The following is a 57,671-nucleotide window of genomic DNA, read 5'->3' as shown; positions in this document are numbered from 1 at the left end:
TATAAATCTCTATCATCCTCAGTCCGTCTGCATAAAACTCATTGACTATAGCCTTAATACTGGTAGACTTGCCGGTTCCGCTATCACCAAACAAAAGGACATTATTGGCCTTTTTACCATCAACAAAAGCCTTTGTATTGGCAATAAGCTTCTCTTTCTGAATCTCGTACCCGACAAGATCGTCCAAAACAACGCTATCCATGTTGTTAATAGGGTTAAATTCCACTTTCCCGTTAGGAAGTTCTCTGAGCCTGAATGCCTTATTAAGACCAAATTCTCCGACACCTATTTTCTTGTAAAATGATGTTACGAGAACAAAGAATTCGTCGTCAGACTGAGCGTTTTCAAGGCTTTCACTTAAGGTTCTTACCTTCTCACTGACATTTTGATTATACATAAGCTCCGGCTTATCAATTGCCTTATAGTTGGTTATGCAACTAAAGCAGTCAATACCCAGAACCTCTTCAAGTTCTGTAAAATCGAAGTCAAAAAGCTCTTTAAACGCATGGAAATCATTTATTGCAAAGTGATTGACACTGCCATCTTTACTACCTACCTTCTCACAGGTAAGACTGAAAGGGTTCTCATCCATGATCAAGAGATAAGTCAGGTAATTGTGCCAAAGATTCTTGTCAAATGCACAAGACGTTCCAAGGACTAAAAGACGTTTAACCTGTTTGTAGCATCTTGTAATAAGATCAGCATTAGAATAGCTTCCTCTGTGATAGTCTTTATAGACCTCAGAAAGCTGAATGAGGATTGAATCCTCCGGTAAATCCCCGTAAATAAGCAGTTTTGCGACAATTTGTTCCATCTGCTCCTCCGTCAAAAGCAGTTATCTATGTTATATAACACAAATAACATATATGTTGATTTAGTTCTCTAAAAGCTTCCTCTCAAGCTCTTCAAAATCATAGTCTGTGCGCTGTGAAAAGTTATTGAAAGAGTTGTTCTTAGCAGCTTTTGACTTAGATTCTGTATTATAGTAACCCTTCTTAATGCAGTCCTTGATAAAAGCAATGGGAACATCAATATCTGTTCCGTAATTCTGCATATATTCGTAAGCCTTTTTTATCTTGGATATATCATAATCAGCCGCCTCAGCGATCTCTCTAATCTCTCTGAGCTTAAAGTCATCATGCATAAGATCGATAAGCTCATCTAATATCTCATCTCTGTTAGCCTGCACGATCTGTACAGTCTTAGGCGCCTCAAGATCCTTCTTAGTTACAAAAAACCTGATCCCGACTGCCTTACGTCCACTCTTAATGGGCTCATAATCAACAACCAGACTTGTCTTGTTATTGAGCTCTTCCTTCGCCTTAAGCAGGACGTTTCTGTTAAATATCTTAAATTCCTTGTATTTATTCTGGCCTGTCTTCTCTGCAAGTTCATCAATTCTGTCATAATCCGGAGATTCCTTCTCAAGTTCGGCCTTGATTTCCTTACTTCCGCCGGAATTGATGATACCAAGCTCTAATTTGAGCTCAGGAAGCAGATATTCAAACACCATATCTCCCTGTTTCTTGGTAACTGCAGACTGGTAGTCGTACGCAGACTTTAGCATCTCATAAAGCCTTAATGAGTATACACTCTTAAGGCTAAGAGTTTCTGCCAGACTGAGGACTGTATAGTCCTTTTGCAGATTGACTATTTTATCTGTGAGTGAGTTATTATATCTAAGGGTTAGTGTTCCATTCTTAAAAGATGCATCGGTTACCACCTGATGGGCCTCAATTTTACCGTTTTCCTTGTCCTTCATGAGAAGATTCCAGTCAAAGATAGTTGCTCCCTTGATCTGTCTGTCACAGAGAGCCTCTATATGCTCATATAAAGAACCTGAGCTGGACTTAAACATCTTCCTGAGGTCCGTACCATAAATAGTTGCAACAACATTATTGGTCTCATCAACATGAATGTGCTGCATTCCTATGGCAAAAAGCTTCTGGCTAAGAGCTGTACCCTTACCCATGGCATTAATAAGTTCATTGGATTTCTTATAGCTCTTATTTACAATGAGCTGATCTCTCTTCTCTTTCTGCATCTTAAAACCGATTCCTTTTTTGTTCACCTATTGGTATAATAAGTTATTCCTTTTTCTTTAACCTTTAGGTTATCAGTGTTTAAATAACATTCCCTTTTTATAAACCTTATCTATATTATATTCCCTTTCTTGTCACTTACAAGCATTTTCTTACAATATTTTGTAGGTAGTTATCGGTTTTACCACTAAAAATAATTGCCTATTCCAGTCAACGTCTACCATTCCCTATTTGTACACCTTTCAGAACAGGTCATTCCCTTTTTGGTACCTTTAACCGTTTCGGATAAACTAATACGGTCAATATTATGCCCTTTTTAATCACCTTTTACGCCCTTTTGCATACCCTATTTCGTCCTGATTCCTGTAAAGCCCATCAAGACTGCCTTTTTGGCTACTATATCTATATTTTACGTTCCCTTTTTAGTCACCTTATATTCCCTTGTCGTGCACCTATATAAAAAAGCAGGGTAAAAATGCCTGCTTTTACTACTTTAATAATCGAATTTTCATTCTAAAATGTTCCCGGCAGCATACTCCTAAGATCAGGAATACATATTTTTCCCGATAATGGGCCTTATAAATACATTCCCTTTTTAGTCACCTAATCATTCCCTTTTAGGTCACCTATCATTACTTAACATGTCTGAAACGCCCTATTTATCTCATTTCTTTGGCATAATAATTTGTTCTATGGTTATTCCCTTTTTGGTCACCTTTATTCCCTTTTATATACCTTTATATACCCCAAACCGTCACCTGAAAGGTATCATTTCCATCCCAAATAAAGTCACTAATCATGCCCTATTAGTACACCATCCATACCCTTTTACCCTACTTTTCATCCCCTTTTTACTCACCTAAAAACGTCCCATCCCTCATGTTTACTGGACTTTTGAGGGATGCTAATTAATAACAAGTGTAAGTATTAATAAATACTAATAAACAACACCGTTTGTGTAAGTAAAGATTATTACACTTTCCGGAAGACAAAAAAATGAAATATAGAAAGAAATAATGAAGATTGAAATATATAAGTCAGGAGAATTGATAAAAGAATTAAGAATAGCATAGAAAATGCATAAGGTTTTTGTATAAGGAAATGGACTGAATTAAGGGATTTCAGACAAAGTATCCAGGATCCAGAACTATAAGGAATACTTTACTAGAGAATGCAGGACAAAATGAATGAAAATTATATATCAAAAGAAATATATAAAAAATATTGAATAAATAACAAATTGACATAAAATTACAAATTTAAATTTATATTTAATAACAGATGCAACCAAAAATTTATAAAAAAATAAATAAAAAATTAATTAAAGGAATTACATCAGAGAAATGCAGAATAAAAAAACAGATGATATAGAATGGAATCATGTGAAAATACGCTTGTTAGATTTAATTATAAATGATAATCAAGATTTATATTTTGTAAACATTATAACATATTTGCAAAATCATCAAAAATGAATAATGACTGATTGGGTCAATATTCTATATTGATATTTCGTTTACTGAACTTATTATGATAAAATATTAATTCCAATTATAATTATATACTGTATACCTCATATATTCTAATTAAATAACAAGCGATATATAATAAATCAAACTCATCTTCTATTCACTATAATGCAACAGAACTTGCAACTTGATGAATTTAACTTCCAGATCAATTTTCACAGCCCCGGAAAGGCCTTAAAATGCGCATCTTAAACGATATCTAATGTTTCAATACAAAATTGCATCTTCTCGATTGCAAGTTTATAAAATCTTTATAATTAATTAATCGATTTTTCAAACACCCTCTACGTAAATTATTACGCCTACAAGCCCTTAAAATCCAAAATAGACCGCAATGGTTAAAAACGCTCTAAATATTGATTAAAATTAATATTTTTGCTTATTTTATGTGTTCTGGCAAAGATCTTTGAATTACCTACGGGGGAATCAAATAAAAGCTTTAATTCTTATGTTTAATATGACAAAAAACTGATCAAATCATCAGGCCCAGGAAACATAAAAGTACAACAGGTAAATATATATTAAATAAATGATATAAAATATATACAATAAAGAACACATATTACAAATATATAATATCATAAATATTTAAAACATTCAAGCAATATAAAATAAATGAAACATATAAAATATTAAAAATATTTAATATAGAGTAAACATATAAAATATATTAAATATAAAAATAAAATATATAATATTAAATATTTAAAACATATAGCATATAAAACATATATAATTGTATAAAGTAAATAATATATATAACAATATATGATATATAATATGTATAATAAATATATGCGATATAATACATAGAATATATTAAATAAATAAAACGAATATATAATATAAAAGATATATGAAATATAATATAAATATGTTATATAATATTTTGATATAGGATGAATATTCGATATAAGTTATATAACATATGTGGGATTAATAAAAATCTTAGAGGATGATAAATATAAGATATAAGATATATAACATTTGATTTAAATAATATTGAGTCTGAGTTAATGAAAATAGGATCTGCATATGCTAGAGCTTAAAACCATAAAATGCAGGCCAGGGATGTTGTAAATAACACGATGAATTATATAACATATATATAAATTTAATGAAGCTGTTTCTTCTGCAAAGTCAGTAAATAAGCGCGTTTCCAAGGAATTGAAGAGAAATATAGAATCAGCACCTGAGATAGTGTGAAAAGTAGAAGGATAAACTTAATATTATAAGTAATTGATCAAAAAGGAAAAAGTAGCATATATATGTTATATAATGTTAAAAATTGTTTCTCGATTACCGGGATTAAAAATCAAATTTATAAATCAATAAAAAAGATTGTTTTGAAATATAAATGATATATGTTATATAACATTATGCAAAAATAAAAAACTACATTTTGCGCTCTATAAAATATATCGCACATATATGATATATAACATTATATTGTTTGATGATCCGAATTGTTATATAACAAATATAATAAAAATAATCTAAACAAATGATCACTAAATATGTATAAACATATAAGTTATATAACATATAGATGTGAAATATAATATATTTATCATATTACTTATTGAATTTAAATGTCCTACGTTATATAATAAGAAAGGATTGAATGTATAAAATTTATAACAGATATATGTTATATAAGTTTGGGAGGAGCCATGCGAATAGTAGCATTTAGTAATCAGAAGGGCGGAGTTGCCAAGACAACATCCAGCTACGCTCTTGCGGTAGGATTGGCTAACAGGGGATACAAGGTTCTTGTAATAGATGCCGATCCTCAGGAAAACCTGTCTATGACCGCAGGAATCAATTTAAATGAGATTGATCCGGATCCAGAGGATATTGAAGCACTTACACCGGAACAACAGGAATATTTCTTCAAAAACGTCCCTGCTAAATTATTTGAGGTCATGAAGGGGGAAAAGGACATTAATCGCGCCATTATTCCAATAGGGGACAATTTGGACCTTATAGTAGGCGGAATCGACCTTGCATCCGCAGATATGACCTTTGGAGACCTGGGACGAGAGAGACTGATCAAGAATGCAATCGGCAAGCTCAAGAAAGACTATGATTTCTGCATATTTGACTGTAGTCCGGCTCTTGGCGTTGTTCTTATGAACATACTGACCGTGGCAGATGAGGTAATAATACCGTTGGAGCCAGGCGCATACTCACTTCAGGGATTATCAAGACTGTATAAATTTATAGATCAGATTCATGATTATACTAATGATAAGCTGGTAGTTGACGGTATTCTCGTTACTAAGGTAAGAAATACAGCCAATTCAAAGATCTGGATCAATGATATTGAAGAGAAGGCGGAATTACTTGGTACGAAGGTGTTTAAGTCTAAGATAAGACTGAATGTATCCGTAGAAGAGGCACAAACCATGAAAATGGATATATTCGAATATTCCGGTGGTTCAGCAGCAGCTAGAGACTATGATGATTTCATTGATGAATTCTTGGGGGAGGATGAGTAATGGCAAGTAAAGCGAACATGTTAAAACAGGGCGCCAATAAAACTGGTATGGGTTTATTTGCAGGAATGTCAAGGCTGGATGCCAAAGAAGAAGCGCCTTCCAAGGCTGTTGAGATAACAGAAGATATTGTAAAAGAAGAAAAACCGACCAAAGTAGTCAATGAAACAAAGAAAGAATCTGTTCAGGTAAAGGTAGCGGAAGTACCTGTTGAGGAGCCGGTAGTAGAAGCCCCTGTAATGCCGCACCCACAGGTTCAAACACCTGTTATTGAAGAAATTCAAGAACAACCCGAAGTTATTAATGAAAGAATTAATAAAGCGGAAAAAGTTGATAAAACTGAGACTTCTGCCAAGAGCAACAGCAGATACGAGAAAGAGAAGTTCCTCCTTCTGGATATCAGAGGATACAGAGACTATGTTGAACATATGGCTAAGGCTGCCAATATGTCAGCAACAAAATATATCAGAAACCTTATCCAGCAGGATATGGACAAAAATAACGATATTTACCTCGCTCACAAGGAATTAGAGGAAAAGCTCAGAGGAAGATCAGGAAACTAAGAAAAACGTCTAAAATCGCCTTTAAATGCATTTTAAAAGCCCCCGGACATAAGTCCGAGGGCTTAAATAATGTCTATTAAATTATTTCTTCTTTCCGTTTACAGCATCCTTGAGTGCCTTACCAGCTTTGAATTTAGGAACTGTAGCTGCAGGAATCTTGATAGCTGCGCCAGTCTGAGGATTCTTACCTGTTCTAGCTGCTCTCTTAGCTGTCTCGAATGTTCCGAATCCAACGAGCTGAACTTTGCCTTTCTTCTTAAGCTCTTTTGATACAGCATCTGTGAAAGCCTTAACAGCCTTCTCTGAATCCTTCTTTGAAAGACCAGTCTCTTTTGCGATAGCATCAACAAGTTCTGTCTTATTCATGGTATAATACCTCCCTCAAAATGAGTAATTTTTACTACAATGAAAATTTTACACCTAGTTTTGGGCATTCTCAAGAGATTAAACACGAAAAAATGCCAAATTTCATTGTGTTTTTTAGTGCAGAATTCTGAAAAAGCGCTAAAGTATTGACTTTTTACAAAAAGAGTATTACAAATTCACAGTTTTGCTACTGTTTGGCGGTATACTTTGAGGAAATAGTAGGCAGATAGGGCAAGTGAAGCTACCTCTGCGATAGGAAATGCGAGCCAAACAAGGTTTATATTGCCGGTCTTAGATAAGAGCCATGCAGCCGGGATTAGCACAACAAGCTGTCTTCCTACAGATATGATCAGAGAGTAGATACTCTTTGAAAAGGCCTGGAATATGGATCCCATGGTTATGCACAGGCCTGCTACAGGGAATGAGAGGCATATTGTGCGAAGCGCCGGAATACCTATACTAAGCATATTTTCGTCTGCATTAAATATTCCCAGGAGCTTATCAGGCATGGTGAAGAATACAATTGCTCCTATAAACATTATGGAAAGGGCAAGTGCAAGTGAAAACCTGAGAGCCTCATTGATACGTGATTTCTTTCTGGCACCGTAGTTGTAGGCGAGTACAGGTATAAGTCCGTTGTTTAAGCCAAATACAGGCATAAAGATAAAGCTCTGCAGTTTGAAATAGATTCCGAATACCGCTGTTGCAATAGGTGATAGCATGATCAGTATCTTATTCAGCAGATAAGTCATAATTGAGCCGATGGACATCATAAGTATCGAAGGGACACCAACGTAGTATATTTCTCTGATGGTCTCAAGCTCAGGGTGAAGTATCTTTTCCCAGGAAAAGACAATTTCCTTATTGAACTTCAGATTACAGGTGAGGCCTATAGCAGCTCCGATAAACTGGCCCAAAACTGTGGCATAGGCAGCTCCTGCAACGCCAAGTTCGGGGAAAGGTCCGATTCCGAAGATAAGAAGCGGATCAAAGATAATATTGATAATTGCACCTGTTGCCTGAGAAACCATGCTGAATATAGTCTTTCCTGTGGACTGAAGAAGCCTTTCGAAGGTCATCTGGAAGAATATTCCGGCAGAAAACAGGCAGATAATTCTGAGGTATTTTGTGCCGAATTCCATGATTATTCCGCTGCTGTACTGGGATGCAATAAATGGACGGGCAAAGAAAATACCTATGATAAAAAAGAGTACGAAATTGAGGAATGTCAGGAACAGACCATTATTGGCTGCTGCATCGGATTTATCAAATCTCTTTTCGCCGAGTGAGCGCGATAGAAGGGCATTAATACCGACACCGGTTCCGGAGCCCATGGCGATCATCAGGTTTTGCATGGGAAAAGCTAAAGTAACTGCGGTGATGGCTTCGGTTGCGTGATTGGGAATACGGGCTACGAAGGCACTGTCTACTACGTTATAAAGAGCCTGCACCAGCATGGAGATCATCATAGGCAGGGACATGGAAATGATTAGTTCTTTTATGGGCATTACGCCCATTTTGTTTTCTTGATTCATGGATTTTCCTTTGGATTTTTCTTTTTTTCATTTATTATACATGATAATATAATAAAAAGACCTTTTTAGTGATATGTATTGATGTGAAGGAGACTATATGCGTAAAAGAGTACTTATTGCTGATGATACTACACTGATGAGAGAGATGATTAGAGGAGCGCTTCCGGCTGAGGATTATCAGATAGTCGGAGAGGCAACTTCCGGTGATAAGGCAATTGAACTTTATCAGGAGACTAAGCCGGATGTGATGATCCTTGATATAAATATGCCTAAAATGAACGGTATTGACGCACTTACAGAGATAATGAAGATTGATCCCAATGCCAAAGTTATCATGTGTTCAGATCAGAAGTATGAGTCTATGATAATGATGGCCCTCAAAAAGGGAGCAAAGGACTTCGTAATAAAGCCTTTTACATCGTATGATGTGCTTCTTGCGGTCAAGAAGCTCTTCGATGGGGAATAAATACAGAAAGAGAGACAGTTATGTTAGACCAGGTTTCAATTTACGCAGAGAACAAGAAAGGATGTTTTCAGAACATCACAGGACTTCTTAATTCAAATGGAATCAACATTTTAGGTTCTGTAACCAATGATTCGGCAGAATACGGAATTATCAGGATGGTGGTTTCGGATCCGGCAAAGTGCCTTGAGGTCCTTAGAGGAGACGGCTATATTTGCAAAACTACGCCGGTTTTAGCCGTTGAATGCCCGGATGAGGTCGGAGCCCTCGACAAGATATTAAAAACGCTGTATTCCAGCAATATTAACGTTAATTACATATATCTTTCATTCAACAGAGAATCGGGACTTCCAATCATGGTGATGCATACTGATGACATATATCAGGTGGAGAACATCCTTACAAACAAAGGATATAACTGCATTTGATCCTGATAATATAAGAATATAGATATAATAAATAAGTCATAGATGTTATATAACATCTATGACTTTTCTTTTAATTATTCAGTGTCCAGCCATCAACCTTGGCAGTGTGAATAACCAGTCTTTTTCCGCTTCCGGATCTACCGCTACAGGTGGAGAGAGTGAGGATAGAAGGGAACTCGTCAAGGTTTAGATCTGATGGCTTTTCGTACAGATTGTTGCTTGCAATATATTTAATGAAATCGTTGTACTCCTGTTCGGAGGTTACAACCGAATATGAGTCACTTCCGACGGTTGTTACGTAATAGGCGAAAACACGGTACTTATAGACGGCATTCTCTGTGTAGATATAGACATAAGGATTTGAATCGATAATATCGCGGCCGCCTTCCTGGATGAGCTGTTTGAACTTGCCGAACATTGCACCGTTTCTCATGTTGTGACCGAAAATGATATCGTGCATTCCGGTAAAATCCGTTGTGCTGAGAACATCGGTGAAAAGACATCCTGAGCTGTTGTACTTGCCTTCAAAGGTCTTTTTGATGTACTCATCAATCTCTTTTTCGTGAACAACAGGATAACTTAAGTCAAAACATGGCATATAAATCCATGCAACAAAGTCACTGTTTATGCTCTTTAACTGGGCATAATCAATCTGAAGAGGCGGATATGTAGCGCCATCAGGCATTTCGGTCTTATCTGCCACGGATACGGAATCCTCAACCAGCTCTTCATACTCGGTGCCTGCTATGTTATATTCCTGCTTTTCTCTGTAAATAGCTATGGACTCATATATTATTATCGCAATACAGATTAGGATTACTATGAGTCTGAAGGCTTTACTGCGAATAATCTTCATCAAAATCCCTCTCAAAAAATAATAGTTTTCTATTTCATTCTATTACCCGAATATCGCTAAATCAAGAAAAATGCACTATAATTGATATTGTTATGCCGGTTCATTTTACAGGGAGGATGAAGCATGCCAAGAAGCGCTAATCAGAAATTAAAGCTATATTATCTCTACCGTATTTTGCTGGAAAAAACCGATGACAATCACACTATAACCATGCCCGAGATACAGCAGCAGCTTGAAAGTCGCGGCATTGCAGCTGACAGAAAGAGCCTTTATGACGATATGGATGCTCTAAGGATGCTGGGATTTGATGTTATCGGTGAAAAAGACGGAAGAAACTTCTGCTATCACCTTGGCAGCAAGGAGTTTGAGATAGCAGAGCTTAAGCTCCTGGTGGATGCTATACAGTCTTCCAAGTTTATTACAGAGAAGAAGTCCAGCGAACTGATCAAGAAGCTCACCGGGCTTGTAAGTGATTACGAGGCGTTGCAGCTTAAGCGCCAGGTGGTGGTTCAGGGCCGTATTAAGACCATGAACGAGAGCATTTATTACGTAGTCGATGAAATTCATAGTGCAATCAGTAACAACAATAAGATTCGTTTCAATTATTATAAATGGAATATCAATAAAGAGATGGTTCCGAGAAAAGAGGGAAAATATGAGGTAAGTCCCTGGGCACTGACCTGGGATGACGAGAATTATTACCTTATAGCATTTGACTCAGAAGCAGGAATCATCAAGCATTACAGAGTTGATAAGATGCGCGATATCGATATTATCGAGGAGAAGAGAGAGGGAAGAAGGCACTTCGAGGAAGTTGATATGGCAACCTACGCCAGGATGAATTTTGGAATGTTTGGCGGAAAAGAGGTCAAGGTTAAGCTTAAGTTCAAGAAGGATCTGGTGGGAGTTTTGCTGGACAGATTCGGAAAAGATATTGCTATTCGTTCTACGGACGATGAAGAATGGGCGGAGGCAAATGTCGATGTGGCCCTCAGCGAACAGTTTTTGGGATGGATATTTTCCCTTGGCTCAAGTATAAAGATTGTGGGCCCGGATGAGGTTGTAAAGCGTTTTACAGAGGATCTTGGCGCAATTGAAAAGCTATACAAATAACAAATGTTATCTAAGGAGGATAAGGTTTTGAACAGGGAAAGCGGAGTGCTGATGCCTATTTTTTCACTGGCATCAAGATTTGGGATTGGATGTTTTTCAAAAGAGGCATTCGAATTTGTGGACTTTTTGGAGAAGTCCGGACAGGGATACTGGCAGGTTTTGCCACTTGGCCCTACGGGCTATGGTAATTCTCCGTATCAGCCACTTTCGGCTTTTGCAGGCAATCCTTATTTTATTTCGCCTGAAAAGCTTATAGAAGAGGGACTTTTGTCCTGGGATGATGTAAACTGCATGGATTTTGGCGGTAATCAGGAGTGCGTGGATTACGGAAAACTCTACGAAAACAGGTATAAGGTGCTTGAGAAGGCCTACGACAATTTCCTCGAGAAGGGCGATAAGAAAGAGCTTGAGAAGTATTTTAAGGAAAATGCATACTGGCTTGAGGATTACGCATTATACCTTGTAATCAAGGAGCTTCAGGGCGGAAAATCCTGGACAGACTGGGATAAAGAGCTAAGAAGCCGCGATAAAAAGGTTATCGATGAGATAAAAAAGACCAACAAAAAGGAGATTGAGTTCATCTATTTCCAGCAATTTAAGTTTGATGAGCAATGGAAGGCACTTCTTGATTATGCGCACAAGCATAATGTGAAGATCATCGGAGATCTTCCCTTTTATGTTGCCATGGACAGCGCAGACAGCTGGTCACATCCGGAAGTTTTTGAGATGGACAAAGACTTTGAGCCCAAATCAGTGGCAGGATGTCCTCCGGATGCTTTTTCGCCTACAGGCCAGCTCTGGGGAAATCCAATATATGACTGGGATGCTCTCAAAAAAGACGGTTATTTGTGGTGGATAAAGAGAATTGAGCGCAATTATCAGTGGTTCGACGTGATCCGTATCGATCATTTCCATGGATTTTCCGAGTACTACGAGATTCCTTTCGGAGATGAGACTGCAAAGAACGGAAAAATGAAGAAAGGTCCTGGAATGGATCTTTTCAATGCGCTTAAAAAGAGCCTCGGAGAGCTTGATATGATCGCCGAGGATCTGGGTAATACCACAGAGGAGAATGTTAAACTCCTTAAGGATTCAGGCTTCCCCGGAATGAAGGTGCTTCAATACGGCTTCACAAGCTGGGACAGCTGCTATGTAAATCACAGACACGAGAAAAACTGTGTTGTTTATACCGGTACCCATGATAACACACCGACTTTTGCCTGGGTTCAGGAAATTAACGAGGGCGAAAGGTCTTTTACAAGAAGATACATAAACTCCATGAATACGGACTATGGCGCCTTTGTGTGGGATATTATCAGGGAAGCATATCGCTCCGTGGCAGATTTGTGTATAATTCCTTTACAGGATTATCTGTGTAAGGGAAAGGAAGCCAGGATCAACACCCCCGGAACAGCAGAGGGGAACTGGCAGTGGCGCCTTACACCGAACTATCTCTCGGAGGATCTGGCAAGAAGCATCAGGCTTTTGAGTGAGACCTATAGCCGTCTGCCCAAGGCTTCCGAGGAATAAATTATATTTGGGAGAGAGAAAGATATGAGAAAAATACTTATTGTCATCGACATGCAAAAGGACTTTGTTGATGGGGCACTTGGAACAAAAGAGGCTGTAGCCATCGTGCCAAACGTGGTAGAAAAAATCAAGTGTTATGATATAAAGGACGTATTTGCCACAAGAGACACACATCAGCCAAACTATATGGAGACTCAGGAGGGAAAGAATCTTCCGGTTGTTCACTGCGTAGAGGGAACAGAAGGATGGGAAATAAATAAAGCCGTTGCAGCCGTACTTGATGGGGCAACTATCTTTGATAAGCCCACCTTCGGCTCAACAGCTCTCTGTGATGCAATATTAAAGCTCTCCAAGGAAGAAGAGCTGGAAATTGAGATGGTCGGACTTTGCACCGACATCTGCGTTGTATCAAATGCGCTCATGCTCAAGGCCTTCATGCCTGAAGTAAAGATCAGCGTTGATTCCTCATGCTGCGCGGGCGTTACCGTAGAAAAGCACGAAGCAGCGCTTGAAACCATGAGATCATGTCAGATTAATGTCATCTGATCAGCCAAGAAGCAGGATGATAAATGTAATAAATGAAACGGCAAATACGGAGGTTGTGGTGGCTGTAATGACTTTCTGAGTGAGAACTTCCTTATCCACGTATTTTCCGCCGATGTTTATTGCATCCACTACTTTTGCGCAATGTGATTTTGAATAAAAATTTGAATTGCCCATTGATATAGTCTCCGTGTGATATAACAACAACCGATATAGCTATAATACCCTATAATTCTGTATTTCCCGTAATCAGTCGCTAAAGAAAGTATAAAAAGAGTCTGTATTTTTTGTGGATTATTACTGCAGGACATGCATAAGGAGAAAATTAGGCGGTTATAATTCACGGAATGTAATATTTTTGTGGATAGTATCTCCGGATATAATCATATCATCAGCAAAACACATAGCTGATTTCGAGATAGATCACAAAGATTAGAGGAGGGACTTAAAATGGAAATCACATTAGAAGCTATCGAGAAAGTAATGGAGGCAACAGGAGTTGAATACAAGACTGCTAAAGAAGCCCTTACAAAGACAAACGGAAATGCTGATGAGGCTATCAAACTGATCCGTCCCGATACAATAGACATCGGAGAAGAGGCTAAGGCAGCTGTAGAAAAGCTCAAAAAGAAAGTGGAAGAGGGCAATGTAGACAGGATCCAGATTCGCAAGGATGACGAGATTGTACTCAGTGTTCCTGTAAATGTAGGAATCATCGGAGGATTTCTTGGACTTGCTGCAGCACCCTGGGCAATGATCGCCGGTTCCGTAGCAGCATTCGGACTTGGATGCAAGCTTGAAGTAGTAAAAAAAGACGGAACTACCGATGAAGTAAAGTAATAAAAAACTGAATACTAAATATGACAGGGCCACTATTCATCGCTGATGGATAGTGGCCTTTTCTGTTGCGCTTTTTATCTGCTGCGCGGGGGAATGAGTCCAATAAAGCTCCCACCACAACATCTAGCGGTTGATTTTTCGAACAAACATTCGTACAATAAAAGCACAAACAAGAACAGATGTTCGCAACATATGTTTGCGAGTGCTAAGGAGTGGTTATGGATGATGACAGGATCATACTTCATTCAGACTGCAATTGTTTCTACGCATCGGTAGAGATGTTGCACAATCCAAGTCTCAGGGATATACCCATGGCAGTGGGAGGAGATCCGGAGGCCAGGCACGGGATCATACTTACTGCCAATTATATAGCCAAGAGACGCGGTGTTAAGGTTGGAATGGCCCTTTGGGAGGCCAGGAAGGTCTGCGGAGATCTGACTATTGTTTCACCGAATTACGACGAATACATAAGATTTTCACGCAAGGCAAGGAAGATTTACTCGGATTATACAGATCTTGTCGAGCCCTATGGGCTTGATGAGTCCTGGATCGACATAACGCACTCAAAGAATATGCTTGGAACTGATACGGGTATGTCCATTGCAAAAGAGATATCAAACCGGGTCAAAAGAGAACTGGGAATTACCGTTTCCATAGGTGTTTCGTGGAACAAGGTCTATGCTAAATTCGGCTCTGATTATAAGAAGCCGGATGCGATAACACAGATTTCCAGGGAGAATTACAGAGATATTCTGTGGAGTGCACCGGCATCGGACCTTTTGTATGTGGGCAGACACACCAATGAGAAGCTCAGGAAATACGGGATAATAACTATAGGAGATCTGGCTAAGGCAGATCCTGAGAGCCTTCACAATATATTTGGCAAGATAGGTTACGTTCTGTCGGCCTTTGCAAGGGGAGAGGATCAGACTCCGGTGGCAGCTGTGGGCGAGTCATCGCCCATAAAGAGCGTTGGTAACAGCACTACGACGCCAAGAGATCTGGTTAATGACGAGGATGTCCGTATGGTCATATACCTGCTCTCAGAGAGCGTGGCAGCAAGGCTCAGGGAGAATCACTTTATCGGAGATGTGATAGGCATCAGCGTAAGAGATAATGGCCTGTTTAGCTTCACAAGACAGCACAGAGTGAAGATTCCAACCAACATTTCGGAGGAGATCGCAGGCTACGCCTGGCAGCTTTTTAAGGAGAATTACGATTGGGCTCATCCGATCAGAAGTGTGGGGGTGAGGGTGGCCGGCCTTGTACCCGATACGATGCCCTATCAGACGGATCTTTTCAGGAGTGAGGCACTCAGGGAGAAGTATTTAAGAGCTGATCTTGCAGTCACTGATATACGAAGGAGATTTGGCTATAGCGCTGTGCTTCGGGGCCTTATGTATTATGACAGGGAATTGTCCGGACTTGATGCAAAGGCTGATGATCATATGATCCATCCGGTGGCATATTTCCAGAATGGGAACAAGGTTCTTGGGGAGAATGAATGATAGGAGGCCGGATATGGCGATTCGGATAGGACATAAGGTTTATGTGGATACGGTGGTTGAGTTTTCGGATGAAGGAGAGATACGTCCTTTGTCCATAGAGTGGGAAGACGGCAGGAAATATCAGATAACAAGGGTTAAGGATTGTGTTCCCGGAGCCAGCAGAAGGGCCGGCGGAGCGGGACTTGTATATACCTGTATTGTAGATGGAAAAGAGATTCATTTGTATTTTGAGGACTCACCCTCCGGAGCCAAGTGGTTTCTGGAGTCCAAGGCCTGATAGAGAAAGGAAGGTTTGACTATGATTTATGCGGTGGATTTTGACGGAACATTAAGCATGGGCGAGTGGCCTGAAGTGGGACCTGCCAACAGTGGGCTTATAGATTATCTTATAGACAGGCAAAGGGGCGGTGATAAGCTTATACTCTGGACCTGCAGGGCAGGAGAGCCTTTGGAGAGAGCGGTGAAGTTTTGCAAGGAACATGGGCTGAATTTTGATGCAGTCAATGATAATCTCCCGGAGACAATAGAGAAGTACGGCTCCAACTCCCGCAAGATCACCTGTGATGTGTATCTGGACGACAGAGCATGCCGTGTCGATGGTGCAGCGACAGATATTTTAGGATATACTTTATAACATGGAAAAACAGTACATAGCAATAGATCTGAAGTCGTTTTATGCCTCTGTTGAGGCAGTGGACAGAGAGTGCGATCCTCTTGTGACGAATCTGGTGGTGGCAGACCCTTCCAGAACGTCTAAGACCATCTGTCTGGCGGTTTCACCATCTTTAAAAGCATATGGAATATCCGGCAGAGCCAGATTGTTTGAAGTGGTGCAAAGGGTCAAAGAGATCAACATTGAGCGCCTGAATAAAGCAATAAAGCTCGGGGTAGCAGCCAAGGATGATTCGGGAAATTACCACTTTTCCGGATCTTCTTGTGATGTTAGAGACCTTGATAAGGATCCGTCCCTGGAACTCTCATATATTACAGCGCCTCCGCGCATGGCTAAGTACGAAGAAGTCAGTACCAGGGTATATTCAACATACTTGAACTACGTAAGTCCGGATGACATACATGTTTATTCCATAGATGAGTGCTTTATCGACGTATCAGCATATCTGAAGACCTATTCTCTAACAGCCCATGAGTTGGCCAGGACCATGATAGGAGATGTGCTTAAAGAGACGGGAATTACAGCGACAGCCGGAATTGGAACCAATATGTATCTGGCCAAGGTGGCCATGGACGTCGTGGCCAAGCATGTTCAGGCAGATGAACAGGGCGTTCGTATCGCAGAGCTTGACGAAAAGAAATACAGAGAGCTTTTGTGGTGCCACAGGCCTCTTACGGACTTCTGGCGCGTGGGTAGGGGAATATCAAAGCGCCTGGAGAACATGCAGTGCTATACCATGGGAGATGTGGCACGGCTCAGCATACAGGACGAGGAACGCCTTTACAAAGAGTTTGGCGTAAATGCGGAGCTGCTGATAGATCATGCCTGGGGATGGGAGCCAACGGAGATATCCACCATTAAGTCCTACAAGCCTGAGAACAACTCAATCTCCTCAGGACAGGTCCTCATGGAGCCTTACAATGCAGAAAAAGGCAAGCTCATAGTAAAAGAAATGACTGAGCTTCTCGTTCTTGACCTTGTAAGGAAGAATCTGGTGACCAAGCAGGTTGTACTGACAATCAGTTATGACAGGGAGAGCCTTAAGGTCTTGCATCAGGGCAGAACTCCGCAGGATACAGTATATGCTGTGGCCACAACAGGCAAGAGATATACAGGTATAGTCACAGCTGATTACTATGGCAGAATGGCGCCAAAACATGCCCATGGTACAGGGAATCTTGATAGATATACCAGTTCAACACGAAAGATCATGGAAGTAATGACGCAGCTCTATGACAGGATCGTTGATCCTGACCTGCTGATTAGGAGAGTTAATGTTGTTGCAGCCGGAGTAATAAAGGAGTCGGACATTCCTCCGGAAGAGCCTGAGCAGATGGATCTTTTTACTGATTACTCCAAGAGGGATAAAGAGCGGGAAGAAGAGAAAAAGGCTGATGAAAAAGAAAAGAGAATGCAGAAAGCGACTCTTTTACTTCAGGAGAAATTTGGAAAGAATGCGGTACTTAAGGGAATGAATCTCAGTGAAGGTGCCACCACCATACAAAGGAATGGTCAAATAGGAGGCCACAGAGCCGAATAAGGGGATTTTAGATGACAAAGGGTATAACAGGCCATGAGCCCAATCCAAGGGCCATATACGCGGATATAATCGATTTGCCGCACCATCAGTCAAAAGTGCATAAACATATGAGTCTTTATGACAGGGCTGCTCAGTTTGCGCCCTTTGCTGCTCTTACCGGGTATGACGACATGGTGGAGGAAGAGGCTAGGCTGGTTGACAATAAGATAGAGCTGGATGGGTCAGAGCTCGAAATCCTGGATCAGAAGCTGGCTGTAATAGCCAAAGAGATAGATAAGGGAAGGGCTCCTGAGGTGTCCATTACCTATTTTGTGCCTGATCTTTTAAAAGAAGGAGGCAGTTATCAAACAATAACAGGAGTTATTAAAAGAGTCGACAATGTCAGCAGGAAACTGGTTTTAGAGCGAAAAGAAGGGCTTGCTGATATGAATGTGACCATAAAAATAAGCGATATTCTTGAGATACATGGGGACATTGTAGATAAGGGAATATGACATGGATAAGGAGCAACGAAGGGGGATTTATGGCTTACTTATCGCCAGTTAAAAGTTTTAGTTAATTGACGGTAAAGGCTCGCAGGCTCTATCATCAGTTTCAAGAAAACACGAACGGAGGATTTAATGGTATGAGCAATTACAAATTTGAGACACTGCAGTTACACGTAGGACAGGAACAGCCGGATCCCGCAACAGATGCAAGAGCGGTACCGATCTATCAGACAACATCATATGTTTTCAGGAATTCACAGCATGCAGCAGACAGATTTGGACTTGCTGATGCCGGAAATATCTACGGAAGACTGACAAACAGCACACAGGATGTTTTGGAGAAGAGAATAGCAGCGCTTGAAGGTGGAAGCGCTGCATTGGCAGTTGCTTCAGGAGCAGCAGCTATTACTTATACAATCGAGGCACTTGCTGCAAACGGCGGACATATCGTTGCACAGAAGACCATCTATGGCGGAAGCTACAACCTTCTTGCACACACTCTTCCACAGTACGGTGTGACAACTACATTCGTTGATGCACACAACCTGGCAGAGGTTGAGGGAGCAATCAAGGAGAACACAAGAGCCATCTATCTTGAGACACTTGGAAATCCTAACAGTGATATTCCTGATATCGATGCTATCGCAGAGATCGCTCACAAACACGGACTTCCGCTGGTAATTGATAATACTTTCGGAACACCATACCTTATCAGACCTATTGAACACGGCGCTGATATCGTGGTACACTCAGCAACGAAGTTTATCGGTGGTCACGGAACTACTCTTGGCGGAATCATTGTTGAGTCAGGTAAGTTCAACTGGAAGGAAAGCGGAAATTACCCACAGATTGCAGCTCCCAACCCAAGCTATCACGGCGTATCATTCTATGATGCTGTAGGACCGGCTGCATTTGTTACATACATCAGAGCAATCCTGCTTAGAGATACAGGCGCAACTATTTCACCATTTAACGCATTCCTGCTTCTTCAGGGTGTTGAGACATTATCTCTCCGTCTTGACAGACATGCAGAAAATACCAAGAAAGTGGTTGAGTTCCTTGCAAACCACCCTCAGGTAGAGAAGGTTAACCACCCTTCACTTCCTGATCACCCTGACCATGCTCTTTATGAGAAGTACTTCCCAAATGGCGGAGCATCAATCTTTACCTTTGAGATCAAGGGCGGAAAAGATGCAGCATGGAAGTTTATCGACAATCTGGAGATCTTCTCACTTCTTGCAAACGTAGCGGATGTTAAGAGCCTTGTTATTCATCCTGCAACAACTACTCATTCACAGCTCAATGATGAGGAGCTTGCAGATCAGGGAATCACACAGAGTACCATCAGACTTTCAATCGGTACCGAGCATATAGATGACATCATCGCAGATCTTGAGAAAGGCTTTGCAGCAGCTAAGTAATGAAGTTTTTTAAACCAAGGATCAGAATACTATGGCTGGGACTGGCAGTAATCTGCTTATTGTACTCAGCCATGGTATATATGGTTGGGAGCGGAACCTATTCCTTTACCATCTGGCTGGCAGGAAGCGCGTTTTTCGCACTGTGCTTTTTCCTTGCTGGGAAAGGGAGATGGATGAGAATTCCCAAAGCCCTTAGATACGGCGCAATAGCTGTTATTACAGCAGTTGCAGCCGTGTTTTTGGTGTGCTTTATTGCGATATTCTCGCATTTTTCAGACAAGGGCGAAGAGAATTTGGACTATATAATTGTTCTGGGTGCCCAGATGAGGAGCACCGGCCCCAGTGTAGTATACAGATACAGGCTTGAAAAGGCCTCAGAATACTTAAAAGAAAATGGCGATACCATCTGTATCACCACCGGAGCAAAAGGTGTAAATGAAACCGTAAGCGAGGGCGAAGGAGGCAGAGATTACCTCATATCCAAGGGAATATCTCAGGATAGGCTTATAGCCGAAGATAAGTCCCTTGATACGGATGATAATATAGCCAACGCCCTGGCTATTATAGAAGACAGGGAAGGATCCACGGAGAATCTCCATATTGGAATTGTCACAAACGGCTTTCATGTATTCAGGGGAGTGCATTTGGCACAGAAGCTGACAGATGCCGATATTTGCGGTATTGCAGCATATATGGAGCCTCAGTATGTACCCAACAATGTGGTAAGAGAGTGCTTCGGAATACTGAGAGATCTGAAAAATGGCCTGCTCCAATTGTGAGAATGGACAGACATGAGGTATAATCAGAATATAGACTATATTCTCACTCAATTTCGAGAGGTGCCTCATGCGTTCAGAAGAAGATATCAGGAAAAAACTCTGTGATGAGATCGATACGTACCTTACGTGTCCTAAGTTTTCTGTGGAGGAACATGCACACAATATCACAATGCTGGCCTGGGTGATTGATTTATCGGATCAGGAGCTAAGTGACATGATAAAAGAGGCTGAAAGCGCCTTTTTATGACTGTGTGATATTTCTGTGATAAATCGGATGATAATATTTTCTCATAACAAATCACGTCGAGATATTAAGGAGAATAGTTATGAGAAAGAGTTTTATTGGCATCGCAACAACATTTTTCGGAATCGTGTTAATTGCATTCCTTATTTTCCATTTTGCATTTATTCACATCTTTGCAGCTAGCCCTGTTACAGTAGATCCTGTTGATACAATAGTTGTAACAGAAACTGTAAACCCTCAGATGATGAATATAGCTTGCCACGAGTGTGGAGAAGTAATTACAGTAGATATTAGCCAGCCTGAAGCAACTTGCACACACTGTGGAGAGTGTAATCATTTCTCAGGCTGAATAAGTTTTAGCCGGAGGAGATCATGAGAGCGGTAATCACAAGAGTTTTGTCAGCATCAGTAACTATTGACGGGATAAAGACATCGGAGATCGATAAAGGGTTTCTGGTTCTTCTGGGAGTTAGGACTACTGATACACAGGAGCAGGCAAAAAAGATTGCCGACAAGATATGCGGACTCAGAGTATTTGAGGACGAAAATGGAAAGATGAACATTTCTCCTAAGGATTCCGGAGCTAAATTACTTATAGTAAGTCAGTTCACTCTTTATGCAGACTGCAGTTCCAGAAGACCCGGGTTTACGGATGCTGCAAGACCAGAGATTTCAAAGCCACTTTATGAAATGGTTGTTTCCGAGTGCAGGGGCCGGGGATTTGAAGTTCAAACCGGTGAATTTGGAGCAGATATGAAGGTGGAATCGATAAATGACGGACCTGTAACTATAGTACTTGATATTTGACGAGGAAAGAACCCCTCATTGCTTGCTAAGCGGTGGGGGATTTTTTACGCCCATAAGGAATTGTTGAGAGGCCTTAGTTGGGATATTATGGATATATGAGAATTTCGTTCATATCACAAGGAGGAGGGAAGTATGGCCACAGCAAAGAAGACAACAGCCAAAAAGACTACAACTGCTAAGAAACCTGTTACAACCGCCAAGAAGACTACAGCTGCCAAGAAACCTGCTACAACAGCGAAGAAGAGCACAACAGGTTCATCTGTAAAGGTTACAGCTACAGAGAAAAAGCTCCTTGAACTCTACAGAGCTGCAGATGCAGATACCAAGAAAGCTGCAATGGCTCTTTTAAAGGGTGAGAAGTCACAGCTCAGTGGCATTCTTGATGAGATCCTGAAGAACAAAGCCATCATGAATACGGTAACAAGCCTGTTTGGCAAATAATCTGACAATATTAAATAACTATTAAAAAACTCTCCGGAAGTTGATTATTTCCGAAGAGTTTTTTATTATGGAAATTGTCTGACAATTAGGTCAGTACAGGAGGAGAAAAGGAATATGAAAAAAAGAATCGCAACAGCTGTTGTGGCAGGGGTGCTGATGACAGTTATTTTAGCCGGTTGTGGAAAGAGTGCGGATAATGCGCAGGCAAACAACTCTTTATTCGAGCAGGTTTCAGAAAGCGGATCAGAGCAAACTGAGAATGCACAAAGCCAGCAGGCAGAATCAGGATCATCCCTCTATGATGACTTTAAGGCAGGAAATGCCAAGGCCAAGTACACCGGTGCAGGGGACAGAACTTCTTATCTTGAGACATCTCTTTGCCTTGAAAAGGGCAAGTCTTATACAATGGGCGAAATCATCAGTGCTCTTGAAGGATCAACCGATTACAAAAAGGCTTCCGACACAACATACACCATGATTGATTGCGGAAGCGACGGAATACCTGAGATGCTTACAGAGACCTTTTTTGACCCGGAGTTTACTCTCTACATGATCATCAAGGATATCGACGGAGAGCTTGTTATCTGCTTTGATCAGGACGCATGGTCAAGGAGTGACTTGCAGGTTGAAGCTGACGGAAAGATTTCATCCGGTGGATCAGGCGGAGCAGCTATCCATATCGTGGATTATGCATTTGTAGATGCTAAGGGTGATTACAAGTTCTTTTACGGATGTGAGGAGACACTTACTCTTTACAACGATATTTACCTCTATGACAAGACTGATTATCAGGTACTTCCTGTTGATGGCCTTGATGTAGACCACATCGGAATCAGAGATTATTACTTTGAGGCTGATTATGAGCAGAGAACTCATTACTATGAGTATTTCATGATAAATGACAATTATGAAGATGTTACTACTGATGCAGATTATGAGGATTCAAATCCTGTAAAGCAGAAGTTTAATGAATGCGGCGTTAAGGCGTATACTCACGCTGACATTGAGGCACTACTTAACGCAAGAGCTGCAGATATTGGTTATAATAGATAAGGGGGTAATCTATGAGCGAAGAAAATGTAGTAGAGAAAAAGTCATTCTTTAAGAGAATTCATAACGAAGGTTTTACCTGGCATGACAGCATTTTCGTTATTTTTCTGTTGTTTATCTTTTTGATGATTGTTGCGTCGGTTCTTGCGGCGCCTTTTGAATATCTTATTATACGTTTATATCCAACAGTTAATGACGACGGTTTCTGGTCTTTGTTTATCATGTATGCATCAACAATATTCCAGTGGCTGATATTTGCCTTGTACTGTGCTGTAACAAAGCTGAACAGGCCTATTCTTAGAGCTCTTACGCCCGAGGCAAAGGGAAACACCCTTAAAATGCTTCTTATTGGCTTTTTGGTCGGCTTTGGCGAGAATGCGCTGGGTATTTTATTTGCAGCACTTCACAGCGACATACATCTTTCATACAGCGGATTCCCGATCATCAGACTGATAGCCATGTTTATTGTTGTATTTATCCAGTCATCTTCAGAGGAGCTTATGTGCAGAAATTTCCTGTACCAGAGGCTAAGAAGAGGCTATAAGTCTCCCTGGGTGGCTATAATCGGCAATGCACTTCTTTTCATGGCGCTGCATCTTCTTAACCCCGGAGTATCGGTGATTCCAATCATTCACCTCGTTGTAATTGCAGTATTTTATTCATGCTTCGTATATTACTTTGACAGCATCTGGCTCCCTATGATGGCGCACGCAGGTTGGAATTATACTCAGAATATTATTTTTGGACTTCCCAACAGCGGAATTGTCAGCTCTTTTTCCATTGCGAAGCTTGAGGCCTCCGTTGGACAGATCACTTTCTTCTATGACCCGACCTTTGGTGTTGAGGGTTCAGCATTTTTGCTGGTTGTGACCATTATAGCTACGGCCGTGGTCATTGTTATCGGGGAAAAGAGAGGTGCAAGGAGCCTCAATGTATGGAAAAAGCAGGAAGAAACCGTGCAGTTAACTGTATAAAGAGTGCAATTGTATGATATAATAGATATTACTCACCCCGAATTTTAAAGGAGGCCCATTTAATGCGTTTAAAAACAGTTTTTGCTTTGGCATTATGTGCAGTGCTCACATTTATGCTGCCTACAACGGTTTATGCTGCAACTAACGAGCTTACGGGACTTGAAGTTTCCGACGGAATTGCCGGACAGAGACCTGTAGCCATCATGGTAGACAATGAAAAGAAAGCCCTTCAGCATTATGGTACAGCTGAGGCTGATGTTGTCTATGAGATGATGAACAGCACAGCAAACGGAAGAATTACCAGGCTCATGTGCCTGTATAAGGACTGGACAAACCTTCAGAGAACAGGTAGCATCCGCAGTACAAGAACAACAAATGTTATGATTGCTGATGAGTACAATGCTGTTCTTATCCATGACGGCGGTCCATTTTATATCAACACGTATCTGGCTCAGCCATACGCAGCTCATATTAGCGGCGGATTTTCAAGAATAAAGAATGGTAAGCCAACAGAGTTCACTGAGTACGTATTCGGACAGGAGATGCTGGGCAGATTTGCCAAGGCAGGAATACCAACCACTTATACTCTTGGGCTTGAGAGAGGAACTCACTTCGTATTTAACGGAGCTGATACCGATCTTGCAAGCGAGCTTGTTGCAAACAACGTAGAGCTCGGAAACGTGTTCCCTCACAATAAGAGCAGACTTGCCTTTAATGCAGGAACAAGAACCTACGACTACTACGAGTACGGATCAATTCATACAGATGCGGAAGACGGTCAGGTAATGACCTTCAAAAATGTAATTCTGCAGAACGTTTCTTTTAACCAGCTGGATAAGAACGGATATCTTACCTACAACGTGATCGGATCAGGAAGCGGATACTACATCACAAACGGAAAGGCTATTCCTATCACTTGGTCCAAAGGAAGCGAGACAGGAATGACACACTACTACAACTCAGCAGGACAGGAAATCTCCATCAACAGAGGAAAGACCTATATCGGACTAGTACCTGCAGATACATGGGGCAGTGTCGTGCTCAACTGATCGGAATATACATAAAGGTATAATTAAAGGGAAGGCGAAAGCCTTCCCTTTTTAGTCACTCAAGACCACATTCGTTATAAAATTTGGTAATCCTTCTCTTGGCCTGTTTTCTGTCAATGATCTCAAATTCCGTCACCTTGGATATCATGGCACAGTAGAATTTGAAGGCCTCCTTGGCGGCCAGAAGCTTCATGTAGCGCAGCTCTTCGTGTTTGCCCTGCCCGATAAAATCCTGAAGGCCCTTGATGATGGTGGTGCAGGCCTGAACCTCGGGACTTATGTTTGAAGATGAACTCTCCTCCTCGTCCATCATCTCCTCAATATATTCCTTGCAGGCCGTATAGACACTTCCAAGGTATTCGTGGTTGTACATGTCAAAATACTTATCGATGTATAAAAGAACCTGTGATTTACGTGTTCTGGCGCTGTTTACTCTTGGGCTTTCCACCCTTGTTATGTACTTATCTGCTTTAAAAAATAGTTTCATAAAAAAATTATAGCACAATTAATGTACCACAAATAAGAATAAGAAAAACAAAATAAGCAAAAAAATTAAAGCCGCAATAAGAACCTTTTTTCCCCGGTCTGTACGCCTTGCAAAGCTGCTAAACCAGCCGCCGGCCGTATCCGGAGTCATGTCATCGCCCCTGTATTTTGTGGGGTCAATAGAGCGCATTTTGCTGGCTGTAAGAATCAGGAAATCAAAGAGCTCACGGTGGTTTTGAAGGAAAGAAACAAGCTCTTTTGGCGCATTATTAAGCCTAAGAAGGCCTATTATGGAATTTGGGCTTGCGCCTACAAACTCCATGAGGAGCTCGTGATTGGTAACAAAGTCAATTACGCCCAGCATCGCGGTATCAAAGCCGTTCTGGCTCAGGATTTCCTGTAGAGATGCCATTATCTCCGGCTTTTCTTCCTTGTATCTGAGAATGAAGGCCAAAAGGTCAGCGGTATTATCGCTGTATTTTTCTCCGGTAAAAGAGCTGATGATGCCCTCGGAGTCATTGTTTTTGGCGCAGACAATGATGTTTGCAAGGGCGTTGTAGAGCATCTCCTTCTTGCCCGAAGGGTAGGATCTCACAAAGCTGTTGAGCATATGGTCAAGATCAGACATTCTCTTATCCTGCTTTTGCGCCTTCCAAACTGAAGGATCGCCCTGATCATCAAAGAAAAGAAGAGCGTTTGAGCAGTGATTCTCGACAAAACCAAGTCTTCCGAAGTTTGTACCAAGGTAATAGGTCCTTTTTCCCACGTCATTGAGGAGGATATTAACAAAATCGCTCTCTGCGTTGATGTTAAGGATCTTATCCTGATACTCCCTGATATTTGAGGCATATTTTTTGATGAATTCGTCGTTGAAGCCCTGTCCGTCCATGGCGAAGCAGTTGTCAACGCTTTCATCCATGAGCGTTATGAATTTGGACTTGTTTCCACCCTTTGAATGGCCGGTAACGGTAATGATATCGTAGCCTGAAAGGTCGAGGGATCTGTACCAGTCCAGAGCGCTTTGCTGATAGGCTGTGGGAACTCTGCACAGACCTGAGAGATTGTCTATCCACTCTGCATCTCCCTCAGTTCCCTTAAAGCCAACGATGGCCTCGTTATAGGCAGGATCGTAGAGCAGAGCGCTTCTTCCGCCGCCAGCATCCGAGCTCTCAATGTGGACCTGCATAATGATCATATCCTTAAGGTGCTGATTCTTATTTACAGCCGCAAGGATCTCTTTGTACTCGGAGCCGGTGATTCCGGTGCTGTACTCCTTGTCATCCTCGATAAGGTCAGAGTTTTTCAGCGTTCCCTTTACGTAGTCACCTATGGTTTTCATCTCCTGGCCTGGAGAGAGAAAAGTTCCCTTTGGACCACCGAGATTTTCCGCGTACAGCAGGTTATTTATCAAAACAATTTCTTCAATCGTAAGATTACTGTTCATTTAAAGCCATCCCCCATTGGTTAGAGCTGCAAAGTGCTGTTTACAGTGTAAAACTGTCGGAATATAGCCTCTCTCTGGCTGGATCGGCATCTTTATCCTTTAATATCACAACATAGTAGTCTCCTGTGAATCTCTTTTGGGAAAAGACCTTTTCCAGTGCCGGAAGCACATTGTCGTAGGAAGAGGGTTTAAGCTCTGAGCCGTCCAAAAAGACCTTGATATCGTTTCCTGCGTTAATTTTGCCGGTCAGAACATCAAGGGCCGACATGTCTTTTACCTCATCCGAGCCGAATTGCTCCCAGAAGGAGACCTTTACATCTATGGCAGCAAAGCCCGCTTCTGATGTGGCTCTTTTAATGTTTCTTGCGATTTCGTCACTGATCAGTTCTCCGTAAAAATCGTCTGTGAGCTCATAATTTTCGCCATCAGGCGTACCTTTTGCGACGAAGGAGGATTCATTTGTAGCATTTCCATCGGCATCCAGTGCGTTGTAGAACCACTCGTCATAATCCCTGGCTGTGCCGGCCATGGGAGTACAGCCCGTAACTTCAAAGCGCTGACCCGGGTACTTGCTGCAAAGATACGCTTCTACGTCCTGCGTTTTTATTTTCATTTCGGTGTTGTTTTGATCCATACTCACCCTCCGCATTAATCTATCTTGACTCTTATGACCGGTCTTATGGCCCCGGCCGGCTTGTTTACGTACTTTTCATCTATAGAGATGACTCCGTCAACGGTAACTATGGGCGCCGTCAGTGCAGCTACGCCATTATCGCCCCTAAGCCACCACCAGGAGGTCTTTACATTTGTCATATCCCACTCGTGGTGCTTACTCAGGTCGTTGATATTTGTTCCCTGGGCTTTAGCCATAGGCGTGATGAGAAGTTCTCTTGATACATCCGAGGAAAAGAGCTTTTCAGCTTCCGAGGCGGTCAGAAGTGATACAAGGTCGCCGTCTATGGAAAGCATGTCCGGACGCTCGTATTTGCTAAAGGATTTAATGGACTTATCAGAGTTTATGAGCCCCCTCAGGTCACTGTCCTCCCAGGAAATTGCCGTGTGATGCTGGTGGTAGTAGCTTCCGGCAAGACCCATTTCTGATATCAGAAGAGCGCTTTGATCGTCTTTTTCAAGGACTATCCAGGTAATGTGCTCTTTTCCCGGGATAGAAGGATTTATGTCGAAGTGTCCCCATTCGACGATATCTCCGACCTGTGAACTCTTAAGCTGTGCCTGCTCTTTTGAGTGTTCGCCTTTTAGTATGACGGATTTGCCAACGAAGAAATAAATAACGGTCGCGATGATTAGAATGCCCGCTATTAAGCCAAAAATCCTGATCCGTTTCGCTCTTTGCTTTTCAATTATTGCTTGCTCGAGGGTGTCATTTTTAACTCTCTTGGTATTAAGAAGAGCGGTAATCTTTTTCACCAAAAATTTCACGACAGGGGCAATGAGTGCAGAACAAAGCATGCTGCATATAAACACAACCGTATAGCGGACAAAATCGCTCATTTCACGTGAGCCAAATATCTGATTCACAAAAAGGCCGTGGATGAGGAACAGCTCAAGGCTCATATTGCGAATGAATAGAAGCGCTCTGTTTCCTATTGACAGCCTCATATTGAGGATCAGGACAAAGCTAGTAAAAATGATGGCAGAAACACTTTGGATAACTAACGTTATGGATGCATCCCGCATTCCGTGGTGCACAGCCTCATGGTAGTAACCTAAATGTTTCTGAGCAAATACACTTATTCTGACTGAAACTATTGTCAGTATAGCAAAAAGAGCAAGCATCAGCTTGTAATGTTTAACACAAAAAGCTGAGAATTTGTCTTTCATGCCTGCAAAAAGGACTCCAAAAGCGAAAGTAATTGTCGAATTGTACCACCACTCGCCCTCAAACCAGCGAGGCTGAGTGCCTTTGGTATTGTGTCCCTGCAAGAAACCATAAACAATGATGCATACAGTAGCAATACACAAAAGAGCTGTGGCAAGCTTTCGGTTTTTTACAAATCTAAACAGTACATGAAAGATGATATAAAAAAATACAATCTCAATTATGTACCAGCCATTGCCGTTTATGAGAGTGACTCCTGCTATTGCACAGGCTATCTCGCTTGCAGAGAGTTTTGGCACCGGGAGAAATGAAACCAGAATGACTGCGAGAATATTGATGGTCCAAAAGGGAATCAGAACCGCAGGAAGTCTCTTTTTCAAAAAGCTCTTTAAATAATCCGGCTTGGTGTTTAGGCTGGTCATCAGGCCGTACCCCGAAAAGAAGAAAAACAGGGCGGTAAAAAGGTATCCGATATAGCTAAAGAGCGTGATCGGTCCCTTTGGACGAAATCCGTAAACCGATATCTGCTGAGTCACGTGGTGGATGATTATCGCTAAACAGGCAAAGGCCTGAATGTTCTTGCTCTGATCAAGGCTAAGAAAAGTGTCGGAAATAAGACCTTTTTTTGAAAGTGTCGCACAATAAAAGGTTATAACAAAAAGAAGTATTGGAAATATGAGCAATAGTAAGTTTTGCATACACTTATCTTAAACCACGGACACAGATTTAACAATAATTTACTAATGGATGATAAAATATAATAAGGAGACTATGTCAATGAAGAAAAAGACTGTATTTACAGCCGCAGCCATAGTTGCCGGAAACGGGATCGGAAGCGGAGTCATGGCTATTCCGTATTTCGTGTCCAAGGTAGGCTTAACGGGCGGCGTTATAGCTTTTTTAACAGCATATATTATCAGCGCGCTGCTTCATCTGATGATCGCCCAGATCATGCTGACAATGGGTGAGACATCTGATATTCTCGGCGCTTTCAATGTCTATCTGTTCAGAGGCAGGTTTAATAATGTCTTCAAGATAGCCTTCTTTATCATCATGATAGTGGTGCTTGAGACAAACCTTGCAGCCTATATAACTGGAGCTTCCGCTATTATGGCCGATTTTTTGCCGGGAGTATCAGAGAAGCTCCTTGGCACCGTGTTTTTCGTCCTGGCGGCGGTTATTGTCCTTCTTGGCCTTAGAGCCGTTGCAATAGGAGAGAACGTAACGGTCAGCATAATGGCGGTAATTCTCTTAATTGCGCTGTTTTTCTCGTTCAGGAACATTAATCCTTCTATGGCCATTGAATCCATAGGGTTTGATACTGCAGGTCTTTTGCGCCTTGCAGCTACATACAGCATGATCATGTTCTCTTTTTCCGCGATATTTGCTGTGCCCCAGGTCATCGAGTGCCTGGAGCATGATGCGATAAAGGTCAGAAAGTCCATATACCTGGGGCTTTTCATGAATCTGGTCTTGTCAGCCGTCATAACCTTCTGCACCATAATCACATCAAAAGAGGTGACGAAGGTGGCCATAGTCGGCTGGGCTGACGCAGTTGGTGGAATAATCCGCATTTTGGGCTCGGCGTTCATAATCCTTGCCATGTTCACGTCCTACTGGTCCATCGGATTTGCCACTACTGAAATTATTTCAAATCAGACCAAAAGGACCTTTGGACTTAGCTTTATTCTGGCCACTGTCCCTGCGCTTCTACTGACATTTCTTTTATCAAACGGCTTCATGGAATATATGAAGCTGGCAGGCGGCGCTGTGGCAGTGATCATATCCCTGATGGTCATCCCCACCTATCTGATATCCGTCAGGGGGCAAAAGACATCCATCCTGACGCCCATAGAGGCTTCAAAAGCGTCGGTAGTAATCGTATTTGCAATGTACATCGTAATGGCCGTAGGGTCACTGATTTCTGTCTGATGGGAGAAAGAATGAGAGTAGCGTTACTGGCACCTGCAGGTGCAATGCACAGATATAACGGAATGTTCCACAAGAACCTTCATTATGCGCCAATTACCCTGGCGCTCCTTGCTGCGTACCTTCCGGATGATGATGTGGTCATTTATGACGAGACGGCAGAGCCGATCCCTCTTGATCTTCAAGCGGATGTGGTGGCTATCACCAGCATCACCGGTACTGCTGAGCGCAGCTACAAATATGCGGACTACTTCAGAAGCCGCGGTATTCCGGTTCTCATGGGCGGCGTTCATCCGACGCTTATGCCTGAGGAAGCCAAGGAACATGCGGATTCTGTTTTGGTGGGTCTTGGAGATCGGACCTTCAAGCAGGCCATAGAGGACGTTTCAAAGGGCTGTCTTAAGCCGTTCTACCGGGATGAAGGAGGGTGTCCTTCCATAGCCGGTCGCCCCATTCCTCGAAAAGATCTTTTGAAAAAAGACAGATACATCACCTTAAATACCGTTGAATGCGTCAGGGGATGCAACCATTCCTGCTCATTCTGCGCCTATCCGGCGGCTTTTGGACAGCACGTTTTAACCCGTCCGGTGCAGGATGTTATAGACGAGATAAAGACCTTTAAGGGGAAATTTGTTATATTCCCCGATGTTAACCTGATTGCAGACGTGAATTATGCAAAAGAGCTTTTCACGGCCATGATCCCACTGAAAAAATGGTGGTTTGGCCTTACGACCACGGCCATTGGAAGGTGTGACGATCTGATTGAGATCTTTGAGAAGAGCGGCTGTAAGGGACTGCTCCTTGGTTTTGAGTCCGTAAATCAGGAGACTCAGAGCGAGATCAACAAGAATGTCAACAGAGTGGATGACTATAAATGGCTTATGGACAAGCTTCATGAGCACAACATCCTGGTCATGGGCTGCTTTGCCTTCGGAAGTGATGAGGACGGAAAAGACGTCTTTGACAGAACGGCGCAGCTGTGTCTGGATGCCAAGATTGACCTGCCCAGATTTTCGATTATCACGCCATTTCCGGGCACAAGTTTTTACAACGAACTGGAAGCTCAGGGAAGGATAACTGAGCGAAACTGGGCCCTGTATGATGTTGAGCACGTAGTCTACAAGCCGGCGCAGATGACCAAGGCAGAGCTTCTTGAGGGAATCGAGCGGGCTTGGAAGACGTGCTATTCCTGGAAAGCCATATTTAAGCGCTTTGATTTTAAAAGAGTGCATCGCTGGCTCTTCATTTATATGATCGCAAATATCGGATATCGCAAGTACGCAAAGAAGTTCGGGGATTATGACGAGGCAGTCATGATCGACAACTCGGACATTCCGGACGTAACCTGAGCGCATAAAAAAGGATTCTGGATGAAAGTATTACTGGTTTTACCCTGGCACAGTACCGACATGAGCTACAGGAGCAGGTTTTCAAGCCTGTTTACCTATCCGCCCTTAACACTCGGTGCTCTGGCAGCAATAATTGAAAAAGTGCATCACGACTGGGTTATTGATACCGTTGACGAGATATCCGGCAGGGTAAGGTTTGATAATTCCTACGACATTGTCATGATAACGGCAACAACGCCAACTGTGGTAAGAGCTTATGAGATTGCGGATAAATTCAGGGAAATGGGAGCGTATGTCTGCATTGGCGGGTATCATGTGACCTACTGCCGGCAAGAAGTCCTTCAGCACGCGGACACTGTTTTTATCGGTCCCGGAGAGTATACTGTGCCAAAATTTCTTGATGACCTTTTGACTGGAAATCCCCTTGATACCTACGAGGGGAGCTGTGTTATGGGAAAAGACATCCCATCTCCCGACAGGTCCAAGATCTCCCATAAGAAATACCTCAAGTACCCTCCTGTGGTAGCAAATCCCGGATGCCCCAACAGATGCAGTTACTGCGTCATCAGTCAGATGTGGGGCGAAGCGACAGCAAGGCCCATAGAGGATGTGATAAGTGAGATAAAGAGCTTAAAGAGTAAGATAATCGTGTTCTTTGACCCGAATTTCTTCGGAAACAGGGATTATTCCATTAAGCTGATGAAAGAGCTGATGGGGCTTAAGATAAGGTGGGTCGGAAGCGCCACCATAGATGTTGGGTTTGATGAAGAGCTGCTTACTCTTGCCGAGAGGAGCGGCTGTAACGGACTTCTGGTGGGACTTGAGTCCGTAAACCAGCAGACGCTTAATAAAGTCAGAAAAGGCTTTAATAAGCCCGAGAGATACAAAGAAGCGGTACAGAACCTGCAGAAACACGGCATCATGGTAAACGGCTGTTTTGTACTTGGAATGGACGGAGATACTGAAGAAGATCTTATGGATCTTCCAAGGCAGGTGGATTATCTGGGAGTTAACCTTGCAAGGTTCTCTATCCTGACTCCTGTACCCGGAACTGGACTGTATAAAGAGCTAGAGGCTTCGGGACGTATTATCACCACCGACTGGGCGGACTACACCCAGCATAAAGCTGTATTTAAGCCGGAAAACATGACCCCCGAGAGGCTCGAGCAAATATACAGGTATGTTTGGAAAGAAACCTATTCATACAAGAATATCTTCAAGAGAATAAAAAGGGTGACATCAAAGGGAATATCCGCCAGAATCATTGCTTTTGGCGCTAATCTGGGATTTAAGTTCCTTGGCATGGAAGGGTAAATAAAAAGGGATGAAGATTGCATTCATCAAAGTAAATATGATGTACAGCAAGGGGAAGGATGCTCTAAAGCCCCTGGTTTTTGCTGTGATTGAGAGGCTGACGCCCAAAGAGCACGAGCTTGTTTTCTACGATGAGCGAATAGAGAACGTTCCGGATACTCTGGATGCCGATATTATCGCCTTTTCAGTTGAGACCTTTGCAGCAAGACACGCCTATGAACTTGCAGATAAGTACAAGAGAGAGGATAACCTTATAGTCATGGGCGGCTTTCATCCGACTGCGCTTGAGGAAGAAGCTCTTTTGCATGCGGACGTAGTCCTAAAGGGCGATGCTGAGGAGACCTGGGGAGAGTTTATAAAGGACGTGGAGGAAAACGGCTTAAAGCCTGCAAAGCGCGTCTATCAGGCGGAGAATAAGTGTGTCATGTCCTATGTTAATCCCAACTCTTCCTGTTATGAGAGCAAAAAGTACCTGCCACTGGCCATGGTCCAGGCATCAAGGGGCTGTAAGTTTAATTGTGATTTCTGTTCAATAAAGAGCCTCTACCCCGGTGGAGTCAGGCAAAAAGACATTGAAAACGTGGTAAAAGAGATCAGCGAGTGCAAAGAAAAGCTGTTGTTTTTCATTGATGACAATCTCTTTTTAAACGAGGAGAGCGCTATAGAGCTGTTCAGGGCCATAAAGCCTCTTAAGAAGAAGTGGGCCTGTCAGATAAGTTTAGAGATCGCCTTCAGGGATGAGCTTCTAAAAGAGATGTACGAGTCGGGCTGCTTTATGGTGCTGATCGGCTTTGAATCCCTTAATGAGAACAATCTTGAGATTATGAAAAAGAGTGCCAATCTAGGCATCTTGAGAGGTGGCGAAAAGTCAGGGAACATCGCGCACTTGGAGGAGGCCATAAAAAATATCTATAAGCACAACATAATGATCTACGGAATGTTTGTGCTGGGCTATGACTATGACACGGCAGATTCCATCAGGGATACCTATGAATTTGCTGTGAAAAACAACCTTGCTATAGCTAATTTCAATCCGCTCATGATACTGCCCGGAACACCTTTGTTTGAGAGAATGAAAGGCGAAGGGCGCCTTAGATTTGAAAAATGGTGGCTTGATCCCGGTTACAGATACGGCGATGCCATGTATTTCCCCAAGGCCATGAGCCCCGATGAACTTAAAGATGGTTGCAGAAATGCAAGATTTAGCTTTAACACCTATCGAAATATATTTAAGAGAATGATGGGAGAGAGGGTAAACCATAGGACGCTTCTGAACATGTCTGTGTTCCTGGCCATCAACCTCATATCCCGCAGCGAAATACACAGAAAACAAGGCGAAAGTTTATGAAGATAACTCTGATAAAACCAAATATCGGAAGAAGAGAGCACAGCCTGTATGTGGATAATGCCAGCATGGAACCGCTCCAGCTGGGTATTCTGGCAGCTCTTACTCCGGAAGATATAGAAGTAGTCATGTACGACGACAGGCTTGAGCCAATTCCCTATGAGGAAAAGACCGATCTGGTGGCCATAACCGTCGAGACCTTCACGGCGCGCAGATCCTATGAAATTGCCGATGAGTACAGAAAAAGGGGCGTCAAGGTCATCATGGGAGGCATCCACATAAAGCTCCTGCCGGAAGAGGCCGAGGAACATGCGGATTCCATCATGATCGGAGACGCTGAGAGCCAGTGGGGCAACATGATTAAGGACCTGCGACGCGGAGAACTAAAAGAGAGGTACATCTGCACAGCGCCAAAGGTGCCACAAAAGGGAATCCTGACCAGACGCAGCATTTATGAGGGCAAGAAGTACATGCCAATATCTCTTTTGCAATTCTCGCGAGGATGCGGCTTTAACTGCAAATACTGCGCCAGCAGTGTATATTTCGAACAACATCATTACACCAGGGACATTGACGAAGTGGTGGCAGAGATAAAGTCACAGAAGAGGAAGCTCCTCTTTTTCGTGGATGACAACATCGTGGCCAATAAGGCCAGGGCAAAAGAGCTGTTCAGGGCCCTTATTCCACTGAAGATCCGGTGGGTCAGCCAGGGAAGCATAGATATGCTCGATGATGAGGAACTCATGAGTCTCATGGTAAAGAGCGGATGTCTGGGGCTTGTAATAGGATTTGAGTCCATAAAGCCCGAGAGCATTGAGAACATGAGAAAAGGCGTAAATCGTAAGTTTGTGGCGGATAACTACAAGGAAGCCATAGAAAAGCTAAGACATTACGGATTGCAGACCTGGGCAGCGTTTACCATAGGCCATGATACCGATACTCTGGAGTCCATCAGGGCAACATACGAGTTTGCAAGGCGCAATAAGTTCACCTTCGCTGCCTATAACATCCTGATGCCATATCCAGGAACTCCGCTCTATGATGAGCTTAAGAGTCAGGGAAGGCTTTTATACGACGGCAAATGGTGGCTGCATCCTCAGTACAAGTTCAATTACACGGCATTTATTCCAAAGAACATGACTCCGGATGAGCTCACAGAGGCAGGATTTAACTGCAGAAGGGATTTCAACAGCCTTGGGTCCGTCCTGTACAGGCTCTTTGAACCGAGAACAAACCTGCGAAGCCCCGTCAGGTTCTTTACTTACATAATCTACAATCCGGTATTCAGAAAAGAGGTATTTGAGAAACAGGGCATGACCTTTGGATGCCTTGAAAAGGACGAAGAGGAGAGAAAGCTTGAAGGTAACCTTGATCCTGCCGGCAATCGGCAAGAAAACCAATGAAAAATACTTAAAATCCTGGCTCATGGAGCCCCTTACAATAGCTGTACTCAGCTCTCTCCTTCCTGCAGACTGCGAAAGAGAGTTTTATGACGACAGGATTGAGAGCATAAACTACGACACCGACACGGATGTTGTGCTGATCACCGTTGAAACCTACACAGCAAAGAGGGCTTATTACATATCCGAGCAGTTTAGAAAGCGCGGCAAAAAGGTGGTCATGGGCGGTTATCACGTAACCCTTGTGCCCGATGAAGCTGCGCAGCACTGCGACGCAATAATGATCAATAACTGCGGAGAGAATATAAACAGGCTCCTTGAGGACTTAAAGAGCGGAAATCTGCAGAAACAGTATGTGGGAAAACCCTGCATAGACTACAAGATGGCAGACAGGAGCATCTATAGGAAGCAGCAAAAGAAATATCTGCCTGTTTCACTGGTTGAGACAGGGCGAGGTTGTTTCCACAACTGCGAGTTCTGCTCCATTGCAAAATACTACGATTCCAAATACATCCACAGGGATGTTGCAGATATCATTGCAGAGATGAAATCCTGCAAACACAAGCTCTATTTTCTCGTGGATGACAGCATTTTTTCCAACAAAGAATTCGCCAGAGAGCTATTTACAGAGATCAAAAAGCTGCATGTAACCTGGACCACACAGATAACGCTTGATATTGCAAAAGACGACGAAACCCTGCGCCTTATGAAGGACAGCGGCTGTGAAATGGTGCTGATAGGGTTTGAGTCCATCAACAGCGGAAATCTTAAACAGATGAACAAGGAGTGGACAGCAAGGCTGGGCGAGAGGGATGAGCTCATCGAGAAGATCCACGAGGTTGGCATCAGTATTTATGCTTCCTTCGTATTTGGCTTTGACGAGGACACGGAGGAGAGCTTTATCCAGACCTTGAAGTTTGCCATGAAGCATCAGTTCTTTGTAATAGCCTTTAATCACCTTCTTACCTTCCCCAATACGCCTACCTACAAGGCTTTCCAGGAGGAAGGAAGACTAATCTGCGACAAATGGTGGCTTCAGGAAGGGTACACCTTCGGAACAATCTCTTTTGTCCCCAAAAACGTAACTGCCGAGGAGCTCAGGGCTCTTTGCAGGAAGTATAAGACCAGATTCTTTGAGTTCAGATCAATAGTACAAAGAGGCGTTACCTGCTTTAGGCGCACCAAAAAGCTTCTTATCAACTTTGCTTACTGGTACATAAACATCCTCTTCCACTTTGAGGTTGATCAGAGGATTGGCATTCCCGTGGGCGAAAATCTGGAGGAGGCCAAGAAATGAGCAATGTCTTTTCCTTTGCCACAAGTGAAGACGGAGCCGGAATCTTAAAGATCATGGAGAGCGATATTGCCCGGGGCGAGATAAGACTCCTTTATACAAGGCGTCCGAATCCCTATGACTCCTTTATGAAGGAGAGCGACAAAAGTGTTGTGGGGATATTTAAACGCGATGGAGAAATCGTGGGTACAATCGCCGGAATTCCTAGAAATTCGCATGTTGCGGGAGATGAACATAACACATGTTATGTGACAAACATGAAGCGTCTCCATGATTTAAAGAGCCGTATCAACTGGATAGAGGCCTTTGAGAAGATGTACGATCCGCTGGATTCCTCCGTATATTTCTGTTCCGTGGTAAAAGAGAATACGGATGTCCTTAAGATGCTCAAAAAAGAAAGGCCAAAGCTTCCATACGCAGTGGACATGGACGGCTACAGGACATATATAATAAGCCCCACAGCGCTTGTAAGGAATACATGCGCGGATCTTAAATTCAGAAGGGCAACGGAGGCTGACAGCGCCGATATTCTGGCATTTCTTAAGACCTGGGGAGGGGCAAAGAGTCTTTTCCCTGTCATTGACAGCCTGGGTGGTGAGAATGTTCCTGAGGCTAAAGACTTTTATATTCTTCACAGGGATGGTAATATAAAAGCTCTTGGCGCCCTTTGGGACAGATCTGATACCAAGCAGTACGTAGTAGAAGAGTATTCCGGGAAAGTGGCCCTTTTGCGAGCTTTTAACCCGCTTATTTCAAGGCTTGGCTATGTGAGGATACCTCCGGAAGGAACACAGATAAAGTTTGCCTTTCTCTCATTCTTTTTAGCTGAGGAATACAAGTGCGATTATTACAGAGCATTTCTACATCACATAAGAAGTGAGATATCCGGGGCCTACGACATGTTTGTTCTGGGCACAAATGATCACAACGAAAAGAGAGAGGTGCTGGACGAAGTGAGATCGCTGAAGTTCGATACTCAGCTCTGTGAAGTGGTCATGGAGAATTTCAGAGGTGCTAAGAGAGTAAACTTTGATTACACAAATATAGAAGTGGAGTGTGCATTACTATGAGTATTTTAAATGTTGAGCATCTGACCCACGGTTTTGGTGACAGAGCTATCTTCGATGACGTTTCCTTCAGACTCCTAAAGGGCGAGCACATCGGCCTTGTGGGCGCCAACGGCGAGGGAAAGTCGACTTTTATGAACATCATAACCGGTCAGCTTATGCCTGACGCAGGTAAAATTGAATGGGTCAAGAACGTGAAGGTGGGCTACCTTGATCAGCATGCAGTCTTAAAACAGGGCATGACCATTAAGGATGTGCTCGCTTCAGCCTATGACGAGCTCTTTGAAATGGAGCGCAGGATGAACGAAATCTGCGATGCCATGGGTGAGGCAGATGAAAAAGAGCTTGAGGACTATATGGAGGAGCTTGGAACCATTCAGGACCTTCTTACCAATCACGATTTCTACCTGATAGATTCAAAGATTGAGGAGGTTTCAAGGGCCCTCGGATTCTTGGAGCTGGGCCTTGACAGGGATGTTACCGAGCTTTCCGGCGGACAGAGAACAAAGATACTGCTTGCGAAGCTTCTTTTACAAAAACCCGATATATTGCTTTTGGACGAGCCTACAAACTATTTGGATGCTGAGCACATCGTATGGCTTACCAGATACCTTCAGGAGTACGAGAATGCGTTTATCCTGATCTCTCATGACATTCCATTCCTCAACAGCGTTGTAAACATCATTTATCACATGGACGGCTATACACACGCCCTGGAGCGCTATGTAGGCGATTACGACAAGTTTATGGAAGTATATGAGGCCCAGAAGGCGCAGAGAGAAGCTGCTTACAACAGACAGCAGCAGGAGATTGCAGAGCTTAAGGACTTCGTTGCCAGAAACAAGGCCAGGGTTGCCACAAGAAATATGGCCATGGCAAGGCAGAAGAAGCTAGATAACATGGACCTCATCGAGAAGATCCAGGAAAAGCCCAAGCCTGAGTTTTATTTCAAGACAGCCAGAACCCCCGGTAAGTTCCTCTTTGAGGTAAAAGATCTTGTGATAGGCTATGGTGAACCCCTTTCAAAGCCGCTTAATCTGGCCATTGAGAGAAATACCTTCACTGTTCTTACAGGAGCAAACGGAATCGGAAAGACCACTCTTTTAAAGAGTATTCTCGGCATAATACCTCCGATCTCCGGTAAGGTTCAGAGGGGTGAAAACGTTGAGATAGGGTATTTTGAGCAGGAGATGCCACCGGATATCGAGACCACCTGCCTTGAGGAGATCTGGAATGAATTCCCCGGTTTTTCACAGTACGAGGTAAGGTCAGCCCTTGCTAAATGCGGACTTACAACCAAGCACATCGAGAGTAAATGTAAGGTCCTCTCCGGAGGTGAGCAGGCAAAGGTAAGGCTCTGCAAGCTAATGAACAGAGAGTCCAACATTCTGGTGCTGGATGAGCCCACAAACCATCTGGATGTCGATGCAAAGGAGGAGCTTCACAGAGCTCTCAAGGAGTACAAGGGCACAGTCATTATGGTCTGCCATGAGCCTGACTTCTATCAGGACCTTGCTACAGACGTACTTGACTGCACGAAGTGGACAACAAAGCTGATTTAAGAAAATAGGGTGTTGCGCATGAAGAGAAGACAATTACTGATAATACTGGCTACAGCTCTTTTGACAACGGGCTGTGGTGGATTTAATTCCAACAACGAAGCTATCGAGGCAGATACTGCCCCGGCGGCTGAGGTTACACAGGAGGCTTTGCAGAGTGAACCTGAAGCTGAGCCTGAGCCGGAAGAACCCGAGGATACGTATGAGCTGGCATATCCTTATGAGGAGCAGCTTGAAGTTATCGGTGATAATTCTGATCTTTGGGAGCTTACTGAGGAGGATATGGAGGTCTTTTCACCCTTTATAGATTATGGCTATGCCATAGATGACCTGGACAGGGACGGATATCTGGAGGTGATCAAGACCTTCTGGGGCGATGAGACCAAGCTCTATCAGACTTCGATCTATGAGACTACAGATGACAAGGCGCTCAGTGAATGGAAAATGGATGCCTTCAGAGCGCTGGATGTAGAGCCGTGCCTTAGTGATGTTGACAGCGTATACATCATAGAAGATGAAGATGCAAAATACATGGTTTATGCAACCGTACGTGAATCTGCCGATGCCTACTGGGGTATGAATACCTTCTACAGAATGTCTATCGAGGACAATACGATAACCTTAGAAGAGATCAAGGACGGCGAGCAGTCCTGGTATTTCGGTAATGAAAAAGAGAGATTTTCATGGTTTAAGGATGTGACAGCTGAAAGTCTGCTGGTTTCTTATGAAAAGAAATATTACCGGGATGAAAGAGATACAACAGGCCTATACACTGCGTATCTCAATGGAGAAGCAGAGGCAATAATGGATTGCGAATTCGAAGACTATGATGCTGAGGCTGATTATCCTATTTATGATTACAAATATATTGACTGCGGAAGTGACGGTGAATATGAGCTCCAGGTTTTTGCCCGCAGTGATCCTGATATGCTTCCTGCCAAACTAAGCTTTGTGATCAAAGAAGTTGGAGGCAAGTTATATATAAGATATATAACATATGTTGAGGCTGAAAGGCGTGAGGGAAACATCAGCGAACAGGGCTTTGTAGGTGAATTTGGCAAAGGCGGAGCGAATCTTGCGATATATGACTATGGTTTCCTTGATGCTGATGCCAGATATCATTTCTTCTACAAGATGCATTATTTCTTGACGGTCAATGATTTTGATTTCGGGGATGATGTAGAGATCGATATGGAGGAGTGGAAGGACACTCAGCTCATGGTCTATTTCCTCTCTGAGGATAAAAATGATACAGAGCACATCTATTATCATTACACTTATACCGGCAGCAAAAAGTATTACGAGAACGACAATGTGTTTAAGAACACTTTGGAAGAAGCCGGATTTAAGACATATACAGAAAAAGAGATCAAGAAGATCCTCTCAGATCGTGCAAAAGAAATAGGGCTGGACCCTTCTATCAGAAATGATTAAAAAATAGCGCGCAATATAATTGCAAAAAATATAAAACGTGATATAATCATTTGTATCGATAACAAATTAAGAGGATCACGTTATGAGTAAAGACTTTGATATTCAGGAGTATATGACCAGGGGAGTTGAGCGTGTTGTCGCTGACGCCGTAAGAGCTACTCTCAGAAACCCCAAAGAGAGCGCATATATGGCTAAATTCGCCATTGCCAGCAGCGCAGCTTCCAAAAAGAGAGCCAAGATGGAAGATGCAGGAGAACATGTTCCGCCATTCCTTATTGCAAGCATTACCAGCAGCTGTAACCTTCACTGTGCAGGCTGTTATTCGAGATGTAATGATGCTACCAATGACAACGAGCCTGTTAAGCAGCTCTCGGATGAGGATTGGAGCAAGATATTCGACGAAGCTGATGACCTTGGAGTAAGCTTTATTCTTCTTGCAGGAGGAGAGCCACTTTTAAGGCGCGGAGTAATAGAGGCTGCAGGCAAGAAGCAGTCAATCCTGTTCCCTATCTTTACAAACGGAACTTTCATGACAGAGAAGTACTTCGACGAATTTGATAAGAACCGTAATCTGATCCCCATCATGAGTATAGAAGGCGAGCAGGAAGCTACTGACAGAAGAAGAGGAGAGGGCGTATACGAGAAGCTTGTTTCAAACATGGATGAGCTTAAGAGAAGAGGCCTTATCTTCGGAGCATCTGTAACAGTGACAACTGACAATTTAAAAGAGGTTTCCTCCGAGAGTTTCATCAGTATGATGTCTGAGAAAGGCTGCAAGGCGGTTATTTTCGTTGAATTTGTTCCTGTAGATGAGGATTCTGAGCACCTTGCACCAGGCGATGAGGACAGAGAGTACTTAAAGGCAGAGATCATGAGACTCAGAAGAGAGCATCCTGAGATGGTATTCGTATCATTCCCGGGAGATGAGAAGAGTTCAGGCGGATGCATCGCTGCAGGAAGAGGCTTCTTCCACATTAACTCACAGGGAGGCGCAGAGCCTTGCCCATTCTCACCTTATTCCGATATCAATGTAAAAGAGACTTCCCTCAGGGAAGCTATGAGATCCAAGCTTTTCCTTGAACTTCAGTCCGAAGGCGTTCTTCTTGACGACCACAAGGGCGGATGCGTTCTTTACGAGAAACGCGCACAGGTTCAGGAACTTGCAGCAGTATAAAATGCTAAAGACCGCCGTCATGGAGGTCTTTTTTTGTCAAAAGCCTTTATGTATCATTCCATCCCCGAATTTATCGCGGATGGATCTTTCCATTTTTTCAAGCTTGTCGTCTTTTTCTTTCTTTTCTTTTTCTGCCTGAAGCTCTTTTTGCCCGGTGGTCATCCAGTCAAAGAGATTGCCCTGCCTGAAAGTTCCGTTATCAAGGTGGTCCACACCAACGCCAACAAGGCGTATGCCAACTCCTTCTTCAAAAATGCCGTTGTCGCCGGTAAGGAGCTCACCCAGCAGCATAAGAGCGTTTTCGTATATGGTATCCGCATCGTTGGTGGACTCAGCAAGACGGAGCTGTCTTGAAAAGCGCTTAAATTCGCTGGTCTTAACCTGAACACTTATAGTTCCGCCATAGACGTTATCTCTTTTAAGCCTTGCGGATACTTTATCCGAAAGATGCCTTACGATCGGAGGCATATCAGTGTCGAAATTGGCTGTGGTTATATCATTCTTAGTGGTGGTCTCGTTGGAGTAGCTCTTGGGATCATCCCTCTCAGGATGTACGGTTTCTGAGCCAATGCCGTTTGCACTCTGATATATGTATTCGCCTGCCTTCTCACCCAGGAGCGACGTTAAGAGCTCCTTAGAATATGACGCAGCATCTCCTATGGTCCTTATACCCACAGAGCGGAGCTTTTCTGCGGTCTTTTTGCCGCAGCCGTACAGGTCTCCGATATCAAGTGGCCACATTTTTTCTTTGATTTCCGAGGGGAATAGTGTGTGAGTTTTGTCGGGCTTTGTAAAATCGCTGGCCATTTTCGCAAGGAGTTTATTGCTGGAAATGCCTACGTTTACAGTAAAGCCGAGATTATCCCTGATCTCGGCGCGGATCATCTGTGCAACATTTAGTGGAAAATCAGGGGAAGTATAGATGTCTTTTAAAGAAGTGACATCAAGATAAGCCTCATCAATAGAGACCTGCTCAAGAACTTCGGAGTAGGTCCTAAGGATACTGATAAAGGCGCTTGAATACTCATGGTAGGTCTTAAAATCCGATGGAACAACCACGAGTTTGGGACATTTCTGGAGAGCGCTGGCAATGGGCTCAGCAGTCTGAATCCCGTATTTTTTGGCGGGGATAGATTTGGCGGTAACAATGCCGTGCCTGGTCTTAACATCCCCTCCGATAACGGAAGGGATGGTTCTAAGGTCTATGGAATCCGGATTCTCTTTTAACCTCTTAACTGCTGTCCAGGAAAGGAAGGCAGAGTTAACATCCACATGAAAAATGATATGTTTCATGTCTCTATCCTTTGATATCAAACGTTATTCTTTGCCGCTCCAACAGTAGGTGCAAAGCTTGCAGGGCTCGATCGGAATAGCCTCCACCATGTCATCGAGACGGTGGTAGTGAAGAGATGTGAAGTTGAGCTCTTTTCTGATCTCCTCGAGCATTGCTTCATACTGTGGTGAATCGGGGTCAGTGTATTTTCTTACGGTTTCTTCATTAGGACTTGGATAGCCCTCGAGCTTCTCGATGACACGTCTTGTAATAAGCTCCATTTCGGAGTTGGAACGTGAGAAGTTAAGGTACTTGCATCCGTAGATAAGCGGAGGACATGCGGGTCTTATGTGAACCTCTCTTGCGCCGCTTCTGTATAAAAATTCTGTGGTTTCCCTCAGCTGTGTGCCTCTTACGATTGAGTCGTCAATAAGAAGAAGGCTCTTGTTGTTGATGAGCTGATTGACGGGAAGGAGCTTCATCTTGGCGATAAGATCACGTCTTGACTGAACTGTGGGCATGAAGGATCTTGGCCAGGTTGGTGTGTACTTTACAAAAGGTCTTGAATAAGGGATTCCTGAGGTGTTGGAATAGCCGATGGCATGTGCAACACCTGAATCCGGAACGCCGGCTACAAGGTCAGGGTGAAGGCCTCTTTGCATATCACGCTGAGCAAGCTTGCCTCCGCAGCCATATCTGATCCTCTCTACGCTGAGTCCCTCGTAGGTAGATGCAGGGAATCCGTAGTAGATCCACAGGAATGTGCAGATGCGCATTTCGTCAAAGGCAGGAGCCACAATTTCAACGCTCTCCGGTGTGATATAGGCTATTTCGCCGGGGCCGAGTTCTTTATAGGGATCATATCCAAGATTGAGATAGGAAAAGCTTTCAAAGCAGACGCAGTAGCCCTCATCTTTGTGACCGATCTCAACAGGAGTTCTTCCGAAACGGTCACGGGCTGCATAGATGCCTTCAGGAGTCATAAGAAGAAGGGACATTGAGCCCTTGATTATCTCCTGGGCGTAACGTATTCCCTCAACGATAGTTACTTTCTGATTGATAATAGAAGCTACAAGCTCTGTGGGATTGATATCTCCACCGCTCATCTCAAGGAAGTGAGATCTGTTGTCGGCAAAGAGCTTGTTGGTTATTTCATCGATATTGTTGATCTTACCTACAGTGGTAATAGCATAGGTGCCATGATGTGACCTTACAATAAGTGGCTGGGGCTCAAAATCGGAGATACAGCCGATTCCGAGATTGCCTTCCATCTTGAGCATGTCATCTTCAAACTTAGGTCTGAAGTAAGACCTTTCTATGTTGTGAATAGAGCGGTCGAACCCTTTCTTTTTATCATAAACAGCGAGTCCGGCACGACGTGTGCCAAGGTGTGAGTGATAGTCAGTACCATAAAAGAGATCAAATACTGCACTTTCACGAGACGCTACACCAAAAAATCCTCCCATTGGAAACCTCCGGATGTAATGCGAATAAATGGTTGACAGATACGCTAACAATAATAGCACAACTATCAGCAATTTTTGAAGTATTTTTGATACAGATTGATAAGAAAAATGATAAGACTTGGTGTATCATTGATTATTGAGGAAGTATTTTGATTTTATAGGAGGACGATATGAAGATTTATAAGGTTACAGACCCGGAATTTGTTAACTACGGAAGAATCATTGAGGGGTATGAAGAGGAGAAGAAGCAGATTGCAGATACTCTTCGCGACAAGACTCCGATTCCTGAGGGAACAGCATATGTGGCTGAGGAGAAGGCGCTTCAGGAGCTTCCTGCAGCTGACAAGATCACAAACTCATTATTTGGCGGATCTCCAATGCAGTTTGGATGGTGCAACGGACACAACACCAAGCTCAACTGCCTTGAGTATCACCGTTCAAGCGAGATCAACCTCGGCGCAACAGACTTTATCCTTCTTCTTGCTAAGAGAGAAGAGATCGTAGATTACAAGATCGATTCCAGCAAGGTTAAGGCTTTCCTTGTACCAAAGGGAGTTATGGTAGAGGTTTATGCTACAGCTCTTCACTATGCTCCATGCCAGGCAAGCAAGGATTCAGGATTCCAGGTACTTGTTGGACTTCCTAAGGGAACCAACGTTGGTAAGCCTGACTTTACACCTGCCAATCAGGAGGACAAGCTCATCACTGCTACAAACAAGTGGCTCCTTGCACATGCTGAGTCATCTGAGGCGAAGGACGGCGCTTGGATCGGCATTACAGGCGAGAACATCGATATCGCAGCTGATATCTGATAGGTATTTATAAGCTCTTTTACCTGTGTGACATTTCTGTGATACTTAATCGTTTATTATTGGTTTCAGATCAAACAAAAAAACCAAAGACAAGGACGGTAAAGTATTATGAAAAAGATTATTTCAATGTTAACAGGTGTACTTCTTGCAGGAATTTTATTTGTTACTGGCGGATTTGCTTCAACAGTTGCTTATGCAGCAGACGACTCTGCCAAATACATAAAGGGAGCAACATTTTTAAGTGCTGTTCATGGCCAGACAGAAGACGGAACAGAGATTGTTCTGGCACTTTATGAGAAGAAGAATGGGGAAGATATTGCATACATAAATGATGGTATGGGACACGTATTTACTGATTTCACCATCAAGTATGGCACAATGAAGGAATTTGGCCCGGTACAGTATATAACAGTTGGGGACAATCTGGTAATTACCTACTTTGAGTCAAACGGAATTCCCGGACTTATCGCTGAAGACGGTACAATTTATGCCTGCGAGTACCTTGATGCATATACTGTTTCACAGCTTATGAGCGCAGACTAATTAAATAACAGATAATTTACTGGCAAAGAATACGCCCGGGAAATCTGATCGATATCCCGGGCGCTTATTTTTGCTTATTTTATATTGATCGTTGCACTTACACTTTCAAGTCCATCGCCTGATACTGTAAGAGTACAGGTTCCGCTTGTATAGCCGCTTCTTATAATAGCAGTTGCACGGCCCCTGTAGGCTGTAAATGAGCCGGTTGTATAATTCTCGTCTGTTATTGGATTGGCTGAGCCAAAGGCGGCAAGAGAGCCTTCTCCGGTTACTGTTGCAGTCAGCTTGTTGTCAGCATCGGGAACAATATTTCCATCGCCATCCAGAAGCTCTGCCTGAACGTAGGTTACGCTGTGGCCATCAGCAGGCATTTCCTGGCTTTCAGCAATCAGCTTAATGGAGCTTACAGCGCCGGTTGTTGCCAGGGTGTCTTTTGAAATAATATCGTTTCCATTATAGCTTACAGCTTCAAGTGTTCCCGGAACATAGGTGATATCAAAGAGGAATGACTTTGGAAGACCACATGCAAGTCTTTCTCCTTCCTTGCAGATGCCCATTGACTTGCCGTTAAGGAAGAGCTCAACACGCTCTGCGTTTGAGAATACGGCAACAAAAACAGGCTTATTGTCTGCATCCTTCCAGTTCCAGGACTTTCTGACATCGGTAAATCCCCAATTGCTGATCAGCTCTTTTTTGTCGTGGGTGGCAGGATCGTAGGAGTACAGGTAAGTCTTATCACTTCCCCAGATAACTGAGCGATATTCGCCCTGAGGAAGAATATGTCCGTTTATATCTACATCAGCGTCGTTGGCAAGGCGCCATGGATAGGGTGATCCGTGTGACATCAGGGCAAATCCGCCAATTTTGTGCATAGGATCATCCTCTTCCAGGAAGACAGATTTTCCGATTCCTGCTTCGCCTATATAGTCAAAGGCAGTCCAGGTGAAATCACCGATAACGTATGGGGTGGATTCAACCATGGGCCAGCGAATGCCGATTTCTTTGGGGTAATTCTCTGAGCCGAGAATTACGCGCTCAGGGAACATTTCATGGTCAAGAGCATATTTGTCTTCCATGTAGTTATATCCAACGATATCAAGGTCATTGGTGAAGGCTTCTGAGAATTCCTCCCAGCTGGTGTCATTCTTGCCCCCGTCTGCATTTTGCAGAGGCGAAGCGTCTGATGCAGCATTGCCCATGATCTTTTTCATGTTTTCGGCAGTAAGCTCATCGTCGAGACCGCTCCAGTAGGAGCAGATCGCATTAGAAACCGGGCGGCTGGGATCAAGGCTGTGAGCCTTATTTGCGAGTCGAGTTGCCAGGGTATAGCCGTTTCCAAGGCCTCCTCGTTCAGGAATCTCATTACCTGTTGACCAGATGATAACTGATGGATGGTTCCTGTCACGTTTCATGAAGGCTGTAAGGTCTTTTTCCCAATCTGTATCAAAGTACTGGTTGTAGTCCCCGGGTTGCTTCATGATACCCCAGGCATCAAAGGCTTCATCAAAGACATACATACCGATACGGTCGCAGGCTTCCATAAGCGCAGAAGAAGGGGGATTGTGAGTGGTTCTGATGGCGTTAAAGCCGATCTCTTTCATTATGGAGAGCTTGCGCAGCTCTGAGTCGTATAAAGAGACTGCTCCAAGCATTCCGTTGTCATGATGAAGGCATCCGCCCTTTAGCTTGACGGTTTTGCCATTGATCCTAAGGCCGTTAACAACGTCTGCAGTTACGGTCTTAACTCCGAATAAAACTGAAGTTTCGTCATGGGTTTCATTTTCTGTGGGAATAAAGTGAGTCCTGAAGGTGCCAAGATCAGTCACAGAGCCATGGAGTCTGTAGAGATTCGGATTTTCTGCATCCCAAAGCTCGGGTTTATCAAGGGTAATGCTGATATAGGCTGTCTCCGATGTCGCAGGATTAACCTGAATCTTTTGGGAGCGGGAGATTATTACCTCATCGCTTCCGTCTTTTGTAAGAAATGCGCTGACGCCGGCCATCTTATTGTCCAGGGTGTTATTCTGCACCTGAATTTCTACGCGAATATAAGCTCTGAGGGCATTTCCTTCAGAGTCATACTCAATGCTTTTGGTGTAGCCGAAAATTCCATCATCTGCGATGTGGAGCTTTGGAAAGTGAAGAAGTTCCACGCTTCTAAAGACTCCGGCGCCGGTGTACCAGCGGGAGTTGGGCTGCATGCTGGGATTAACCGTTATTGTGACGCTGTTCTCCCTGCCAAAATAGATGTAAGGCGTGATATCTACAGAAAAAGGAGCGTATCCGTAGTGCTGAAGAGCCACTTTGCAGCCGTTTACAGCTACAGTAGCATTCATCATAACGCCGTCAAACGTAAGGTAAACATCGTCATTTTCCCACTCTGCAGGGATCATTATCTTTTTGGTGTAATAGGCCACGCCCTCAGTAAAAAAGCCACTTGAAGCCCCGGCAGGAGCATCCTTTTTTACAGAGCTGAAGATCATATAGTCGTGAGGGAGATCTACTTCACGAAGTGTACTTTCCCTGGATGGGTCGGGAAAACCATCTATAGTTCCGTAATTAAACTGCCATCCTCTATCAATATTCTGATTACGCATAGGTGAAAATCTCCTTGTTTTTTTCTAAATCATATATATCAAATAGCCAAAAGACAAGGTTTAATATTTACGGCATAATAGGCTTTTACGAACAAAAAATCAGCGAAAGAAAAATAATATACACTAAAAAGCTTCTTTATCTTAAAAAATGTTCGTTTGGATAAAAAGATTTGGCGTAGGCATAAGAGAAGTCTTTGGGATAAAATTACCATGTTGAGATTATATTTTGAACGGAATCGCTCCTTGTTTCCTGTGAGCAGGAGCTTAACAAGATCAAGAAATGAAGAGGTGAAAAATGAGTTTTTCAAAGGATTTTTTATGGGGAGCTGCTTCCGCAGCGCACCAGATAGAAGGCGGATACTTGGATGACGGTAAAGGCCCTGGAATCTGGGACCATTTCGAGCACGAAGAGGGACGCATTGAATTTGGCGAGAATGCTGATGTTTCCTGTGATCACTACCATCACATGAAGGAAGATATTGCTCTTATGAAGCAGATTGGCTTAAAGAGCTACAGATTCTCCGTAAGCTGGCCAAGGGTTATGCCCGAAGGAATCGGAAAGGTGAATGAAAAGGGACTTAAGTTTTACTCTGACCTTGTGGATGAGCTTAAAAGTGCTGGAATCGAGCCTATGGTAACTCTTTTCCACTGGAATCTACCCATGGCACTATACGAAAAAGGCGGTTGGAAGAACCCTGAGATTGTAGACTGGTTTGCTGAATATGTAGAGGTAGTGGTCAAGTGTCTTGGCGACAGGGTTAAATACTGGATGACCTTCAACGAGTATCAGATGTTTGTGGGACTTGGATACCAGATCGGTGCTATGGCGCCCTTTGAGAACAATGATATCAAGACTATGCTGGATATCTCGGTAAATGTCTTTAAATCTCACGGAAGAGCTGTTTCTGTGATCAGGAAATACAGTAAGCTTGATGCCAAGATCGGAATGGCTCCCACAGGAAATGTGTGGGTTCCAAAGGATGACACTCCTGATGAAGTTGAGAAGTGCAGGAAAAAGTCTTTTGCCATAGATCCGTATGGTTTCCTTATGGGAAATGCATGGTGGGCAGATCCGATATTCTTAGGACATTTCCCGGAAGGCTCAGAAGAAGCCTTTGGAGACATGCTTCCAAAGCTTACTAAAGAGGAGTGGGATGAGATAGCGCAGCCCCTTGATTTCTACGGCTTTAACGTCTATGAGGGAACAGTAAGATATCCGCTTGATCCTAACAACTACGGACCCTACGAATATCAGGGAAGTGCACACACAATGATGGGCTGGAGCGTTACGCCAAGAGTTCTGTACTACGCACCCAAGTTCTTCTATGAGAGATATCATAAGCCGATCATGATCACCGAGAACGGAATGGCCGGCATGGACTGGAAGGCCCTTGATGGCAAGGTTCATGACTACCAGAGAATAGATTTCACAAACAGATATCTCTTAGAGCTTGAGAGAGCAATTGATGACGGCATCGAGGTCATCGGCTACCAGCACTGGTCAATCATGGATAATTTTGAGTGGTGCCACGGCTATAAGATGAGATTTGGCCTTATCTACGTCGATTATGAGACAATGGAGAGAACACTTAAGGACTCTGCTTACTGGTATAAAGAAGTGATCGCAACTAATGGTGAGAGCCTTCATAAACATTAAAAAATTAACCCCTGTTCATTCGAACAGGGGCTTTTTTTACTTTATTCGTTTGATCTCGGCAAATCGGATTTCCAGAGGATCCAGAACCGGAGAATATTCGTAGACTCCGCTTTCAATCAGCCTGTATTCCTTGTGCATTCCGGGAACACAGTAGCCTTTTATTATCTCGACGTCGCTTGGATCCAAGGGAACAGCACCCATCTTAAGCCAGATGTCATAAGCACTTCCGTATTCTCTGTTTACAAAGAGCTCTTTGATGCAATAGTTGCCATCCTCAAGATCTGTGAGCTTTATCTGGAACTGGAGGCTGTTTGTCATGTCAAAGGGCGTGTATCTGTTGGTTTCCGTCATATCGAAAAGTTCGCCCGAAGCAAACAGATTACCGTAGTGTACGTAGTTATACGTGATGATCTGATATGCATCAATACTTCTAGTGATAAAGTAGCCTTCTCCTCCGGCTATGAGCTCATCTCCCAAAAGGCTTGCAAAATAGAAGCTGTAGTAAACGCTCTTTCTTATGCCGTTCGTGGTGTAGATACCAAGTCCTCCGTGGAAAAGAGTGTCCGGCAGAGCATTTTCTTCCAAGAGGTCTGTAAGTGACCAGTAGCCGAAGCTATCGAGCCTGTCGTAGTTCCGAAGGAGGTTTTTGAGTATATAGCAGGATTTAAAGCAGGTGTCGCTGGCAAGATTTCTGTGGGAGAGAGTGAAATTCCACTCCGTCATGTATATTGGCAGCGATCCGAATCCTGCTGAGGAAAAGATCTTTTTGATGCTTCCGATCCACAGCGAGAAGTCGTCAGTTCTTTTTGGAAAAGAGAAAGACACGCTTCCGATAGTTATGTTCTGCTTCGCTGTGACAGGGATTATGTCGGAATAGTAGTGCACGTTCATAAATTCCGGCTCACAGTTATTCTTTTTGGTATATGAAAGGAAATCTTTGATCCACTTGTCAGTTCCTAAGTTTTCCATATACAGAATTGAAGGGGATCCAAATACAAGCTTGTCGTCAACTCTTTTTACTGTGCGATAAGTGGCTTCGTAGAAGCGCATAAACAGTGGGTCATCGCCAAAGCCGAACATGGACTTGGGTGTTACAGGTTCATTCCATACGCAAAAGAGCCATGATCTGACTGTGTTGGTGCCATAGCGCTCCAAAAGATGCCTTGTGAAGTTGTCGATAAGCTGCTCCCACTCTGACATGTGTTTGGGTGGGCTGGTTATCATTGGCGAATAGAAAATAGTCTTATTCGGATCGGCAGCAAGATCCCTTGGCATGAAAGAAAGCTGTATAAGGGGCTTTAAACCGATGGAAATAAGGAAATCAAGTGCCATATCAACCAAAGTGTAGTGGAAGGTCAGTTTGCCATTAATTCTTGAAACTACCATCATGTCATCGGAAAGAAGGCCATGAAACTTGATGTATTCATAACCAATGTTATTTTGAAGGTCTATGAGCATGTTCTGAATGTCCCTGTTTAACAGCTCTTTTGCCCTTCCGACGGTAATAAATTTCTTAAAGGTATGCTTTAAGGTTCTTACGCTGCTACTTGCTGAGGCGACGATTTCTTCAGATTTCTTTATATTTTTGGTGCTGATGGCATGTGGCTGGTCTTTGATATCTCCCAGATATTTTGTTAATAGATGAAGATAATTGCTGGGCTCCATATGCAGATAATTCAGAGTTGAAGAGGTTTCAGAAGCAGAGATAGTCTGTCCTCTTTGCTTCCTATAGGTGCTTGGAAGTGTTTCGTATTGTTTTTTAAAGCTGCGGACAAAGGAATGGGACTCTGTGAAGCCGTTCCTGACAGCGATGCTCTCGATGGAGTCGTTGGTAGAAAGAAGATCCGTGAGAGCGTGGTTTAGCTTAACGGAAGTGTAGTACTGAGAGAACTTGACACCCATATTCTTCTCAAAAAAGTTGGACAGATAGGGCACCGAAAGGTCTTCTTCGGCTGCGAGATCACTTAAAGAGAAGTTCTCAGCGTAATGGTCTTCAATGTATTTAAGCAGTCTTGTGAGTCTTGCTGCGTATTTCTGCTGGGTTTTAATGGCATTTGTGATCGGAACACTGAAATTTGCCAAAAGCTCAGCAACAAGATAATAAGCCAGGGAATAGTTTCTGTACTGGGATTCGTATGAATTATGAGCATTCTCGTTGAGCATGGTGGCAATTGCGAACTTTATGCCATCAAACTTGGATAAGTCATCAGTTGTTGTTGTATTGCAGTCAAATACCATCTCATCGAGGTTGGCATCAAACTGGTTCATTCTTGATAAATCTATCTGGATAGCGATCATAACGGCGCTTTCAGACCTTAGGGAATGAATGGTATTGCTGTTGATAAGAATGATGTCCTCGCCTGTGAGCGTATATTCCGTATTATCGATGGATATGGTAATAGTTCCGTCCAGGATCATCAAAAGCTCAATACTTCTGTGCCAGTGATTATCAACGGAACCCAGCTTGTGCATGAAGATTTTAAGGGGAATATTAGGCGGGAACTCGATTATCTCGTGACGCTCTTCAAGATACATGATAAAACCTCATATAAGAAAAAATGTACGTTATTTGCACCTAATTTAAGGATATATCAAATTTTTTTTCCGGTAAAGGCAAAAAGGTACAAAAATTAATGTGTTAAATCGGCAAAAAGAGACCTGAAATTCAAAAAACGGGTTTTTCTTAAAAATTGTACATGTTTTTAGAAAGGGGTGACCTAGGGAAGGGTACCCTTTAATTTGTATAATTGTTTCATCAAGAGAACAAGTGATTATTCCATGACATGGAGGAACCTATGGAACAGGAATTGATAATTGAAGTAAAAAACATGACCAAGAACTTTGGGATCACTAAAGCGCTCAGAGGAGTCGATGTAAAGTTCTACCGTGGTCAGATCCGTGGTCTTATCGGAGAGAACGGTAGCGGTAAATCAACCATAACATCAATCCTTGCAGGTATGCAGAAGGCTACCAGCGGCGAAGCGTTTTATAAAGGACAGCCCTGGGATCCCGACAGCATGGTAGAAGCTCAGAAGGCCGGCATCAGCATGGTACTTCAGGAAGCAAATACAATTCCTAACTGTACGGTGGCTGAAAACATCTTTGCCGGGCGCTTCGATGAGTTCTCCAAGTTTGGAATAGTAAATATGAAGAAGCTCAACGCAGCGGCTCAGAAGATGCTTGATGATTTCGATATCAAACACATCAAGGCTGCTGACAGCATCAACAAATACGGCTTCGAGGACAGAAAGCTTATTGAGATCGTGAGATGTGTTTCCGAGGATACAGAAGTATTCGTTGTCGATGAGACAACCACAGCACTCTCTCATGAAGGAAGAAAGCTCATATATGACCTGATCCACAAGCTTAAGGACAACGGTAAGTCAGTAATCTTCATCTCCCATGATATGGAGGAGATCCTGGAGCAGTGTACAGACCTTACAGTCCTTAGAGATGGCGAGATAATCGGTCATCTTAACAGAGAAGAGATGGACATGCCCAACGCGGAACAGGTTATCAGATACATGATGGTTGGTCGTGAGATCGGAGATGCTTATTACAGAGAAGACTACGACATTTCACATGGCGATAAGGTTGCGCTGGAACTTAAAAACGTAACACTTGGAGAGATAAAGGACTTTTCACTTCAGGTTCACGAGGGCGAGATCATAGGATTTGGCGGACTTAGCGGCTGCGGAATGCATGAGGTCGGAAGACTTGCATTCGGACTTGAAAAGCCTGAATCCGGAGAGGTCATAAGAGAAGGTAAAAAGATACACAACTGTAACGACGCTATCTCAGCAGGAATCGGATATATATCCAAGAACAGAGATACAGAGGCACTTATTCTCGAGGGTTCTATTCAGGACAATATCACACTTCCTTCAGAGAAAGACCTGGCAAAGAAGCTGTTCATCAAACCTTCCGATGAAAAGAACTTATCGGATAAAGAGATTGATTCCTTCAGGATCAAATGTAATGACGGTAATCAGTGGGTCAACACTTTGAGCGGTGGTAATAAACAGAAGGTTTCATTTGCAAAGTGGACTGCCAAGGGTTCTGATGTGATCATCATGGACTGCCCTACACGAGGCGTAGATATCGGTGTTAAGCAGTTTATGTATGCTCTGATCGCAGAGATGAAGAAACAGGGCAAAGCAATAATCCTCATCAGTGAGGAGATGGCAGAGCTTATCGGTATGGCAGACAAGATCGTGGTAATGAAAGATTTTGCCATCAGCAAAGAGTTTACAAGAAGTAAGGATCTGTCAGAGACAGATATTATCGAATACATGATCTGATCTAGGAGGAAAGAGATGTTTTCAAAAGCGTTTTTTAAAAAGCATGTATATGATATCGCGGCGTATGCCGGTCTGGCAGCGACTTTTATCCTGTTTCTCATATTCAGTAGAGAGAACCTCTCCTACAACGTAGGAACAGTACTGCAGGCAGCATCAGCGTATGCGATCTTATCCCTGGGAGCGGTGTTCGTTTATTCCATGGGATTTATGGATGTATCAATAGGACAGCAGATCGGTGTTTACTCGATCCTGATGATACTTATCTCGAATAAAATGGGCGGAAGCATTGCAGGAGTGGTACTTGGTTTTGTTGTTATCCTGGCCATCGCCCTGGTGTGTGGAGCTTTCAACGGAGCAGTTGCCGTATGGCTCAAGCTTCCATCAATCGTAACTTCGCTGTTCCTTATGTTCTTCTTTACAGGAGCGCAGCTCCTTCTTATGGAGAGCACAGGAAATAACACAATTTCCATTGAGGCAAGCATTAAGCCCTCAAGCAGAACAGCTTATAACTGGATCATTCTGGCAGCAATTGTGGTAGTTGCACTGGTTGTTACATTCCTCTTCAACTACACAAAGCTGGGTAAATATACAAAGGCAATCGGAGCTAATGAAGTGGTTGCAGCTCAGAGCGGAATCAACACCACCAGATGGAAGGTAATAGCATATATGACCTTTGGTGTGTGCGTAGCAATTGCATCCTTCATCATGCTGATGAGAACCGGAACAGCCGGAAAGGGAACAGGTGGCGGATATGCAATGGACGTAATGATCTGCCTGATCCTGGGCGGAATGCCTCTTTCGGGAGGAATGGTCTCAAAGGTAAGAAGTGCTCTGATCGGTACATTTACTTATGTGTTGCTGACAAATGATCTGACGACAATGGGTGTAGAGCTCAATTACATCAACTTCGTCAAGGCAATCATTTTCATAATCATTATTCTTATTACATGTCGCAAGAATAATGGGGTGTTACCAAGATGATTTTTACTGCTATGGCAGGAAAAATACTTAATTTAAGGAGGAATTTATGAAGAACGCAGTAAAGAAATTTTTAGCAATGATGCTTGCAGGCGTAATGTCAGTATCACTTATGGCTTGCGGATCAAGCGGAAGTGGAGCAGCAAGTACAGAGGGCGCTGCATCAAGTGAAAAGGCAGGCAAGAACTGCACAATCGGTGTAGCTTTCTATCAGGACAGTGGTCTTGCAACAGAGGCAACAAAGGCTTATCTCGACAACATGGCAGATACATTAAACTGCAAGTTTAAGTACACAGTATTATCTCAGACTGACGAAGGTGTAAACCTTACAAAGATCCAGGAGCTCATCGCTTCAGGTGTTGACGGAATCATCTGCACAATGGATTCCGGTACAGCAGCTATCGTACAGGAGTGCGAGGCAGCGGGCGTATATATCGGCGGATACCTTTGCGACTACGATATTTCTTACACACAGGCTTATGATGCTGTATTTAAGAACGATCATTTCGTAGGAACAGCAATCGATGGTTATGCTCCTGATAACGTAATTGTAGGACAGCAGATGTTTGACAGCCTTCTTGAGTACAACGAGAGAAACGCAGATGCTCCTATAACACACGTTTCACTGGCTATCTTCCCTGTATGGGCTTTCCCTGCACAGACACTTGCAGCTCAGCAGTTCATCGCAGCAGTTGACGAGTACAACAAGACAGCTGACGTTCAGATCACATGCGATCCTTTGAACGAGGAGACAGACGTTTTAGCATTCTCACCTATGGACAGCACATACTTTGCTAAACACGAAGGTATTCAGGCAATCATGAGCTTCGCAGCAGGTACAGGTTTCGTATATCCTGTAATGGTTCAGACAGGCAACGATAAGAACATCAAGCTCTTCACAACAGGTTTTGACGGTGGTGAGGAGAAGAACTTCGGAAGCGCAGGAACAGGCACATATCAGCAGAACTGTGTAACAGCTGTTGAGACTATCACATATCCACTTGTACTTCTCTTAAACAAGATCAACGGCGTAGAGTTTAAGGACCAGCCTGAAGATGCAGAGAGAGTAAGCTGCGATCAGTTCATCATGAACAGTGATGAGGATATGGCAGCATTCCAGAAGAACATT

At 43.1% G+C, this 57,671-nt stretch carries 52 protein-coding genes (2 of these 52 cut by a window edge); 38 read left to right on the top strand and 14 right to left on the bottom strand.

What is annotated here, in order from left to right; translation table 11 throughout:
* A protein-coding gene (locus G632_RS0103675; protein WP_022767682.1) for an ATP-binding protein crosses the window boundary here: on the bottom strand, window positions 1-814 show its 5' portion. It extends 488 nt beyond the left edge of the window; 814 of the gene's 1,302 nt are visible here — the first part of the coding sequence; its start codon is at window positions 812-814; the stop codon falls past the left edge of the window.
* A 60-nt stretch (window positions 815-874) separates the two neighbouring features.
* The gene (locus tag G632_RS0103670; RefSeq protein WP_022767681.1) at window positions 875-2,044 is read right to left on the bottom strand and encodes a replication initiation protein; all 1,170 of its coding nucleotides are present in this window, start codon (window positions 2,042-2,044) and stop codon (window positions 875-877) included.
* 3,200 nt (window positions 2,045-5,244) lie between these two features.
* On the opposite strand from G632_RS0103670, the gene G632_RS0103665 reads away from it, so the two are divergent.
* Complete coding sequence (locus G632_RS0103665) at window positions 5,245-6,072, top strand: ParA family protein (protein WP_022767680.1); 828 nt, start codon at window positions 5,245-5,247, stop codon at window positions 6,070-6,072.
* Window positions 6,072-6,632 (top strand): hypothetical protein, encoded by a 561-nt coding sequence (locus tag G632_RS18740; protein WP_022767679.1) that lies wholly within the window; start codon window positions 6,072-6,074, stop codon window positions 6,630-6,632. The genes G632_RS0103665 and G632_RS18740 overlap by 1 nt, the downstream gene beginning before the upstream one ends.
* Window positions 6,633-6,713: 81 nt before the next feature.
* On the opposite strand, the gene G632_RS0103655 is transcribed toward G632_RS18740, so the two are convergent.
* Both G632_RS0103655 and G632_RS0103650 read right to left on the bottom strand, forming a co-directional pair.
* On the bottom strand, window positions 6,714-6,998 hold the full coding sequence (locus G632_RS0103655; protein ID WP_022766405.1) for an HU family DNA-binding protein: 285 nt from the start codon (window positions 6,996-6,998) through the stop codon (window positions 6,714-6,716).
* A gap of 176 nt (window positions 6,999-7,174) precedes the next feature.
* The gene (locus G632_RS0103650; protein WP_022767678.1) at window positions 7,175-8,533 is read right to left on the bottom strand and encodes an MATE family efflux transporter; all 1,359 of its coding nucleotides are present in this window, start codon (window positions 8,531-8,533) and stop codon (window positions 7,175-7,177) included.
* A 97-nt stretch (window positions 8,534-8,630) separates the two neighbouring features.
* Here G632_RS0103650 and G632_RS0103645 point away from each other — a divergent pair, with 97 nt between their 5' ends.
* Both G632_RS0103645 and G632_RS0103640 read left to right on the top strand, forming a co-directional pair.
* Window positions 8,631-8,999 carry a response regulator gene (locus tag G632_RS0103645; protein ID WP_022767677.1) on the top strand — a complete coding sequence of 123 codons (369 nt, stop codon included), beginning with the start codon at window positions 8,631-8,633 and terminating at the stop codon, window positions 8,997-8,999.
* Between the two features lie 20 nt (window positions 9,000-9,019).
* Window positions 9,020-9,424, top strand: coding sequence for an acetolactate synthase (locus G632_RS0103640; RefSeq protein WP_022767676.1), 405 nt, complete (start codon window positions 9,020-9,022; stop codon window positions 9,422-9,424).
* A gap of 70 nt (window positions 9,425-9,494) precedes the next feature.
* Here the strand turns inward: G632_RS0103640 and G632_RS0103635 are convergent, their stop codons facing one another.
* Complete coding sequence (locus tag G632_RS0103635) at window positions 9,495-10,280, bottom strand: class B sortase (RefSeq protein WP_022767675.1); 786 nt, start codon at window positions 10,278-10,280, stop codon at window positions 9,495-9,497.
* A 123-nt stretch (window positions 10,281-10,403) separates the two neighbouring features.
* Here G632_RS0103635 and G632_RS0103630 point away from each other — a divergent pair, with 123 nt between their 5' ends.
* Genes G632_RS0103630 through G632_RS0103620 form a run of 3 tightly spaced genes read left to right on the top strand, consistent with a single transcriptional unit; the run spans window position 10,404 to window position 13,469 of the window.
* Window positions 10,404-11,393 (top strand): helix-turn-helix transcriptional regulator, encoded by a 990-nt coding sequence (locus tag G632_RS0103630; RefSeq protein WP_022767674.1) that lies wholly within the window; start codon window positions 10,404-10,406, stop codon window positions 11,391-11,393.
* A 27-nt stretch (window positions 11,394-11,420) separates the two neighbouring features.
* Window positions 11,421-12,923: a 4-alpha-glucanotransferase gene (gene malQ / locus G632_RS0103625; RefSeq protein ID WP_022767673.1), complete on the top strand. Its 1,503-nt coding sequence runs from the start codon at window positions 11,421-11,423 to the stop codon at window positions 12,921-12,923.
* 24 nt (window positions 12,924-12,947) lie between these two features.
* Entirely contained in the window at window positions 12,948-13,469 is a 522-nt protein-coding gene (locus tag G632_RS0103620) for a cysteine hydrolase family protein (protein WP_022767672.1), read from the top strand.
* Here G632_RS0103620 and G632_RS21885 read toward each other — a convergent pair whose 3' ends face one another.
* On the bottom strand, window positions 13,470-13,643 hold the full coding sequence (locus G632_RS21885) for a hypothetical protein (protein WP_022767671.1): 174 nt from the start codon (window positions 13,641-13,643) through the stop codon (window positions 13,470-13,472).
* A gap of 273 nt (window positions 13,644-13,916) precedes the next feature.
* On the opposite strand from G632_RS21885, the gene G632_RS18735 reads away from it, so the two are divergent.
* The 15 genes from G632_RS18735 (at window position 13,917) to G632_RS0103540 (ending at window position 25,280) form a co-directional block, all read left to right on the top strand.
* The gene (locus tag G632_RS18735) at window positions 13,917-14,306 is read left to right on the top strand and encodes a DUF4342 domain-containing protein (protein ID WP_022767670.1); all 390 of its coding nucleotides are present in this window, start codon (window positions 13,917-13,919) and stop codon (window positions 14,304-14,306) included.
* Window positions 14,307-14,524: 218 nt separating this feature from the next.
* Window positions 14,525-15,814, top strand: a complete 1,290-nt coding sequence (dinB, locus tag G632_RS0103605) for a DNA polymerase IV (RefSeq protein ID WP_022767669.1) — start codon at window positions 14,525-14,527, stop codon at window positions 15,812-15,814.
* Window positions 15,815-15,827: 13 nt separating this feature from the next.
* Entirely contained in the window at window positions 15,828-16,091 is a 264-nt protein-coding gene (locus G632_RS0103600) for a hypothetical protein (RefSeq protein WP_022767668.1), read from the top strand.
* A 21-nt stretch (window positions 16,092-16,112) separates the two neighbouring features.
* A complete protein-coding gene (locus G632_RS0103595) occupies window positions 16,113-16,448 on the top strand; it encodes a hypothetical protein (RefSeq protein ID WP_035781950.1) in 336 nt (111 codons plus the stop codon).
* 1 nt (window position 16,449) lies between these two features.
* Window positions 16,450-18,027 carry a Y-family DNA polymerase gene (locus tag G632_RS0103590; protein ID WP_022767666.1) on the top strand — a complete coding sequence of 526 codons (1,578 nt, stop codon included), beginning with the start codon at window positions 16,450-16,452 and terminating at the stop codon, window positions 18,025-18,027.
* An 11-nt stretch (window positions 18,028-18,038) separates the two neighbouring features.
* Window positions 18,039-18,521: a UV-damage repair protein gene (locus G632_RS0103585; RefSeq protein ID WP_022767665.1), complete on the top strand. Its 483-nt coding sequence runs from the start codon at window positions 18,039-18,041 to the stop codon at window positions 18,519-18,521.
* 131 nt (window positions 18,522-18,652) lie between these two features.
* Window positions 18,653-19,936 (top strand): O-acetylhomoserine aminocarboxypropyltransferase/cysteine synthase family protein, encoded by a 1,284-nt coding sequence (locus G632_RS0103580; RefSeq protein WP_022767664.1) that lies wholly within the window; start codon window positions 18,653-18,655, stop codon window positions 19,934-19,936.
* Window positions 19,936-20,715 carry a YdcF family protein gene (locus G632_RS0103575; RefSeq protein ID WP_022767663.1) on the top strand — a complete coding sequence of 260 codons (780 nt, stop codon included), beginning with the start codon at window positions 19,936-19,938 and terminating at the stop codon, window positions 20,713-20,715. The genes G632_RS0103580 and G632_RS0103575 overlap by 1 nt, the downstream gene beginning before the upstream one ends.
* A gap of 67 nt (window positions 20,716-20,782) precedes the next feature.
* Entirely contained in the window at window positions 20,783-20,962 is a 180-nt protein-coding gene (locus tag G632_RS0103570) for a hypothetical protein (RefSeq protein ID WP_022767662.1), read from the top strand.
* Window positions 20,963-21,041: 79 nt separating this feature from the next.
* Entirely contained in the window at window positions 21,042-21,308 is a 267-nt protein-coding gene (locus G632_RS0103565) for a hypothetical protein (RefSeq protein ID WP_022767661.1), read from the top strand.
* A 23-nt stretch (window positions 21,309-21,331) separates the two neighbouring features.
* Entirely contained in the window at window positions 21,332-21,766 is a 435-nt protein-coding gene (gene dtd / locus G632_RS0103560) for a D-aminoacyl-tRNA deacylase (RefSeq protein ID WP_022767660.1), read from the top strand.
* 132 nt (window positions 21,767-21,898) lie between these two features.
* A complete protein-coding gene (locus tag G632_RS22090; RefSeq protein ID WP_022767659.1) occupies window positions 21,899-22,207 on the top strand; it encodes a hypothetical protein in 309 nt (102 codons plus the stop codon).
* A 114-nt stretch (window positions 22,208-22,321) separates the two neighbouring features.
* Window positions 22,322-23,260: a hypothetical protein gene (locus tag G632_RS0103550; RefSeq protein ID WP_022767658.1), complete on the top strand. Its 939-nt coding sequence runs from the start codon at window positions 22,322-22,324 to the stop codon at window positions 23,258-23,260.
* Between the two features lie 11 nt (window positions 23,261-23,271).
* Window positions 23,272-24,231, top strand: coding sequence for a CPBP family intramembrane glutamic endopeptidase (locus tag G632_RS21660; RefSeq protein WP_022767657.1), 960 nt, complete (start codon window positions 23,272-23,274; stop codon window positions 24,229-24,231).
* A 62-nt stretch (window positions 24,232-24,293) separates the two neighbouring features.
* Window positions 24,294-25,280: a DUF3048 domain-containing protein gene (locus G632_RS0103540; protein WP_022767656.1), complete on the top strand. Its 987-nt coding sequence runs from the start codon at window positions 24,294-24,296 to the stop codon at window positions 25,278-25,280.
* Window positions 25,281-25,335: 55 nt separating this feature from the next.
* Here the strand turns inward: G632_RS0103540 and G632_RS0103535 are convergent, their stop codons facing one another.
* Genes G632_RS0103535 through G632_RS0103520 form a run of 4 tightly spaced genes read right to left on the bottom strand, consistent with a single transcriptional unit; the run spans window position 25,336 to window position 29,748 of the window.
* Window positions 25,336-25,767, bottom strand: a complete 432-nt coding sequence (locus G632_RS0103535; protein WP_155828833.1) for a hypothetical protein — start codon at window positions 25,765-25,767, stop codon at window positions 25,336-25,338.
* Window positions 25,768-25,785: 18 nt separating this feature from the next.
* Entirely contained in the window at window positions 25,786-27,210 is a 1,425-nt protein-coding gene (locus G632_RS18725; RefSeq protein WP_022767654.1) for an Mbeg1-like protein, read from the bottom strand.
* A 40-nt stretch (window positions 27,211-27,250) separates the two neighbouring features.
* The gene (locus G632_RS0103525) at window positions 27,251-27,844 is read right to left on the bottom strand and encodes a hypothetical protein (protein ID WP_022767653.1); all 594 of its coding nucleotides are present in this window, start codon (window positions 27,842-27,844) and stop codon (window positions 27,251-27,253) included.
* Between the two features lie 14 nt (window positions 27,845-27,858).
* Window positions 27,859-29,748: an acyltransferase family protein gene (locus G632_RS0103520; RefSeq protein ID WP_022767652.1), complete on the bottom strand. Its 1,890-nt coding sequence runs from the start codon at window positions 29,746-29,748 to the stop codon at window positions 27,859-27,861.
* A gap of 79 nt (window positions 29,749-29,827) precedes the next feature.
* Here G632_RS0103520 and G632_RS0103515 point away from each other — a divergent pair, with 79 nt between their 5' ends.
* The 10 genes from G632_RS0103515 to G632_RS0103470 all read left to right on the top strand — a co-directional run bounded on the left by G632_RS0103515 (window position 29,828) and on the right by G632_RS0103470 (window position 42,915).
* Window positions 29,828-30,982, top strand: a complete 1,155-nt coding sequence (locus G632_RS0103515) for an aromatic amino acid transport family protein (protein WP_022767651.1) — start codon at window positions 29,828-29,830, stop codon at window positions 30,980-30,982.
* 11 nt (window positions 30,983-30,993) lie between these two features.
* Window positions 30,994-32,328 carry a B12-binding domain-containing radical SAM protein gene (locus G632_RS0103510; protein WP_022767650.1) on the top strand — a complete coding sequence of 445 codons (1,335 nt, stop codon included), beginning with the start codon at window positions 30,994-30,996 and terminating at the stop codon, window positions 32,326-32,328.
* Between the two features lie 21 nt (window positions 32,329-32,349).
* Window positions 32,350-33,642, top strand: coding sequence for a B12-binding domain-containing radical SAM protein (locus tag G632_RS0103505; protein WP_022767649.1), 1,293 nt, complete (start codon window positions 32,350-32,352; stop codon window positions 33,640-33,642).
* Between the two features lie 10 nt (window positions 33,643-33,652).
* Window positions 33,653-34,990, top strand: a complete 1,338-nt coding sequence (locus tag G632_RS0103500) for a B12-binding domain-containing radical SAM protein (RefSeq protein ID WP_022767648.1) — start codon at window positions 33,653-33,655, stop codon at window positions 34,988-34,990.
* Window positions 34,987-36,390, top strand: coding sequence for a B12-binding domain-containing radical SAM protein (locus tag G632_RS18720; RefSeq protein WP_022767647.1), 1,404 nt, complete (start codon window positions 34,987-34,989; stop codon window positions 36,388-36,390). The genes G632_RS0103500 and G632_RS18720 overlap by 4 nt, the downstream gene beginning before the upstream one ends.
* The gene (locus tag G632_RS0103490) at window positions 36,344-37,684 is read left to right on the top strand and encodes a B12-binding domain-containing radical SAM protein (RefSeq protein ID WP_022767646.1); all 1,341 of its coding nucleotides are present in this window, start codon (window positions 36,344-36,346) and stop codon (window positions 37,682-37,684) included. Before G632_RS18720 ends, G632_RS0103490 begins: the two co-directional genes overlap by 47 nt.
* Window positions 37,681-38,751 (top strand): hypothetical protein, encoded by a 1,071-nt coding sequence (locus G632_RS0103485; protein ID WP_022767645.1) that lies wholly within the window; start codon window positions 37,681-37,683, stop codon window positions 38,749-38,751. The genes G632_RS0103490 and G632_RS0103485 overlap by 4 nt, the downstream gene beginning before the upstream one ends.
* The gene (locus G632_RS0103480) at window positions 38,748-40,310 is read left to right on the top strand and encodes an ABC-F family ATP-binding cassette domain-containing protein (protein ID WP_022767644.1); all 1,563 of its coding nucleotides are present in this window, start codon (window positions 38,748-38,750) and stop codon (window positions 40,308-40,310) included. Before G632_RS0103485 ends, G632_RS0103480 begins: the two co-directional genes overlap by 4 nt.
* An 18-nt stretch (window positions 40,311-40,328) precedes the next feature.
* The gene (locus G632_RS0103475; protein WP_022767643.1) at window positions 40,329-41,741 is read left to right on the top strand and encodes a hypothetical protein; all 1,413 of its coding nucleotides are present in this window, start codon (window positions 40,329-40,331) and stop codon (window positions 41,739-41,741) included.
* An 82-nt stretch (window positions 41,742-41,823) separates the two neighbouring features.
* Complete coding sequence (locus tag G632_RS0103470) at window positions 41,824-42,915, top strand: radical SAM protein (protein ID WP_022767642.1); 1,092 nt, start codon at window positions 41,824-41,826, stop codon at window positions 42,913-42,915.
* 36 nt (window positions 42,916-42,951) lie between these two features.
* Here G632_RS0103470 and G632_RS0103465 read toward each other — a convergent pair whose 3' ends face one another.
* Window positions 42,952-44,208, bottom strand: a complete 1,257-nt coding sequence (locus G632_RS0103465; RefSeq protein WP_022767641.1) for a DNA polymerase Y family protein — start codon at window positions 44,206-44,208, stop codon at window positions 42,952-42,954.
* A gap of 24 nt (window positions 44,209-44,232) precedes the next feature.
* Window positions 44,233-45,654 carry an amidophosphoribosyltransferase gene (locus tag G632_RS0103460; RefSeq protein ID WP_022767640.1) on the bottom strand — a complete coding sequence of 474 codons (1,422 nt, stop codon included), beginning with the start codon at window positions 45,652-45,654 and terminating at the stop codon, window positions 44,233-44,235.
* 170 nt (window positions 45,655-45,824) lie between these two features.
* Between G632_RS0103460 and G632_RS0103455 the strand changes: the two genes are divergently transcribed.
* Together G632_RS0103455 and G632_RS0103450 are read left to right on the top strand one after the other, a co-directional pair.
* Window positions 45,825-46,466, top strand: a complete 642-nt coding sequence (locus G632_RS0103455) for a DUF4867 family protein (protein ID WP_022767639.1) — start codon at window positions 45,825-45,827, stop codon at window positions 46,464-46,466.
* 108 nt (window positions 46,467-46,574) lie between these two features.
* Entirely contained in the window at window positions 46,575-47,009 is a 435-nt protein-coding gene (locus G632_RS0103450) for a hypothetical protein (RefSeq protein ID WP_022767638.1), read from the top strand.
* Window positions 47,010-47,083: 74 nt separating this feature from the next.
* On the opposite strand, the gene G632_RS0103445 is transcribed toward G632_RS0103450, so the two are convergent.
* Window positions 47,084-49,606, bottom strand: a complete 2,523-nt coding sequence (locus tag G632_RS0103445; RefSeq protein ID WP_022767637.1) for a glycoside hydrolase family 2 TIM barrel-domain containing protein — start codon at window positions 49,604-49,606, stop codon at window positions 47,084-47,086.
* Window positions 49,607-49,901: 295 nt separating this feature from the next.
* Between G632_RS0103445 and G632_RS0103440 the strand changes: the two genes are divergently transcribed.
* Window positions 49,902-51,263 carry a GH1 family beta-glucosidase gene (locus tag G632_RS0103440; protein ID WP_022767636.1) on the top strand — a complete coding sequence of 454 codons (1,362 nt, stop codon included), beginning with the start codon at window positions 49,902-49,904 and terminating at the stop codon, window positions 51,261-51,263.
* A gap of 36 nt (window positions 51,264-51,299) precedes the next feature.
* On the opposite strand, the gene G632_RS0103435 is transcribed toward G632_RS0103440, so the two are convergent.
* Window positions 51,300-53,798, bottom strand: coding sequence for a GH39 family glycosyl hydrolase (locus G632_RS0103435; RefSeq protein WP_022767635.1), 2,499 nt, complete (start codon window positions 53,796-53,798; stop codon window positions 51,300-51,302).
* Window positions 53,799-54,058: 260 nt separating this feature from the next.
* Here G632_RS0103435 and G632_RS0103430 point away from each other — a divergent pair, with 260 nt between their 5' ends.
* The 3 genes in view from G632_RS0103430 to G632_RS0103420 are tightly spaced (at most 46 nt apart) and all read left to right on the top strand, a layout consistent with a single transcriptional unit that may run on beyond the window.
* Entirely contained in the window at window positions 54,059-55,564 is a 1,506-nt protein-coding gene (locus tag G632_RS0103430) for a sugar ABC transporter ATP-binding protein (RefSeq protein ID WP_022767634.1), read from the top strand.
* A gap of 15 nt (window positions 55,565-55,579) precedes the next feature.
* Window positions 55,580-56,545 carry an ABC transporter permease gene (locus tag G632_RS0103425; protein ID WP_022767633.1) on the top strand — a complete coding sequence of 322 codons (966 nt, stop codon included), beginning with the start codon at window positions 55,580-55,582 and terminating at the stop codon, window positions 56,543-56,545.
* 46 nt (window positions 56,546-56,591) lie between these two features.
* On the top strand, window positions 56,592-57,671 hold the 5' portion of the coding sequence (locus G632_RS0103420; protein ID WP_022767632.1) for a substrate-binding domain-containing protein. Its footprint extends 138 nt past the window's final position; 1,080 of the gene's 1,218 nt are visible here — the first part of the coding sequence; it begins with the start codon at window positions 56,592-56,594; its stop codon lies beyond the right edge, outside the window.

It is taken from the genome of Butyrivibrio sp. NC2007, assembly GCF_000421405.1.
Classification (GTDB): domain Bacteria; phylum Bacillota; class Clostridia; order Lachnospirales; family Lachnospiraceae; genus Butyrivibrio.
Note: the sequence above shows the minus strand (reverse complement) of the source record. Positions and strands in the feature narration are given on the sequence as shown.

Coding starts and splice junctions, on each gene's coding strand:
- G632_RS18720 (WP_022767647.1), top strand. CDS start 34,987: ATGAAGATAACTCTGATAAAACCAAATATCGGAAGAAGAGAGCACAGC.
- G632_RS0103500 (WP_022767648.1), top strand. CDS start 33,653: ATGAAGATTGCATTCATCAAAGTAAATATGATGTACAGCAAGGGGAAG.
- G632_RS0103445 (WP_022767637.1), bottom strand. CDS start 49,606: ATGCGTAATCAGAATATTGATAGAGGATGGCAGTTTAATTACGGAACT.
- G632_RS0103525 (WP_022767653.1), bottom strand. CDS start 27,844: ATGGATCAAAACAACACCGAAATGAAAATAAAAACGCAGGACGTAGAA.
- dinB (WP_022767669.1), top strand. CDS start 14,525: ATGGATGATGACAGGATCATACTTCATTCAGACTGCAATTGTTTCTAC.
- dtd (WP_022767660.1), top strand. CDS start 21,332: ATGAGAGCGGTAATCACAAGAGTTTTGTCAGCATCAGTAACTATTGAC.
- G632_RS0103510 (WP_022767650.1), top strand. CDS start 30,994: ATGAGAGTAGCGTTACTGGCACCTGCAGGTGCAATGCACAGATATAAC.
- G632_RS0103435 (WP_022767635.1), bottom strand. CDS start 53,798: ATGTATCTTGAAGAGCGTCACGAGATAATCGAGTTCCCGCCTAATATT.
- G632_RS0103540 (WP_022767656.1), top strand. CDS start 24,294: ATGCGTTTAAAAACAGTTTTTGCTTTGGCATTATGTGCAGTGCTCACA.
- G632_RS0103440 (WP_022767636.1), top strand. CDS start 49,902: ATGAGTTTTTCAAAGGATTTTTTATGGGGAGCTGCTTCCGCAGCGCAC.
- G632_RS0103655 (WP_022766405.1), bottom strand. CDS start 6,998: ATGAATAAGACAGAACTTGTTGATGCTATCGCAAAAGAGACTGGTCTT.
- G632_RS0103515 (WP_022767651.1), top strand. CDS start 29,828: ATGAAGAAAAAGACTGTATTTACAGCCGCAGCCATAGTTGCCGGAAAC.
- G632_RS0103640 (WP_022767676.1), top strand. CDS start 9,020: ATGTTAGACCAGGTTTCAATTTACGCAGAGAACAAGAAAGGATGTTTT.
- G632_RS0103430 (WP_022767634.1), top strand. CDS start 54,059: ATGGAACAGGAATTGATAATTGAAGTAAAAAACATGACCAAGAACTTT.
- G632_RS0103580 (WP_022767664.1), top strand. CDS start 18,653: ATGAGCAATTACAAATTTGAGACACTGCAGTTACACGTAGGACAGGAA.
- G632_RS0103470 (WP_022767642.1), top strand. CDS start 41,824: ATGAGTAAAGACTTTGATATTCAGGAGTATATGACCAGGGGAGTTGAG.
- G632_RS0103670 (WP_022767681.1), bottom strand. CDS start 2,044: ATGCAGAAAGAGAAGAGAGATCAGCTCATTGTAAATAAGAGCTATAAG.
- G632_RS0103485 (WP_022767645.1), top strand. CDS start 37,681: ATGAGCAATGTCTTTTCCTTTGCCACAAGTGAAGACGGAGCCGGAATC.
- G632_RS0103645 (WP_022767677.1), top strand. CDS start 8,631: ATGCGTAAAAGAGTACTTATTGCTGATGATACTACACTGATGAGAGAG.
- G632_RS0103475 (WP_022767643.1), top strand. CDS start 40,329: ATGAAGAGAAGACAATTACTGATAATACTGGCTACAGCTCTTTTGACA.
- G632_RS0103650 (WP_022767678.1), bottom strand. CDS start 8,533: ATGAATCAAGAAAACAAAATGGGCGTAATGCCCATAAAAGAACTAATC.
- G632_RS18735 (WP_022767670.1), top strand. CDS start 13,917: ATGGAAATCACATTAGAAGCTATCGAGAAAGTAATGGAGGCAACAGGA.
- G632_RS0103505 (WP_022767649.1), top strand. CDS start 32,350: ATGAAAGTATTACTGGTTTTACCCTGGCACAGTACCGACATGAGCTAC.
- G632_RS0103590 (WP_022767666.1), top strand. CDS start 16,450: ATGGAAAAACAGTACATAGCAATAGATCTGAAGTCGTTTTATGCCTCT.
- G632_RS0103665 (WP_022767680.1), top strand. CDS start 5,245: ATGCGAATAGTAGCATTTAGTAATCAGAAGGGCGGAGTTGCCAAGACA.
- G632_RS0103535 (WP_155828833.1), bottom strand. CDS start 25,767: ATGAAACTATTTTTTAAAGCAGATAAGTACATAACAAGGGTGGAAAGC.
- G632_RS0103635 (WP_022767675.1), bottom strand. CDS start 10,280: ATGAAGATTATTCGCAGTAAAGCCTTCAGACTCATAGTAATCCTAATC.
- G632_RS0103570 (WP_022767662.1), top strand. CDS start 20,783: ATGCGTTCAGAAGAAGATATCAGGAAAAAACTCTGTGATGAGATCGAT.
- G632_RS0103565 (WP_022767661.1), top strand. CDS start 21,042: ATGAGAAAGAGTTTTATTGGCATCGCAACAACATTTTTCGGAATCGTG.
- G632_RS0103600 (WP_022767668.1), top strand. CDS start 15,828: ATGGCGATTCGGATAGGACATAAGGTTTATGTGGATACGGTGGTTGAG.
- G632_RS21885 (WP_022767671.1), bottom strand. CDS start 13,643: ATGGGCAATTCAAATTTTTATTCAAAATCACATTGCGCAAAAGTAGTG.
- G632_RS21660 (WP_022767657.1), top strand. CDS start 23,272: ATGAGCGAAGAAAATGTAGTAGAGAAAAAGTCATTCTTTAAGAGAATT.
- G632_RS0103630 (WP_022767674.1), top strand. CDS start 10,404: ATGCCAAGAAGCGCTAATCAGAAATTAAAGCTATATTATCTCTACCGT.
- G632_RS0103425 (WP_022767633.1), top strand. CDS start 55,580: ATGTTTTCAAAAGCGTTTTTTAAAAAGCATGTATATGATATCGCGGCG.
- G632_RS0103480 (WP_022767644.1), top strand. CDS start 38,748: ATGAGTATTTTAAATGTTGAGCATCTGACCCACGGTTTTGGTGACAGA.
- G632_RS18740 (WP_022767679.1), top strand. CDS start 6,072: ATGGCAAGTAAAGCGAACATGTTAAAACAGGGCGCCAATAAAACTGGT.
- G632_RS0103620 (WP_022767672.1), top strand. CDS start 12,948: ATGAGAAAAATACTTATTGTCATCGACATGCAAAAGGACTTTGTTGAT.
- G632_RS18725 (WP_022767654.1), bottom strand. CDS start 27,210: ATGAACAGTAATCTTACGATTGAAGAAATTGTTTTGATAAATAACCTG.
- G632_RS0103520 (WP_022767652.1), bottom strand. CDS start 29,748: ATGCAAAACTTACTATTGCTCATATTTCCAATACTTCTTTTTGTTATA.
- G632_RS0103550 (WP_022767658.1), top strand. CDS start 22,322: ATGAAAAAAAGAATCGCAACAGCTGTTGTGGCAGGGGTGCTGATGACA.
- G632_RS22090 (WP_022767659.1), top strand. CDS start 21,899: ATGGCCACAGCAAAGAAGACAACAGCCAAAAAGACTACAACTGCTAAG.
- G632_RS0103450 (WP_022767638.1), top strand. CDS start 46,575: ATGAAAAAGATTATTTCAATGTTAACAGGTGTACTTCTTGCAGGAATT.
- G632_RS0103575 (WP_022767663.1), top strand. CDS start 19,936: ATGAAGTTTTTTAAACCAAGGATCAGAATACTATGGCTGGGACTGGCA.
- G632_RS0103455 (WP_022767639.1), top strand. CDS start 45,825: ATGAAGATTTATAAGGTTACAGACCCGGAATTTGTTAACTACGGAAGA.
- G632_RS0103460 (WP_022767640.1), bottom strand. CDS start 45,654: ATGGGAGGATTTTTTGGTGTAGCGTCTCGTGAAAGTGCAGTATTTGAT.
- G632_RS0103585 (WP_022767665.1), top strand. CDS start 18,039: ATGACAAAGGGTATAACAGGCCATGAGCCCAATCCAAGGGCCATATAC.
- G632_RS0103595 (WP_035781950.1), top strand. CDS start 16,113: ATGATTTATGCGGTGGATTTTGACGGAACATTAAGCATGGGCGAGTGG.
- G632_RS0103465 (WP_022767641.1), bottom strand. CDS start 44,208: ATGAAACATATCATTTTTCATGTGGATGTTAACTCTGCCTTCCTTTCC.